This window comes from Kitasatospora sp. NPDC094028 (genome assembly GCF_049543595.1).
Taxonomy (GTDB): Bacteria; Actinomycetota; Actinomycetes; order Streptomycetales; family Streptomycetaceae; genus Kitasatospora.
Genome location: NZ_JBMVFA010000037.1, coordinates 1 through 56,689 on the forward strand (window position 1 = coordinate 1; position 56,689 = coordinate 56,689).

Consider the following 56,689-nt stretch of genomic DNA (forward strand, 5'->3'; position numbering starts at 1 on the left):
CCATGGTCTGGCCGATGGTCGCGGCCGGCACCAGCAACGACGAGATCCAGTTCGCCAAGGGCGTCCGGCCCGACTTCGGCGACGACCTCGACTGAGCACGGCCCGGGCCGGCCCTCCCCGCGCGAAGGAGGGCCGGCCCGGGCCCGGGGCACCCGCGGCTACCCGGACCGGAGGCGGCGATGCCGTAGGGTCGCCCAATGGCCAAGTACTTCGACGTGCACCCCGAGTCCCCCCAGCCGCGCACCATCGGCACCGTGGCCGACAGCCTCCGCTCCGGCGCCCTCATCGCCTACCCGACCGACTCCTGCTTCGCCCTCGGCTGCCGGCTCGACAACCGCGACGGCCTCGACCGGATCCGCTCGATCCGGCGCCTCGACGAGCGCCACCACTTCACCCTGATGTGCGAGAACTTCGCGCAGCTCGGGCAGTTCGTCCAGCTCGACAACAACGTCTTCCGCGCCGTCAAGGCCGCGACGCCGGGCAACTACACCTTCATCCTCCCCGCCACCAAGGAGGTGCCCCGCCGGCTGATGCACCCGAAGAAGAAGACCGTCGGCGTCCGCATCCCCGACCACACCGTCACCCGCGCCCTGCTCGCCGCCCTCGGCGAACCGCTGCTCTCCAGCACCCTGATCCTCCCCGACGAGGACGAGCCGATGACCCAGGGCTGGGAGATCAAGGAGCGGCTCGACCACGTCCTCGACGCCGTCGTCGACTCCGGCGACTGCGGCACCGAACCGACCACCGTCGTCGACTTCTCCAGCGGCGAGGCCGAGATCGTCCGCTACGGCGCCGGCGACCCCACCCGCTTCGAGTGACTCAGGCGGCGGACGCCAGGACGTCGTGCAGAACGAGGAGTTGCTCCAGGACGGACTCCTCGTCCGTCCGGGCCACGGCGTCCTGGACGGCGGCCCGGAGGCCGGCGCCGCCCAGCCAGGCGGCGAAGGCCCGGTAGGCGGGGTCGTCCTCGCGCCAGTACGCGTTCCGCGGCTCCGGGCCGTTCGCCGTCACCAGCCCGTACAGGTGCGCGACGGCGCCCGGCGTCCCGAGCCGCGCCCACGCGGCCAGCCGCCCGTCGACGCCCCCCTCCTCGCCCCCCTCGGCGAGGGCGAGCGCGCACAGCACCGCCTCGGCGTCCCACCGCGCCCCGGCCGCGCCGAGCACCTCCGCCCACAGCGCGTCGAACACCCGCCGCAGGTACGGCGCCTCGGGCCAGTCCCGCCAGCCGGCCAGGGCGAGCTTGTGGCAGATCGACTCCAGGTCGGGGTGGACGAATTCCTGGGCGAGCGAGAGCTGCAGCAACCTCGGCGCGAAGTAGCGCAGATCGTCCGGCGCCCCCATCGTGCTCAGCACCGAAGCGCCGTACACCCCCAGCTCGTCCGGCCCGAGCCGCTCCCGCGGCGTCCCCAGCAGCGTCCCGACGACGACCCGCCCGTACCGGCAATCGCACGGGCAGGCATCGATCCGCCCCGGCCGCGCCGCGGCGGCGAAGGCGGCAGGGAGACCATCGACAAGATCCCGGAGTTTCGGCACGGACGCCATTCCATCACTCCGGGGCGGGCCGAAGGAGCGCCGAGCCCGGCCTTCCGGACTCGGCGCCTGGTCAACTCCCCGTACTCACCCGCGCCTCGGCGAGCGCGAGCCCGGCGATGGCGGTGAGCATCAGCGCCGTGCCGAGGACGGTGGCGGCCGTGAGGCGTTCGCCGAGGAGCAGTACGGCGAGCAGCGCCGCGCTGACCGGCTCGACGAGCATCACCACCGAGGCCGTGGCCGCCCGGACTGCGCCCGCCCCCGCGAAGTACAGCGGGTAGGCGAGCGCCGTCGTCACGGCGGCGACATAGAGCATCAGCAGCACGACCCGGCCCGGGTGCGCGGTGTGCGGCAGCAGGCCCTCGCCGCACGCCAGCGGCAGCATGACGGCGGCGCCGACGGCGAACGCCCCCACCGTGAGGGTGTACGGGTCCTCGCCGCTGCCGTGCCGCCCGGTCCAGCGGCCGAGCAGGTTGGAGGCGGCGAACCCGGCGGCGGACAGCAGCGCCAGGCCCAGGCCGACCGGGTGGACGACGCCCGCCCGGTTGCCCAGCACGAGGATCGCGAGCCCGGCCAACGCGCCGCCGACCGCGAGCAGCCCGCCGCACCCGACGCGCTCACCCAGGAACAGCCGCCCACCGGCGGCGGTGAGCACGGGCGCCGCACCGAGCGTGACGATGGTGCCCACGGCCACCCCGGTGTCCCGGACGGCGGCGAAGTAGGCGGTCTGGAACACGGCCAGCGCGAGTCCGGTGCCCCCGAACAGCAGCGCCCGGTCGCGGAGCGGCTGCCGCGCCCGGGAGGCGGTGCGGGCCGGGCGCAGGACACGGGCGGCGAGCAGCAGGGCCACACCGCTCACGAGGCGCCAGAACGAGACGGCCGCGGGCCCGAAGTCACCGGACCGGTAGACGACGTCCACGGCGGCCCCGGTGGTGCCCCAGGTGACGCCCGCGAACGCCAGACAGGCGAGGCCGCGGCGCACGGGGGCAGGGGTGATGACAACAGCGGTTTTCGACACGGAAAGGTTCTCCAGACGGAGCAGATCGGTCGTGGTCTCGCGTCTGCGGGTACGACCGAACAGCGCGTCACGGCGGCCCGAACCGGCCCGCCCGCGCGCCGTTGTCGACGGCGACCCGCCTCAGAGGACGGGCGGCGACAGGACTGCTGCGGAGAACATGCCCTCCACTCTACGGCCCCGGGGGCAGGGGCTCCAGAGTCGATCTAGGAGGCCTGGCCGCTCGGCTGCTCGAAGTCGGCGATCATCGCCGGGTCGTCGGCGGCGCCGGATTCGGGCCAGGGGGTGGTGCCGGTGACGCCGAGGTCGGTGCGCATCGCCTCCCGGGTGGCCCGGATCAGGGGCCAGAGGGCGTGCTGGGCCTCGGCGGCGGAGCGCAGGGTCTCGCCGGGGCGGGGGTTGCCCTGTTCGATGCGCTTGGTCTGGCCGTAGACCCTGGTCAGGGCGTCGTTCAGGGTGTTGGCCGGGCCGATCACGGTGTCGGGGGCGGTCATCAGGGTCTCGGACCAGCGGTCCCGGTGGGCGTCCTTCGCCCGCTCCAGCGCCTGGACGTCCTCGTCCCCGGGCGCGCGGTCCCGCAGGACGTAGAGGTGGCGGCTGAGCGCGGTGGCGAACTGGCGGGCGTCGCGGTGGAGTTCGGTGTAGCAGCGGCGCCGCAGTTCGCGGTTCTCGCGGCGCTCCTGGATGGCGTGGCTCATCTCCAGCTCACGCTTCTTGACCCGGTCGGCGCCGCGCTGGGTGAGCAGCGCGCCGCCCAGCGTGCCCGCCACCCCGGTCATCGCGATCAGTACCGCCCCCACGTCCATGGGCTCACCCTAGCCGCCGCGCGCCCTGGGACGGGACGGCGGTGAGGGTGCGGGGTTCGGCGTAACCCGCGATGCGGAAGGCGGTGGCCACGGCGGCGGCGACGCGGTCGGTGTCCGCCGCGTCGACGAGGGCGATGACGGAGCCGCCGAAGCCGCCGCCGGTCATCCGGGCGCCGTGGGCCCCGGCGGCGACGGCGGCGTGGACGGCGAGGTCGGTCTCCGGGCAGGAGACCCGGTAGTCGTCGCGCAGGGAGGCGTGTCCGGCGGTGAGGATCGGGCCGAGTGCGGTGAGGTCGCCGGCGTCGAGGCACCCGACCGCGGTTTCGACGCGCGCGTTCTCGGTGACCACGTGCCGCACCAACGGCCGCAGCTCGGCCGGGAGTTGCGCCAGGGCGCCGGCGAGGCCGGAGGGGTCGAGCGAGCGCAGGGCGGGCAGCCCGAGCAGGGCGGCGGCCCGTTCGCAGCCGGCCCGCAGGGCGGCGTAGGCGCCGTCGCCGAGGTCGTGCTTGACCCGGGTGTCGAGGACGAGCAGCGCGAGCCCGGCGCCGGCCAGGTCCACCGGAACCTGACGGATCGTCAGATCCCGGCTGTCGAGGAAGAGCGCGGCGCCCGGGCGGCAGCACATCGACGCCATCTGATCCATGATCCCGCAGGGGACGCCGACGAAGGCGTTCTCGGCCCGCTGGGCGAGCAGCGCCAGCTCGGGGGCCGAAAGGCCCAGCCGGTACAGGTCGTTGTACGCGGCGGCGACCGCGCACTCCAGGGCGGCGGAGGAGGACAGCCCGGCACCGCTCGGCACGTCGCTGTCGAGCCGCAGGTCGGCTCCGCCGACCCGGTGCCCGGCGTCCCGCAGCGCCCACACCACGCCGGCCGGGTAGCCGGCCCAGCCGGGCACCGCCCCCGGCGCCAACCCGTCCACCCGCAGTTCGACAGCCGCACCGCCGCCCTGGGCGGACCAGAGGCGCAGCAGCCCGTCGTCGCGTCGGCGGGCCTGGGCGCGGACGGTCTGCGGGAGGGCGACAGGGAGGACGAACCCACCGTTGTAGTCGGTGTGTTCGCCGATCAGGTTGATCCGGCCGGGGGCGGCCCACTCCCCCTCGGGCTGCTGCCCGTACAACTCCGCGAAGGCGGGGGCGGGGGCGGAAGCCGGGGCGGAAGCGGGGGCGAAGGTGTTCACGTGGTGACCTCCCGCAGCCGACGGGCCGCGTGCTCGGGGGTGACGTCGTTGATGAAGGCGTCCATGCCGGATTCGGTGCCGGCCAGGTACTTGAGTTTGTCGGCGGTGCGCCGGACGGTGAACAGCTCCAGGTGCAGGGCGAGTTCGTCCCGCTGGTCGGCCGGCGCCTGGTGCCAGGCGGAGATGTACGGGGTGCGGCCGGCGGCGCCGAAGAGCCGGTCGAAGCGGCGCAGCAGCTCCAGGTAGAGGGCGGGGAACTCGGCGCGCTGCGGCTCGTCCAGGGCGGTCAGGTCGGGCACCCGGCGGTGCGGGTACAGGTGGACCTCGTACGGCCAGCGGGCGGCGTACGGGACGAAGGCCGTCCAGTGCCGGCCGGCGAGCACGACGCGTTCGCCGTGGGCGCGTTCGGCGGCGAGCAGGTCGTCGAAGAGGTTCCGGCCGGTGGCGGCGCGGTGGTCGGCGGCGCGGGCGGCGGTGCGGGCGGTGCGCGCGGTGGTGAACGGGAAGGCGTAGACCTGGCCGTGCGGGTGGGCGAGGGTGACGCCGATCTCGGTGCCGCGGTTCTCGAAGCAGTAGACCTGCCGGACGCCGGGCAGGGCGGCGAGTTCGGCGGTGCGGTCGGTCCAGGCGTCGAGGACGAGGCGGGCGCGCGGCTCGTCGAGGTCGGCGAAGGAGGCGTCGTGGTCGGCGGTGAAGCAGACCACCTCGCAGCGGCCGCCGCCGGGGCCGCCGGCCCACAGTCCGCCTTCGGCGCCGGCGAGTTCGGCGGGCGGCGGGCCGGCCAGGGAGGGGAAGCGGTTCTCGAAGACGGCGACCTGGTAGTCGTCGGCCGGGATCTCGCTGAGCCGCCCGTCGCGGGACGGGCAGAGCGGGCACTCGTCGGCGGGCGGGTGGTAGGTGCGGGCCTGGCGGTGGGCGGCGATGGTGACCCAGTCGCCGGTGGCCGGGTCGAGTCGGATCTCGGACCGCGCCGCCGGGCCGTCCGGCGGCGGGGGGTCGAGCGGCCGCCGGTCGACGGCGTCCCGGGGGACGGCGGCGCCGCGGTCGTAGTAGATCAGCCGGCGCCCGTCGGCCAGAGTGGTGACGGTCCTGGCGGTGGGCTGGGGCAGGGTCGTCCCGCGCATGGCCTGCTTCCTCTTCACGGAAGTCCTGGGATTCACTGGATTCAACAGAAAGCTACAATCTCAAACATTATCCGCCATGACCACACGTCGTAACGGCCAGGGGAGGCCTCCGATGGCTGACAGTGCCCAACCGCTCGCCGGGCAGCGCCGCGCGCTGATCCTGGACCAGGTCCGCGCGCGCGGCGGGGTCCGGGTGACGGAGCTGGTCCGCGACCTGGGCGTGTCCGACATGACGGTCCGCCGCGACCTGGACGCGCTGGCCCGCCGCGGCCTGGTGCACAAGGTGCACGGCGGCGCGGTGCGGATCGACGCCCCGGCGAGCGGCGAGCCGGGGTTCGAGACCAAGGCGCACTGGCAGCTGCCCGCCAAGGAGGCGATCGCCCGGGCGGCGGCCGCGCTGGTGCCGCCCGGTTCGGCGGTCGGGCTGGCGGCCGGGACGACGACCTACGCCGTGGCCCGGCAGCTGCGCGCCGTCGAGGGCCTCACCGTGGTCACCAACTCGCTGCGGATCGCCGAGCTGCTCGAACAGCCCGACGAGGACGGCACGCCCGCCACCGCGACGGTGATCCGCACCGGCGGGGTCCGCACGCCCTCGGACGCGCTGGTCGGGCCGGTGGCGGACCAGGCGATCCGCTCGCTGCACGTCAACGTGCTGGTCCTGGGCTGCCACGGCCTGTCCGCCGAGACCGGGCTGACCACCCCGAACCTGGCCGAGGCGGAGACCAACCGGAGCTTCCTCCAGTCGGCCCGCCGGGTGGTCGTGGTGGCGGACCACACCAAGTGGGACGCGGTCGGGCTGGCGTCCTTCGCGACGCTGGACCAGTTGGACGTGCTGGTCACGGACGACGCGCTGCCGGCCGAGCAGCGGGAGGCGGCGGCCCGGCTGGTCGGCGAGCTGATCGTCGCACCGGCCACGGGCTGACCCGCCAGGATCCGCAAGCGAGGACCCAGGGCCCGTCTTCGAACCCCCGCAGACGGGGGTTCGAAGACGGGCCCTAGCCACTGCTCCCCCGCACCACCAGCTCCCCGGCCAGCTCCGTCCCCGCCGCCGGCGCCGCCTCCCCCCGCACCTGCCCGAGCAGCCGCCCGACCAGCTCGGCGGCGATCGTCCGCAGCGGCAGCCGCACCGAGGTCAGCGCGGGGTGCAGATGGCGGCAGAGCGGCGTGTCGTGGAAGCCGGTGACGGCGATCCCGTGCGGCCCGACCGTCAGCCCCTCGGCCCGGACGGCCTCGTACGCGTCCAGCGCCAGCAGGTCGCTGCTCGCCGCGAGGGCGGTCGGCCGGTCGGGGCCGCGCAGCAGCGCCCGTACGGCGGTGACCGTGGCCGGGCCGGCCGCCGCCCCGGCCACGGTCACCGCCGACAGTCCCGACCGGCGCGCCTCGGCGAGGAAGCCCGCCCGCCGCGCCGCCATCCAGGGGAGGTCCTCGTCGGCCCCCAGGTACCCGATCCGCCGGTGCCCGAGCGCCGCGAGATGGCGCACCACGGCGGCCATCGCCGCGTCGTTGGCGATGTCCACCCAGTGCTGCGGCTCGCCCGGCCCGGTGCGGCCGAATGCGACGAAGGGCAGGCCGAGCCGGGTGACGTGCCCGATCCGGGCGTCCTCGCCCAGCACGTCGGCCAGCACCAGCCCGTCGACCTGCCGGGCGGCGACCAGTTCGTCGATGGCCGACCTCGGGTCGGCCTTCGGCGGGACGGGCCGGAACAGCAGCACCCGCTGCCCCTGCTCCCCGGCCGCGTCGACCAGGGCCTCCAGGAAGCCGGCCATCAGCGGGTTGGGGTCGAAGGGGTCGTCCACCGGGGCGAGGTAGCCGAGGGCGTGCCGGGCGCCGCTGCGCAGCGAGCGGGCGGACTGGTCCGGCCGGTAGCCGAGTTCGCGGATCGCCGCGGTCACCCGGGCCAGCGTCGACGGGCGGACCCGCTGCGGGGCGTTGAGCGCGTTGGACACGGTCTGCCGGGAGACCCCGGCGGCCCGGGCGACCTCCTCGATGGTGGCGGCGGCGCGGCGCGGTGGGTGTGCTCGCTCGGGCATCGGGTCCTCCCCCACGTCGGTCAGCGGCGGCGCAGCGTCAGCAGCCCGCCGCGCGGCACCCACAGCACGTCCGCCCCGCCGAGCTCGATCTCGCCCTGCCGGACGATACGCCCCCGGGCGTCCTGCACGGTGACGGCGGCCGGGCCGCTGCCGCCCGTCAGCCGGACGTCCGGGTCGGCGTCGGCGTTGGCGACCAGCAGGGTGTGCCAGGGGTCGCCGCCGGCGTCCACCGGCAGCGCCGCGTACCGGGCGACGGCGCGCGTCCCGTCGCCGAGCGCGGTGACCAGCGGGTAGCCGAGGTCGGGCCGGGCCGGGCGCAGTTCGCCGAGCTGCAGTGTGGCGAGGTGGGTGCGGAAGACGCCGAGCCAGAACGCGATCGCCTCGCGCTGCGCGTCGCTCTGCGCGGCGAGGTCGACGGACACCTGGGGGACGGCGAACAGCACGTTGATCAGGTGGCAGGCGATCTGCTCGGGCGGCTCGGCCGGGTGCCACATCAGCATGTCGGAGTGGACCGGGACGGGCCCGGCGGCGAGCCGCAGGTCGACGGTGCGCTGCCGGTTCTCCTGTGGGCTGAGCGGGCAGTCGGTGGCGCGGACCATGGTGACGTACGGCCACAGGCCCGGGCTGACGTACGGCTGGCGGTGTTCGACCATCGCCTCGGGGTTCGCGGCGGTGATCCGGCGGCGGATGGCGGCGAGGAGGCGTTCCACGCCCTCGTCGACGCTCGCGCAGTCCGCCTCGGGGCCGGGCTCGCCCGGCTCGGAGGCCCGGGAGAACCAGTCGACGAAGTCGACCTTGAGCCCGTCCATGCCCCATTCCTCGACGGCGCGGGCGAGCCGGCCGGTGAGGAACTCGCGGACCTCGGGGTAGCGCGGGTCGGCGACGATCGCGCCCATGTGCGGCGCCTCGGCGAGGGCGTAGCGGCCGAGCTTCTCGAAGGCGGCGCTGTCCTCGCCGATGAACGGCAGCGCGTACCAGAGCAGGTAGCGCACGCCGAGTTCGTGCACCCGGCGCACGTGCGCGGCGGTGCCGGGCAGCGAGACGGGCTCCCAGTCGCCGCAGTGGGCGTAGCCGCGGGTGCGGTCGGCGGTCATCCAGCCGTCGTCCACGATGATGACGTCCAGGCCGAGCTGCTTGCCGAGCGCGGCCTGGGTCTCGACCCGCTCGGGGGTGACGTCCTGGTGCATCGCGTACCAGGTGGAGTAGGCGGGGCGGCGGGCGGCGTCGGGGATGTCGGCGGTGCGGCCGTTCCCCCACCAGGTGGCGAGGTCGGCGAGGCACTGGGCGAAGTGCCGCCGGGAGGTGTCGATCCGGACGGTGAGCCGGCCGGCGGCCTGCGCCCAGAACCGGAACTCGCCGGTCTCCTCGACGACTCCGGCCCCGGCCAGGACGTCGGGCCGCTCGGCGGCGAAGGCGCAGACGGCGAGGTCGCCGGTGCCGACCAGCGCGGCGATCGGGGCGCCGACGGCCAGGCCGGTGCGGCGCGGGGCGCTCCAGGCGGCGGGCAGCCAGCCGGTGCCGCGCGGTTCGGGGGTCCACAGGGCGGTGGCGTCCACGCAGGGCAGCCGCCATTCGATCCGTACCTCGCCGGGGCCTTCGGCACTCACCTCGACCACGCCGTCCGCGACCGTGCGCGCGGTGGCCTCCCCGCTCACCCGCAGCGCCAGGTCCCCGGCGTACAGCGGGCGCAGGCCGCCGGCGGGGGCGGGGGCGTGCGGCTCCCAGATGTCGGTCATGCTCAGCCTTTCGTCGCGCCGGCCAGCAGGCCGGAGATGAACTGCCGCTGGAGGACCAGGAAGAGGACCATCATCGGCAGGGTGGACAGCGCGGTGCCGGCGAGGATCGCGCCGTAGTCGGTGGTGTTCTGGTTGCCCTGCAGGGTCGCCAGGGCGACCGGCAGGGTGTGCATCTCCGGGCTCCGCAGGGCGACAAGCGGCCAGACGAACTGGTTCCACGAGCCCAGGAAGAGGAAGATGGCGAGCGCGGCCAGCACCGGGCGCATGACCGGGACGACGACGCTCCACAGCACCCGGAACTCGCCCGCGCCGTCCACCCGGGCGGCGTCCAGGAGTTCGTCCGGCAGGCCGCTCAGCGACTGGCGCATCAGGAAGATCGCGAACGGCACGCACAGGCCGGGCAGGATCAGCGCCTGGTAGGTGTCGAGCAGGCCGAAGTTCATCATCATCTTGAACAGCGGTACCAGCATGACCTGTTCGGGCACCACGAGGGTGGAGAGCAGCACCCCGAACAGCAGCGTCCGGCCGCGGAAGCGGAACTTGGCGAAGGCGTACCCGGCGAGCAGGGCGACGACGAGCGCGCCGACGGTCTGGACGCCCGCCACCAGCAGGGAGTTGCCGAGGACGCGGAGCAGGCCGATCCGGCGGTCGAGCCGGTGCAGGTTGTCGCCGAGGCTGTCGCCGGGCGACAGGCTGGGCGGCCAGTCGAAGATCTCGGTGTCCTTGCGCGTGGTGGAGATCAGCATCCAGTAGAACGGGGCGATCGACAGGCCGGTGACGGCGGCCAGCAGGAAGGTCAGCGGCCAGCCGCGCAGTTTGCTGAGTCTCATCGCTCGCGTTCCCCCATCAGGCGCATCTGGACCGCGCCGAGCACCGACACCAGCAGGGTGAGCGCGTAGGCGATGGCGGAGGCGTAGCCGAAGTCGAAGTAGCGGAAGCCGTTCTGGTACAGGTACATGGAGACGGTCAGGGTCGCGTTGTCGGGGCCGCCGCCGGTCAGCACGTACGGCTCGTCGAAGAGCTGGAGCGTGCCGATGGTGGACAGCACGACCGTGAACAGCAGCAGCGGGCGCAGCGCGGGGACGGTGATCGCGGTGAAGCGGCGGACCGGCCCGGCGCCGTCGACCATCGCGGCCTCGTACAGCTCCCGGGGGATGGACTGCAGCCCGGCCAGGTAGATGACGGCGTTGTAGCCGGTGTAGTGCCAGCTGAGGACGAGCACGACGGCCATCCGGGCCCAGAACGGCTGGCCGAGCCAGTCGACGGCGGGCAGGCCGACCGCCTCCAGCAGCCGGTTGACGGCGCCGTCCTCGGTGCGGAGCAGGAAGGAGAACATCACGCCGGTGGCGACCAGGCCGGTGACGGCGGGCATGAAGATGCCGAGCCGCCAGACCGCGCGCCAGCGCACCAGGGCGGAGTTGATGCCGACCGCCATCAGCAGGGCGAGCGCCAGCATCAGCGGGACCTGCACGACCAGCATCTCGCCGGTGTTGCGCAGCGCCGTCCAGAACAGCGGGTCGTCCAGCAGGCGGCGGTAGTTGGCGAGGCCGTCGGCATGGCCGGCGGCGCCGTTGCCGGTGGTGAAGGAGAGCAGCAGCGAGTCGACGATCGGGTAGGCCTTGAACACGCCGAAGGTGACCAGGGCCGGGGCGAGCAGCAGGTACGGCAGGGCGGTGCGGCGCCACCGGGGGCCGCGGCGGGCCGGTGCGCGTTCCTCGGCGAGGGGGGCGGCGGGCGTGGTGAGGGCGGTCATGCGATGGTGCGTCCGGTCTGCTGGGCGAGCTGCTTGGCGGCGTCCTGGAGGACGGCGGCCGGGTCGGCGCCCTTGAGGAACACCTTGGTCTGGGCGTCGCTGGCGAGCTTGAGGGCGCGGGCGTAGTCGCCGGAGTAGTTGGTGGGGTCGCCGCCGTCGGCGGCGAGGTCGGCGAAGGTCTTCAGGACCGGCTGGCCGCCGTAGTAGGCGCTGGGCGCGGCGTACATCGGGTCGGTGTAGGCGGTGGTGAGGGCGGGGAAGACGCCGCCGGCGGTGAACATGCTGTTGACGGAGGCGGGGCGGGTGAGCGCGTACTCGACGAACTTCCAGGCGGCGCGGCGGCGCGGGCTGGAGGCGGCGACGGCCAGGTGGGTGGAGTTGACCAGGGCGGCGCGCTTGCCGCCCGGGGTGACGGCCGGGGGCTTGGCGAGGCGCCAGTTGCCGCTCTGGTCGGCGAACTTGCTCTCCAGGTAGTGCGCGGCCCAGGCGGGCATCGGGGCGACGGCGAGCTTGCCGGCCTTCATCAGGGTGGACCAGCCCTGGGCACCGGGGGCGTCGGCGACCAGCCCGGTGTCGTCCAGGCGCTTGAGGGTGCTCAGGGCGCGGACGTCCGCCTCGGAGCCGAGGGTGATCTTCCCCTGGAGGTCGAAGTAGAAGGCGCCCTGGAGCTGCATGAGGGACTGCACGAAGTCCAGGTCGGGGTCGGGGTTCGCGGCCTTGTTGATGCCGAGGAGGGAGATGCCCGGGTTGGCGGCCTTGAAGCGGTCGGCGACGGCGAGCAGGTCGTCCCAGGTGGCGAAGGTCGTGGGGTCGATCCCGGCCTTGTCGAAGTAGTCCTTGCGGTAGAAGAAGCCGAGCGGGTTGGCCTCCCAGGGCAGCGCGTAGGCGTGGCCGTCCTTGCCGGTGACGACCGGCCACAGGCCCTTGGCGAACTTGTCCCGGTGCGCGTCGGCGCCGAAGGCGGAGAGGTCGGCGAGGCCGCCGGGGAACTTCTCCAGGTAGCCGGGCAGGTAGTCGCAGCCGATGTGCAGCACGTCGCCGAGGCCCTGGCCGCCGGCCGCGAGGCCGACGGTGATCTTGTCCCAGATGGCCGGGTTGCCGATGTCCTGGACGTCGACCTTGATCCCCGGGTTGTCCTTCTCGAACGCCGGGACGACGCCGCGCAGGGCGGCGGCGGCCGTGGCCCAGGACCAGACGGTGACGGTGCCGGTCTCGGCGTCCCCGCCGGAGGCGCCGCCCGAGCCGGAGCCGCAGGCCGCGAGGGTGCCGCCGGCGGCCAGGGCCAGCAGGCCGGCTCCGGAGGCGCGGAGCAGGTCGCGACGGGAAAGGTGTGACATTGCATTCCTCTCGGTGGGGCGGCGCGGGAGGGCGAGGTGCGAGGGGGTGGGCGGGCGCCTGGGTGGTGACGGGAGTGCGATTTGAACGTTCAAACACACAAAACAAACCAGAACCAAACAGGTTCGAACGAGCGGGACACAGCAAAACCCCACGCTCCCCACGCCGTCAAGACCCGCGCACCGGACGGCCGGCTCCGCAACCGTTCCGTTACCGGCGCGGCGCGCGTCCCGCGGCCGGTCGCCAGGCCCGCCTCGGCGCACCCTTCGCGACGCACCGCGCGGGGAAGCACGCGGGCCGGCCGGTGAGTTGATCGTGGCCCCCGCGGAGGTGACGGATCGCTAGGCTGCTCGCCATGACACAGACGCTCCCGTCCCCGATCACCGAGGCGGCCGCGCTGACCGACGCCGGCCCCGGATTCCAGCGGTACGAGCTGGGCCCCGCCGTGGTCGCGACGGGGCCGGACGCCACCGTCGTCATCGTCGAGGCCGGGGACCGCCCCGGGGTCAGCGGCGTGCAGAACGACACCAGCGTCCTGCTGCCCGGCGCCGCCCTGCCGGCCCTCCACCCGCGGCTCGTCCACCCGGCCGAGTGGCCCGTCCGGGTCTTCGCCCGGCTCGACGGCGGCTGCCTGCCGCTCGGCCCGGCGATCGCCGCCCGGGCCCCGTCCGCGCCCGCCGACGGGCGGAGCGTCGAGCTGCGGTTCGAACAGCCCCTGCACCGCGAGCTGTTGGACACCGTACGGCCGGTCCCCGCGCCCGGTCCGGTGCCGGGAGTGGACTGGGTGGACCAGGTGGAGGTGCAGCCGCTGCAGGCCCTGGAGGCCTTCGCCCTCGGCTGGTTCCCGGCCGAGAACGCGCCCGGCCCGGCACCCGAACTCGACGGCCTGCCCCAGGCGTTGGCCGCCTACCACCACCTGGCCCGGCTCCGCCCGGCCCTGCTCCGGTTCCGCGATCCGATGCTGGAACGGCCCCGCCGGGCCTCCGGGCCGCTGGGCGGCCGGCTGGTGTTCGCCGAGTGGCTCGGCGGCGGGATGGACTGGTCCGTCCCGTGGCCGCCGGAGGGCCCCGGCAAGGCCGACCCCCGGGTGTGGCACACCGAGGACCCGTACGGCGAGCCCGAGACGACCGTCGAGGCCGAGCCGCTGAGCCGCTTCCTGCTGCAGTTCACCCTCTACGAGGCACTGGCCGGCGCGCCTTACCAGGCCTGGGCGTCGAGCACGCCGCTCGCGCGGCTCGACCCGCTGCTGCGCCTGCTGCGGCCCGTCCCGCTGGGCCCGTTCCTGCCGGCGTACACCGCCGAACGGTTCCACGTCGCGCCCGGGCTGCTCGCGAAGGTCAGCAGCGACGAGCACCACGCCGTCGTCACCTTCGGTGCACTTCACCGCGCCGCGTTGACGCCGCTGCTCGCACACGGGTTCAGCTGGTCCCGCTTCGACGGGTGACTGCTGTCAGGCGTGCGCCTCCACCACCGGCGCGCCCGTCAACTCGACTCCGGCTTCCAGTAGTTCGGTGATCGCGGCGGCCGTGGAGTGTGGCGCCACGCCGGCCGTGTAGTCGAGCAGGACCCGGGTGGCGAAGCCGGCCCGGACGGCGTCCAGGGCGGTGGCCTTCACGCAGTGGTCGGTGGCGATGCCGACCACGTCCACGGCGTCCACCCCCCGGTCGTGCAGCCAGTCGGCGAGCGGGGTGCCGTCCTCGGAGAAGCCCTCGAAGCCGCTCTTGGAGGCGGAGTGGCGGCCCTTGAAGAACACCTCGTCCACGGCCCCGGCCTCGACGGCGGGCGCGAAGGCCGAGTGGAACTCGCTGCCGTCGCTGCCCGCCACGCAGTGCACCGGGAAGGAGTGGTCGAAGTCGGGGTGCTCGGAGAAGTGGTCGCCGGGGTCGATGTGATGGTCGCGGGTGGCGATCACCCGTGTCCAACTGCCGCGCTCGGGGCCCTGGATCAACTCGGCGATCGCCCGCGCCCGATCGGCACCGCCGCCCACCGGGACGTTCCCGCCCTCACAGAAGTCCCGCTGTACATCCACCACGATCAGCGCACGCGTCATCGGCCGGCCCTTTCGCCAGAAATCGCTACGGAGAGACGAATCGCGCGCCCAGCTTGCCGGTCGACCGACCGCGGACGAAGCAACCGGCGGACGGTTCACCCGAACGGGCCCGTTGCTACCCGCCCGGGCCGGGCGGGCACACGTGCGCGTGCTCCCGGGCGTGCACGGAGTAGAGCAGCCCGGCGGGCTCGCCGTCGTCCGTGGTGAAGGTGAACTCGACCGTCAGGTCCGGCCGTCCGCCGACCTCGACCCCCATCGCGAACGAGTCCGCGCTCTCCCTGGTCCGGCGCCAGTGGACCCCGGCCCCGGCCAGCGCCCGCGCCAGCTCCGCGAAGCGGACGGCGGCCGGCACCGTGTCGAACTCCCCCGCCCGGCCGGCCGGCACCCGGACCTCCTCGTACCAGGTCCGCATCGAGACGGCGTTGACGACCTGGCACCCGCAGGCCTCGACCACCACGTCGCCGAACATGTACCACTGCGGCCAGGGCCGCTCGTCGAACAGGCGCCCGCCCCGCTGGACCGGCCCCAGCGCGGCGACCGCGTCCGCCAGCGCGCCCAGCGGCCGCACCCCGCTCGGCCCTCCCGACGCCCCGAACTCCGTCAACACCCCCACGAGCTTCATCCGCCCAGTATCGGGCACGCGCGTTCGGCCACGCGCGCGGGAAGTCGGCCGAGCCGACTTCCCGCGCACCCCCCGGCCCCGCCCCGCCCGGCAGCCGACCGGGCTGTGGGGGAAGCCCGGTCGACTGTCAGCAGGTGCATGGTGGCGGCTCGGGCCGCCCCGGCGCCAGCTATTCGCCGCTGCGCCTCATTGTTGAAAACCTCCCCACCTCAACCGCGTACATGACACCATCTGTCGTGCTCGAAATCCGCTTCGGAGTGTCCGACCTGGCGCACGTCCGGTTCGCCGTCTCCCCCATGGACCACGTGCTGGGCGGCGCGGCGGGCCCGCAGCACTCCTGCAGCCGCGCCTCCGTCGACCGCAGGCGCTGGTGGTGCCACGTGAAGGGCCGCATCCCCCTGCGCGCGGCCCCCTACCTCGACCTCGTCAACGCGAGCGCGCTCGGCGTGCCGCTCTTCCTGACCAGCGACGCCGCCCCGGCGACCCTCGCCGACGAACTCGACACGATGCTCGCCACTCCCGAAACCGAGCTCCGGCAGTCGCTGGAGATGTACGGCACCGGGCCCCATCTGCCGCGCATCATCGACGAGTTGCGCGACGGCGGCACCCGCCGCCTGCGTCGGGTCGCCGACGCCGCCTGGGCCCTGCACCGGGCCTGCCTCGCCCCGGACTGGCCCGACATCGAGCGCGCCCTGCGCGCCGACATCGCCCAACGCTCGCGCGTCATGGCCGAGTCGGGGATCGGCACGATGCTGTCCCGGCTCCACCCGGACCTGTCCTGGCAGGACGAGGGCGTCCTGCGCTACGACAATCCCGAGTGGCAGCTCGCCTACGACCTCGGCGGCCGGGGCCTGGAGCTGCGCCCGAACCTCTTCCTCGCCGGCCCGACCGCGCCGCTCGCCGAGAACCGGCAGCCGGCCCTGATGTACCCGGCCGGCACCCGCCCGGCCCGCCGCGGGGACGCCCTCACCACCCTCGTCGGCCCCGCCCGCGCCCGCACCCTGCGCGCGATCGCCCAGGAGCCCTGCACCACACGCCGACTGGCCGAACGTCTCAACGTCTCCCCGCCCACCGCCTCCGCCCACGCCACCGCGCTCCGCGAGGCCGGCGCCATCACCACCGAACGCCGCGGCCGCGAGGTCCGACACAGCCTCACCGCGTTCGGCCACGGCCTCCTCTGAGCACCGGGCGCGGTCGCCGGCCGCGCCCCTGAACCGGCATCAGCCGAGGCCACCCTGCTGTGCATTCGATGTATACACCTTATGTATAGTCACTCGCATGTCACTCGGTCACACGATCCTGGGGCTCCTGGAGCCCGGTCCGCGCCACGGCTACGACCTCAAACGCGCCTACGACGAGCGCTTCGGCCAGGCCCGCTCGCTGCCCTACGGACAGGTCTACGCGACGCTCTCCCGGCTGCTGAAGAACGGCCTGGTCGAGGCCTGCGGCACCGAACAGGGCGAGGGCCCCGAGCGCAAGCGGTACGTGATCACCGAGGCCGGGATCACCGACGTCAGCCGCTGGCTGGCCGAGCCGGAGAGCCCCGCCTCCTACCTGCAGAGCACCCTCTACACCAAGGTGGTGCTGGCCCTGATGACCGGGCGCCCGGCCCAGGAGGTGCTGGAGACCCAGCGCGCCGAGCACCTGCGCCACATGCGCGAACTGACCCGCCGCAAACTGGCCGGCGACCTGGCCGACCAGCTGCTCTGCGACCACGCGCTGATCCACCTGGAGGCCGACCTGCGCTGGCTGGAGCTGACCGCGGCCCGCCTCGACGAGCTGGCCCGGAAGGTGCGCGCCTGATGTCCACGACCCCCATCACCGTCGCCACCGGCTCCGGCTCCGGCCCGCTCGCCGAGGGCACGCTGCTCGCCGCCACCGACCTCCGCAGGAGCTTCGGCCTCACCCAGGCCCTGGACGGCGCCTCGCTGGAGATCGGCCCCGGCGAACTCGTCGCCGTGCTGGGCAGTTCCGGCTCCGGCAAGTCCACCCTGCTGCACTGCCTGGCCGGACTGATCCAGCCCGACGCCGGCACCGTCCACTACCGCGGCCAGGACCTGGCCGCGCTTTCCGACAGCGCCCGCAGCGCACTGCGCCGGTCCGACTTCGGCTTCGTCTTCCAGTTCGGCCAGCTGGTGCCGGAACTCACCTGCCTGGAGAACACGGCGCTGCCGCTGCGGCTGAACGGCGTCCGCCGACGCCCCGCCGAGGAGCGGGCCCGGCAGTGGCTGGAGCGGCTGGACGTCGCCGACCTGGCCGACAAGCGGCCGGGCGAGCTGTCCGGCGGCCAGGGCCAGCGGGCCGCGATCGCCCGCGCTCTGGTCACCGAACCGGCGGTGATCTTCGCCGACGAGCCCACCGGCGCGCTCGACTCGCTGAACAGCGAGCGGGTGATGGCGCTGCTGGTGACCGCCGCCCGCGAGTCCGGCACCGCCGTGGTGCTGGTCACCCACGACATGCGGGTGGCCGCCTACGCGGACCGCGAGGTCGTGGTGCAGGACGGACGCACCCGCGCACCCGGGACCGGCCGATGACCGACCGCACGACCACCGCCCGCCCGCTCTCCCGGCTGGCCACCGACCTCGCGCTCGGCCTGCGCCTGGCGTTCACCGGCGGCCGGGACGGCCGGCTGCGCACCGCGCTGACCGCGATCGGCGTCGGCCTCGGCGTGGCCACCCTGCTGCTGGCCGCCTCCTTCCCCACCGTGCGCGAGCACCGCGACGACAAGCTGCGCACCCAGAGCGGCGCCGTGGTCTCCGCCGACATCGCACCGCGCTCCGACCACAGCCTGCTGATCGACAACGCCCCCGGCGTCTACCGCGGCCAGGACTTCTTCGGCCGGATCGTGCAGCCCGAAGGGCCGAACGCCCCGCTGCCGCCCGGCCTGAGCGCCTATCCGGCACCCGGCACGCTCGCCGTCTCGCCCGCCCTGGCCGAGCTGCTGCGCTCGCCCGACGCGGCCCTGCTGCGCGAGCGCTACCCCCAGCCGATCACCGGCACGATCGGCCCCGCCGGCCTGACCGGGCCCGGCGACTACGCCTTCTACCTGGGCAGCGACCAGCTGACCGACAGCAACCCGGACACGCTGCGGATCGACCACTTCGAGAACGACCTGCCGCCCAAGCCGACCGACCCGGCCCTGCTGCTGCTCACCGTCGCCGGCCTGGCGATCCTGCTCAGCCCGGTGGCCGCGTTCGTCGCCGCCGCGGCCCGCTTCGGCAGCGAGGCGCGCGACCGCCGGCTGGCCGCCCTGCGGCTGGCGGGCGCCGACCGCTCCACCACCGCGCGGATCGCGGCCGGCGAGTCGCTGGCCGGCGCGCTCGTCGGCCTGGGCCTGGGCGCCGTCTTCTTCCTGATCGGCCGCCAACTGGTGGAACGGGTGACCGTCGCGGGGCTCAGCGTCTACGCCGACGACCTCCGGCCGCAGCCGGCCCTGGCGGCCCTGGTGCTCGTCGCCGTCCCGCTGCTGGCCGTCGCCGTCACCATGCTGGCCATGCGCCGGATCGCCGTCGAACCGCTCGGTGTACTGCGCGGCGCCGAGGCTCGGCGGCGCCGGGCCTGGTGGCGGGTGCTGCTGCCGCTGCTCGGCTTCGGCCTGCTGTTCACCCAGCGCGGCAAGCTCAACGCGGTCGGCGACGACCAGGCCATCGTCATTCTGGTGGTCGGCCTGCTCCTGCTGCTGGTCGGCGCCACCCTGCTGCTGCCGCCGCTGGTCGCGCTGGCCTCCCGCGCGCTGCGCCGGGTCGGCGGGCCGCCCGCCTGGCAACTCGCCCTCGGCCGACTGCGGTTCAGCCCGGAGGGCGCGGCCCGGCCGGTGACCGGCATCGTGGTGACGGTGGCCGGCACGATCGCCCTGCAGAGCCTGCTCGGCTCGCTCGCCACCGCCCGCAGCACCCCCGCCGCCGACCTGGCCCGCGCGGACCGCACCCTGCTGTCGGTCAGCTTCCAAGCGGCCGGCGACCGGCCCGGGCAGCTCGCCGACCGGCTGCGCCACACCCCCGGTGTCGCCTCCGCGACCGGCTACACCGAGATCTACGCCGGCGCCGGCGATCAGCTGTTCAGCATCCGGGTGGCCGACTGCGCGACCCTGAAGAGCCTGTACCACGTCACCGACTGCGCGGAGGGCGACGTGTTCACCGCCCTGGGCATCCAGTCGGCGCAGACCGGCCACAGCGCGCTCGCCGCCGGCGGACCGGTCCAGCTGCAGGCCGCCGGACGGCCGGAGAGCACCTGGCAGCTGCCGGCCTCCCGCGCCACGGTCGACCGGCCCGCGGAGGGCGGCCGCCCGCACTACCTGGACCTCGTCCTGGCCACGCCGTCCGTGCTCCCGGCCGAGCTGCTGCGCTCCCAGCCCGCCAAGGTCGAGGTGCACTCGGTGCCCGGCACGCCGGACGCCGAGGACCGGATCCGGACGAACGCCGCGCTGATCAGCCCCGAAAGCAGCGTGCACAACCCCACGGACGGCCGGCCGGACCACCGGTTCAGCGCCGTCCGCAACGCCCTGACGGCGGGGACGGTGGCGGTCCTGGTCCTGATCGGCGCCAGCATGCTGGTCGGCCTGCTGGAGCAACTGCGCGAGCGCAGGCGGACCCTGGCGGTGCTCACCGCCTTCGGCACCCGCACCCGCACGCTGGCCTGGTCGCTGCTCTGCCAGAGCGCCCTCCCGGTCGCGCTCGGCCTGGCCCTCGCCGCGGCCGCCGGCCTGGCCCTGGGCACCGCGCTGCTCTTCCTGGCCGAGCTGCCGATCGGCTTCGTCTGGGGCGACATCGCGCTGCTGGCCGGCGCGGGCGCGGCGGCGGTGCTGCTGATCACCGCGCTGAGCCTGCCGGTGCTGTGGCACCGGACCAAGCCGGCGGGCCTGCGCTACGAGTAGCGGCCGCTCAACCCCCGTTCCCGCGTGGGAAGTCGGCCGGTCCGACTTCCCACGCCGGGCCCGTTCCAGCGAACTCCGGAGGAGCCGATGAACGACCTGCCCGCCCGGGAGATCCGCCTCCCGCTCGACCAACTCGTGTCGATCCTGCGGGACCTGAACGAGTTCGTAGTCTCCCTCGACCGGCTCGGCTCCCGCCAGGCCGACGGCACGGCCGACGACCGCACGGTCGGCACGTTCGTCGCCGACTGGGACGTGGCCCGCCGCCTGGCCCGGGCCCGGCAGGTCCTCGGCGTCGCCCTCGACGAGCAGCTGACGCCCGAGGAGAACGCCCTGATCGACGAACTCTGCGAGCAGGGGCGGTTCTTCGGGGCGTAGCCGGCCGACGCGGGGCCCGGAGCCGGCCCGGGCCCGTCCGGTCAGCGGACCCAGTCGCGGGTGAGCGCCTGGACGGCGGAGCCGTCGAGGTCGGCGAGCGAGGTGGCGACGAACTCCCGGGCCCACGCCGAGGTCTGGACCCGGAAGGCGGGCCGGTCGGCGGTCAGGGCCTCGATGATCGGGGCCGCGGCCTCGGCCGGCGCCTGGGCGTTGCCGAAGGACTGCTGGGTGCGGGCGATGTACGCCTGCAGGGCCGGCGCGTACGGCCCGGCCGCCGCGAGCAGGGCGGGGACGTCGAGCCCGGCGTTGGCGACGAACTCGCTGGCCACCGCGCCCGGTTCGACCACGGTGACGTCCACGCCGACGGTGGCCGCGACCGGGGCCAGCGACTCCATGAAGCCCTCGACGGCGAACTTGGCCGCGCAGTAGGCCTCGTTGAAGGGCTGGCCGACGGCGCCGCCCACGCTGGTGACGGTGATCACCCGGCCCCGGGAGGCCCGCAGGTGGGGCATGGCGGCGCGGGTGGCGGCGACGACGCCGAAGAAGTTGACCTCCATGGTGGCGCGCACCTCGTCGAGGCTCAGCTGCTCGACGGTGCCGACCCGGGCGGCCCCGGCGTTGTTGACGAGGGCGTCGAGCCGGCCGTGCTCGGTGATCACCTCGTCCAGGCAGGCGGCGATGCTGTCGGGTTCGGACACGTCCAGCCGCTTGACCCGGACGCGGTCGGCGACGCCCTGCTCGGCGGCGGCCTTGAGCAGGGCCCCGCCCTTGGCGGTGTCGCGCATGGTGGCGACGACCGTCCAGCCGGCCTGGGCGGCGGCCACGGCGGCGGCGAGGCCGATGCCGGAGGACGTGCCGGTGATCAGGACGGTCTTCTCGCCGGTCTTCTCGCTGGTCATCAAGGAATCTCCTGGTCTGTCGAACGGAGCACCGGCAGCAACCGGGGAACTCCCCACTTAGCCTCCACGCTAACCGGAGAACTCCCCGGTTGTCCAGATAGACTGGGTCCCCAACCGGATCTCCAGACGAAGGGAACCGCCGTGACCACCCAGCCGGGCATGTTGCGCGCCGATGCCCGCCGCAACCGCGAGCGCATCCTCGAAGCAGCCGTGCAGGCCTTCGCCGAGAAGGGCGCGGACGTCCCGATCGACACGATCGCCAAGGCCGCCGGCGTCGGCTCGGCCACGCTCTACCGGCACTTCCCCACCCGCGAGGCACTGGTCGAGGCGGCCTACCGCAACGAGCTGGCCCGGGTCTGCGACAGCGCGGCCGAACTGCTCGCCGAGCTCCCGGCGGACCGGGCGCTGCGGCGCTGGATGGACGAGTTCATCGGCTACCTGGCCGCCAAGCAGGGCATGGCGGACGCGCTGCGCGCCGCGATCGCCTCCGGCGCGGACCCCTTCGCCGAATCCCTCGACAAGCTGAGCGCGGCCATCGGCTCCCTGCTGCACGCTGGCGCCGAGGCCGGCCTGCTGCGCTCGGACATCGAGCCGATCGACGTCGGCCTCAGCCTCGCCGGCGTCTCCCTGGTCACCGACTCCGCCGCCCAGCGGGACCGGGCCGACCGCCTCCTCGACCTGATCCTCGACGGGCTGCGCCACCGGCCGGACCGGTAGCCGCGCCCCGGACCGGCAGCCCACCGCGAGGCGGGCAACGCCACCATGGTCGACAGCGACGACGTCCCGCTGCCGCGCGGGGCCCGGGCTTCACGCCCCCGCCGGGCGTCCGCGAAGTCGGGGTGATTGGATGGCCGGGAAAGGACACGCCGAGCACCGGGGGGGCATCGCCAGAGTGCCGATCGTCTTCCGCTGCGGGGCCTGCTCCGCTCCGCTCTCGAAGCCCGTGGAGCAGCGCGACTGGCAGCCGCTGCCCCGGATCAGGGGCCGGGAGCACTACACCTACGGCCCGTCGCACGTGCCGCCGGGCCACTGCTCCGCCGCCCCGGAGCCGTACCACCCCCGGGTCTCCGCGGAGCCCGACTGGGTGATCAATCCGGCGGACGCGGTGGGGATGCGGCCGCACCCCGACGCCGCCCGGCTGTACGGGTGCTGCCGGCGCGACGGGGCGGACGGGCCGAACCTGGTGTGCGACGGCTGCGGGGCCGAGGTCGGCATCGAGGTCTCCGACTGCTGGACGGAGTACGACACCCGGCTGCGGCGGTCGGCCGTGGTCCGCGGCACGTGAGGAGTGCGGACCGGGAAGTCGGCCCCGCCGACTTCCCGCGCGGGAAGGCCCCTACCTCCCCACCTCGCGCAGCCGGAAGTCCTCCACCGTCTCCCGCCGGATCAGCAGCCGCGCCCGCCCGTCCTTGACCGCGGCCACCGCCGGGCGGCCGACCAGGTTGTAGCCCGAGGCCATGGACAGCTGGTACGCCCCGGCCGCCGGGACGGCGAGCAGGTCGCCGGGCCGCAGGTCGGCCGGGAGCAGCGCCTCGCGCACCAGCACGTCCCCGGCCTCGCAGTGCCGGCCGACCACGTCGACCCGGGCGGTGCCGGCCTCCGAGCGGCGCCCCACCAGCCGGACGCTGTACGGCGATCCGTACAGCGCGGGGCGCGGGTTGTCGCTCATGCCGCCGTCGACGGCGACGAAGCACCGGCCGTCCGCCGTGTGCTTCACCGACAGCACCCGGTACACGGCGACGCCCGCGGGGCCGGCGACCGCCCGCCCGGGCTCGACGATCAGGCGCGGCACCTCCAGGCCCGCCTCGGCGCAGCGCACGGCCAGCCGGTCGGTGACCCGGACGGCGAAGTCGGCGAGGTCCAGCGCCTCGTCGCCGGGCAGGTAGCGGATGCCGTGCCCGCCGCCGAGGTCCAGCTCGGGCAGCTCGACGCCGTGCCGCTCGCGGACCTCCGCGAGCAGCCGCACCAGCGCGTCCACGGCCTCCAGGTACGGCCCGACCCCGGTGATCTGCGAGCCCAGGTGGCAGTGCAGCCCGGCGAGTTCGAGGCCGGGCTGGTCGAGCACCCGGGCGATCGCGTCGGCCGCGTCGCCGCCCTGGACGGGGAAGCCGAACTTCTGCCCGCCGACGCCGGTGCGTACCGCCGCGTGGTGTCCGGCGGCGATCCCGGGGACGACCCGCACCAGCACCTTCTGCGGGGTGTCGGCGGCGACCAGGGCGGCCAGCCGGGCGATCTCCGCCGGGCCGTCGATGACGATCCGCCCGACCCGCAGCCGCCGGGCGAGCCGCAGCTCCTCCGGGGACTTGGCGTTGCCGTGCAGCAGGATCCGCTGGGCCGGGAAGCCGGCCGACACCGCCAGCCACAGCTCCCCGGCCGAGCAGACGTCCAGGCCCAGGCCCTCGTCCGCGACCCAGTCGGCCATCGCGCTGCACAGGAAGGCCTTCGCCGCGTACAGCACCTCCGCGTGCGGCAGCGCCCGCCGGTAGGCCCGGGCGCGGCCGCGCACCTCGGCCTCGTCGAGCACGTACAGCGGAGTGCCGAACCGCTCGGCGGCCTCGGCCAGCCCGACCCCGCCGACCAGCACCTCGCCGCCGGGGCCGGACCGCGCCGAGGCGGGCCAGGGGCCGCCGAGCGCGTCGGCGGGGGCGCGGCCGGTGGTGACGGGCGGGGCGATCAGCTGGGACATGACGACACTCCTTGGGATCAGTCTTCGAACTGCATCGCGATGCGGCAGTGCGCCGGACGAGTGCGGTCGTGCTCGGGCGCGGGCTCGGACGTCCGCGCCGGGCGGTGGTCCTGGCGGTCCTGGCGGTTGGCCGGCTCGACCGGCCGGTCGAGCAGCCGGACCACCCGGCGTAGCGGAGGTTCGACGGCGAGGGCGGGCTCGTTCATGGCGGAGGTCCCTTCGGGTGGCGGGCCGTGCGGCCCGGACACCTCCAGTGGAAACCCTCCGCACACCGACCGGCCCCGCCCTTGACGCAGGCCGTACGCGACGGCCGCGGACCTTGACACCCCCCTGACACCCCCGGGGAGCGGGTGTTCGAGCCGTTCGAGCGCGGTGTCAGGGAACTGTCAAGGATGGCCGGTTCGACGCCAAGCCCGCGTCAAGAGCCGCATGGCGCAGCGGAATCCGGTGGTGGGCTGTGCGCCGTCCCCGTCGCCACCGAGCCCCGCCGCCCCGCCGATTCGGCCGTCCGCCGATCCGGCAGCCCGGGCGGCCCGGAAGGTCCCCCGAGACGATGCGCCGTTCGGCCCTCACCCCACCGGATGCCACCACCCCCCGAACCGACTGGTTCCGCCGCCCGCCGCAGGCGCCCGACCGGCCGCCGCAGCACCCCGGCCACCGCCCGGCCGCGCCGACGCCCGGCCGGCGCCGGCTGATCACCCGGGCGCAGCTGGCCGAGGCCCTGCCCGCCGCCGTCCGCAAACTCCACCCGCGCACGATGATGCGCAACCCGGTGATGCTGGTGGTGGAGACCGGCTCGGCGCTGACCACGATCAGCGCGGTCGTCCACCCGAGCGTGTTCGCCTGGGTGATCTCCTTCTGGCTCTGGCTGACCGTGCTGTTCGCCAACCTGGCCGAGGCGGTGGCCGAGGCGCGCGGCAAGGCGCAGGCCGACTCGCTGCGCCGCGCCCAGGCCGGGACGACCGCCCGGCGGCTGCTGCACTGGCGGGTCGGCACCCGCGACCACCGCCACGAGGTGCTGCCCGCCGAGGAGTTGATGCTGCACGACATCGTGCTGGTGCCGGCCGGCGAGGTGATCCCGCGGGACGGCGAGGTGGTCGAGGGCGTCGCCACCGTCGACGAGTCCGCCATCACCGGCGAGTCCGCGCCCGTCATCCGCGAGTCCGGCGGCGACCGCACCGGCGTCACCGGCGGCACGAAGGTGCTCTCCGACCACCTGGTCGTCCGGATCACCTCCCGGCCAGGGCAGAGCTTCATCGACCGGATGATCGCCCTCGTCGAGGGCGCGAACCGGCAGAAGACGCCGAACGAGATCGCGCTGAACATCCTGCTCGCCTCGCTCACCATCGTCTTCGTGCTCTCCGTCGTCTCCCTCCAGCCGATGGCGATCTACGCGCACGCGCCGCAGACCACGATCGTGCTGGTGGCGCTGATGGTCGCGCTGATCCCGACCACCATCGGCGCGCTGCTGTCGGCGATCGGCATCGCCGGGATGGACCGGCTGGTGCAGCGCAACGTCGTGGCGCTGTCCGGCCGGGCGGTGGAGGCCGCCGGGGACGTGGACGTGCTGCTGCTCGACAAGACCGGCACCATCACTCACGGCAACCGGCGGGCCGTCGCGCTGCACCCGCTGCCCGGCGCGAGCACCGAACAGCTCGCCGAGGCGGCCCAGTTGGCCTCCGTCGCGGACGAGACGCCGGAGGGCCGGTCGATCGTCGAACTGACGAACCGTCAGTACTGGGTGCCGCCGCGCGCCCCCGGCGAGCTGGGCGAGCGGCGGCCCGTCCCGTTCACCGCGCACAGCCGGATGAGCGGCGTGGACCTGGGCTGGCCGGACGGCACCGGCTGCCTCGTCCGCAAGGGCGCGGCGAGCGCCGTCGCCCGCTGGGTGGTGCAGTCCGGCGGCCGGCTGCCGATGGAGGCCAAGCCGCTGGTGGACCGGATCGCCGAGGCCGGCGGCACCCCGCTGCTGGTCGCCGTGCACGACCGGCACGGCGCCCGCGCGCTGGGCGTGGTCGAGCTCAAGGACGTGGTCAAGGAGGGCATCGCCGAACGCTTCGCCGAACTGCGGCGGATGGGCATCCGCACGGTGATGGTCACCGGCGACAACCCGCTCACCGCCAAGGCGATCGCCGCCGAGGCCGGGGTCGACGACTTCCTCGCCGAGGCCACCCCCGAGGACAAGCTGGCCCACCTGCGGCGCGAACAGGCCGCCGGGAACATGGTCGCGATGACCGGGGACGGCACCAACGACGCCCCCGCGCTCGCCCAGGCCGACGTCGGCGTCGCGATGAACTCCGGCACCCCGGCCGCCAAGGAGGCCGGCAACATGGTCGACCTCGACTCCAACCCGGCGAAGCTGATCGACATCATCCGGGTCGGCAAGCAACTCCTCATCACCCGGGGCGCGTTGACCACCTTCTCGATCACCAACGACGTGGCCAAGTTCTTCGCGATCATCCCCGCGATGTTCGCGAACGCCTACCCGGGGCTGCACCACCTCAACATCATGGAACTGCACAGCCCCACCTCGGCGATCGCCTCCGCGATCATCTTCAACGCGCTGATCATCGTCGCGCTGATCCCGCTCGCCCTGCGCGGCGTGCGCTACCAGCCCGCCTCCGCGACCGACCTGCTGCGGCGCAACCTGCGGGTGTACGGGCTCGGCGGGCTCGTCCTGCCCTTCCTCGGGATCAAGGCGATCGACCTGCTGATCCAGTTCGTGCCGGGCCTGGGCTGAGCCGCCCGCCCGGGCCGCCCCGGGCGGGCGCCGGGGCCGACCGGGTGACGGTCCTGTCAGGAGGCCGTCAAGAAGCGCACGACCGGCGTCATGACGGTGTCAGCGCCGGTACGGAGGGGTGGCTTCCGGGGTTCACTGGAGTCGCCCGAAGAGCGGAGTACCGAGGAGTACCGAAGAGACGGAGGCGAACGGCCATGACCCGCAGGACCGACCCGACCGACCCGACCGGAACGACCGACACCACCGGCCAGACCGGCCCGACCCGGGTGATCGTCGGCCTGAGCGGATCGCTGAGCAGTCTGGCCGCCCTCTACCACGCGGTCGGCGAGGCGGCCCGGCAGGACGCCGTCCTGGTCCCGGTCGCCGCCTGGACGGCGAACGAGCGGGACGACCTGCGCCCGCTCTCCGAACTGGAGCACGCCGCCCGGCGGCGCCTCGACATCGCCTTCGAGCAGGCGTACGGCGGCTTCCCGTCCGGGCTGGTCATCCACCCGGTGGTGGCGTGCGCCGAGCCCGGGCCCGCCCTGGTCGGCGCCGTCACCGGCCCGGCGGACCTGCTCGTCCTCGGCACCGCGACCCGCCGCCGCTTCGACCGGCTGCGGCACGGCTCGGTCGCCCGGCACTGCCGGCACCGGGCGGGCTGCCGGGTCGTCGAGGTCTCGCCGTCCGCGCTGCTGACCCGCCTCGAACTGCCCGCCCGCACCGGCGCCCCGCTGCCGCTGCTCGCCCGCTGACGGCGGCGCCCGCTCTCCCGCCGGCTCGACGCGCATCCACCGCACCCCGTACCCGCGTCGAGCCGGCGGGCACCACGCCGCCCCGCTACGCCGGATCGCCCAGGTGCGCGCTGAGCCAGCTCAACGAGGACGGCAGCAGCCGGTTCCAGGTGGTGAAGTTGTGCCCGCCCTCGTCCACCGTCTCCTGGGCGACGGTCAGCGGCGGACGGGCGGCGGCCGCGAAGGCGCTGGAGTCGGCGTAGGTGCTGCCGTCCTGCTTGCTGTCGGCGAGCAGCACCGACAGCGCGGGCATCGGCAGGTGGGCCAGGCGCCAGTTGAGGTCGGCCTCGGCGCGGCGCTGCGGGCTGCCGGCGAAGAGGTCGCCGGTGGTCACGTCGTCGGCCGCCTTGAAGTAGCCGGACAGCGAGACCACGGCGCCGAAGGTCTGCGGGTGCACCATGCCGAGCTTGACGGCGCAGTAGCCGCCGGTGGAGTCGCCGATCACGCCGAGGCTGCCCGGGCCGCCGAGGACGCGGTAGGAGGCGCGCAGGTCGGCGGGCACGTCCGTGGCGAAGTAGCTCTGCGCCTGCGGGCCGTTCGGGATGTCCTCGCACTCGCTGTCGCGCGGCATCGATGGCGAGGGCCGCATCAGCACCAGGACGGTCGGCTTCATCGCCCCCTGCTTCAGCAGGTCGAGTTCGTGCGCCGGGTAGCGGAGCTTGCCGACCAGGTTCGCGGCGTCGCCGGGGAAGCCGGTGAGCACCAGGACGGCCGGGAAGTGCCGCGCCTCGCCGCCTGGCTGGAAGTACTGCGGCGGCAGGTAGACGTACCCGTCGGTGCTGAGGCCGGTGGTGCGGCCGGGCAGCCGGACCCGGTCGAGCCGGCCGATCTGCGCCGGGTCGCGGCCGACCGAGGGGGCGCCGGTGACGTCCGCCTGGCCGAGCACCTGCACCCCGGCCGGGCCGCCGCCGCTGCCGCTGCCGCCCGGAGCGGCGCCCTGGATGACGGCGGCGCCGTGCTCGTGGCCGAGCAGGTCGGACCAGCTGCTGTAGAACACGAAGTAGTCGTTGACGGCGAGGCCGAGCGCGGCGAGCAGCACCAGCTGGGTCGCCACGATGGTGCCCAGTCGCAGGAACATCGCGGGCCAGCTGCGGACGGCGAGCCGGGGCCACACCCACAGCGTCCCGAGCACCGTGAACACCGCGAGCAGCGCCACCAGCGCGACCAGCCTGTGACTGGTGAGTCCCATCGCCTCCGGCCTCCCCTCCCAGTGTTACCACTGTGGACCACGGGCCGGGATCCGGCTCCCCTCGGCGGTGTACCCGCGTCGTCACCCACGGTCACCTCCGCCGGCGGGGCGGATCGCGCGGACACGAAGGAGCGGCGGGCCGCCGCCAACTTCGACAAGACTGTCGAGCACATGCCAGCACCGGGCTATGCTGAACCGACGCCCGCACCTCGTCCCACGCGTCCAACTCCTCCGCCCCGCCGCCCAGGCGCGAACCGGCCCTGCCCTCAGGCGCTCTGACGATCCGTCAACCCGATGCCCCGGACCTGGCCGGCCGGGCGTGCCCCGGGCCGCCGACCGCCGTTGTACCGGAGGTGAACCGCCGCGCCGCCCGCCCGCAACCCCCGGCACGCCGGCCGAGGAAGCCGAGGAAGAGGTCCCCCATGTCAGCCTGGCTCCGCCCGAGCCCCGCCGAGGCCGCCGTGCTGCTCGCCGTACTCGGCCTGCTCCTGCTGGAGGAGGTCGCCCTCGGCCTGGCCGAGGAGGAGGAACGGCCGGTGATCAGCGGCATCATGATCGGCGCCTCCGGCACCGGACTGCTGCTGGTCGGCGCGGTGCTGCTGCGCCGCTGGATCGAGGACCGGCGCCCGCTCCCCCTGCCACCCCCCGGCCCCAACGGCCGCGAGTACAGCGCCCGCGCCCTCGAAGGCTTCCCGATGGACGTCGTCCGGCCGCTGCTGCTCGCCGAACACGCCCCCCAGCTCGGCCAGTTGTACTCGGCCTGGATGCTCGCCCGGGCCGGCCACCCGGCCGGCCGGATCGCCCGCCGGCTCCGCCTCCCGCTGGACACCGCCCAGGTACTGGTGGACGCCGCCCACGGACACACCGACCCCCGCCCGCTCCCGGGGTCGTGACGGGCACGGCGTCGGCCCCGACACCGCAGGACGCGGTGCCGGGGCCGTGGTTCGCGCGGGTGCTCAGCTCGCGCGGGTGCTCAGCTCTCGCGGGTGCTCAGCTCGCGCGGGTGCTCAGCTCTCGCGGGCCGAGGCGTCGTCGATCAGGAACGCCGTGGTCGGGCTCGTACCGGTCTCGTGCGAGACGAGCTTGAGGCCGATCGTGGTGCCCCAGCCCACCTGGCCGATGACCGGGGAGAGGTCGACCGACTGGTACTGGTAGCCGTTGGTCGCGTTCTGGCTGGTCCAGGTCTTCACGGTGCCGATCGTCTGCCCCGTGTACTGGTTGATCGCCACCAGGGAGAGCGTGTCGGGCGCGGTGGCGGAGGTGTTGGTGGACTCGGTGTCCAGCCAGAAGGAGAAGGTGGCCTGCCCGTAGCCCGGGTAGGTGTTCAGGTACGCGGTGATGGAGTCGTCCGTCCCGGTGTTCTGGCCGAGCCAGGCGTACCACGAGCCGGAGTGCGGCGCGTGCAGGCTGGACGGGGTGATGATGTTGTACCCCGACGGGCCCCAGGCGTCCGTCATCATCGTGTGGTTGACGTCCGCCGAGCCGTTCTCGAATCCGGCGTCGGTGAGCTGCTCGATCGAGCCGCAACCCTGGCCGCCGGCGGTGCTGACGTTCTCCCAGAAGCCGGTGGACGCAGTCTTGCCCGCGGTGTCCGTCGCCGTCACGGTGATCCGCTGGTAGTTGCCGGTCGCGGCGGCGGTGCCGGAGATCACGCCGCTGTGCGCGTCGATGGCCAGCCCCTGCGGCAGCCCGGTGGCGCTGTAGGTGAGGGCCGACCCGGTGCCGGACACGCCCACCGCCGGGATCGACAGCGGCTGCCCGGCCTTGTCGGTCCGGTCGCACATGGTGCTCACCGAGACCGGCGGAGTGGCCACCACCGGGTCCGAACCGACGCACAGGTGGTCGGAGTTGGACCACAGGGTCTGCAGCGGGAAGCTGCCGGTCGACAGGTTCTCGAAGAACAGCCCGCCGTTGGAGCCCTGCGGGATCCAGGCGCACTTGTCGCCGACCTCCTGGCCGGTGGCGTCCGTCCAGCCGCCCGGGGTGTTCGGGTCGGTCACCGTCTCCGCGTACTCGTGGCCGCCGATGATCCCGTAGCCGTCCAGCCGGCCCCGCGGGGTGTTCTCACCGAACCAGTTGGTGCCGCAGCCGGCCACGTCCGACAGGTACGGCATGTTGGTGTAGGCGAGCTGGCCGTACTGCGAGCGCTGGAAGTCGTGCCAGGCGCAGAAGCCCAGTTCCTTCCACTTGTCCGGGTCGGTGCCCTGCGGCGAGTCGATGATGTACTGGACGTTGCGGTTCTGAGCCTCGGTCAGGTTGCCGAAGTGCTTGGCGGCGGCCAGCGCCTCGGCACCGATCTGCGGCTCGGTGGCGGACTGCGGCGCGGGGGCGCCGTTGTCCACCCAGACGCCCGCGAGCACGCTCCCCGCCTGCGGGTACGGGATGTGCGCGGACCCGGCGGGGCACTGGACGGATCCGGCGGCGATGCCCTCGCAGTACTGGGTCAGGACCGCGCTCCAGCCGTCCCCGGCACTGCCGAGGCCCTTGAAGAAGTCCTGCTGGTACGGGGCGGCCTGGTCCGGGTCGCCGGTCGTCGTGACGTCACCGGTCGAGTTCGTCGACGGGGTGCCCCACTGGGAGCCCCAGAGCACCAGGTAGACCTTGGGCGCGCCGATCACCACACCGGTCGACTCCTGGCCACCCTTGTAGGTGACCTGGAGGTCGTACTGGTTCGCGACGTTGCCGTCGCCGTTCTTGCCGGTGCCCGGGTCGGCACCGTCCACCAGCTCGGGGGCCTTCTTGCCACCGGTGTTGGCGGCGGCGACCGGGCCGGTCCGGGCGGCCTTGGCCCGGCGCGGGCCGGACTTCTGCGGGGCGGCGGCCGTCTTCGGGGTGCCCGGCTGGGCCACCACGGTCACGGGCTGCGGCGGGTGGGAGTCGGCCATGGCGGACAGCGGGCTGCTGAGCGCGGCGCCGGCCAGCGCGGCCGCGAGCGCCACCGCGGCGGTTCGCCGGCCGCGTCGGGCGCGTTCGGACAGGCGGGATCGGAATCTGGTCACGGATCGGTTCCGTCTCTCGGGACGTGGGGGAAGGGCGCACGGTGCGGCACGTGTGCAGGGCCGACCGGTCGTCGACGGGCTGCGGTGGAGGACGGGGAACCGGGTCTCACCCGGGCGCCGCTGTGCAATGCGCCATATGATATTTCACTGACGGACGCACACAAGGTCCTTGCACGGCGGCGCTCGGCGCCGCCCGTCCACGGACACACCGCCCGGCCGCACCCCGCCCGCCCCCGACGCCCCCGAGCGGGCCACCACGCCCGGCCCGATCGCCCGCGAACCGGCGCCGCCGCCCCCGACGCGCCGACTCCCCGGCCGGGCACGGATTTTAACTGCGCCTTACCCGTCCCGACCTCGCCTTGACACTCCGGCCGACACTCCGGCACCGGCGACGGCCGTCCGCCCGCTCCGCCGGGCCGCCCTCCGGACCCGGACCGTTCGCCCCGTCAGACCCGCCCGCCCGCGTTCACCTGCGACACCAGGAACGGCACCAGGCCGCGCTCCGCCAGGGCGGCCCGCCAGGCGCCCCGCGCCCCCGCCAGCTCCCCGGCCGCACCGGCCCCCTCGGCCACCTCCGCCGACCGCGCCCGGGACGCCGCGCCCACCAGCCCCAGCCCGCCCACCAGCAGGGCCACCGCCGCCACGCCCGCGGCGATCCAACCGGCCGTCACCAGGGCCCGCCCGAGCACCTCCAGGTCCTCGGCCAGGGCGAACACGTAGCCGAGCAGCAGGAAGACCGCGGCGGCGGCCCCCGCGACGATCGGGGCTATCACCCCCAACACGCCCCACCAGCCCGACACCCGGCCGGCCGTCTGCGCGTCCACGGGCAGCCGGGCGACGGCGTCCGCGTCCGCCCGCAGCTCGGCGTACCGCTCGTACTCCGGCGCCGCCGCGGCCAGCACGAACTCCGCGTTCTCCCGCGCGCTGCGCCGCAGCCGCTCCACGCCGCGGCCGTCGTCCCCGGCCGCCAGCAGCGCCGAACGCACCTGTGGGCCGGCCAGCGCCCGCCCGAGCTCGGTCTCGAAATCGGCCCGGTCCTGCTGCGGCAGTCGAAGCGGCCTGTCCATCCTGCGTCCCCGTTCGCTGATCACCTGCGAGCCCATGTTCTACAGCACTGTAGAACACAGGGCCAGGCCTGAGCAGCCCCGTTCGAGCCCGCACCGGGCGCAGCGGCTCGCGTCCCCGGCGCGCGCCGGGCCGCGGACGCCCGCCCCGAAGGGGCCGGGCCGGACCCTCGCCGGCCGCCGGCCGGCCCCGGGGGCCCTCCGGTCAAGCCACCGTCAGGGTGCCGCGCATGAAGTGGTGGAAGGTGCACCGGTACGGATAGTCGCCCGGCCGGGCGGGCGCGGTGAGGACCGCCGAGGCGCCGGGCGCGATCGGCCCGGTGTCGAAGCTGCCGTCCTGCGCGGTGAGGGTGTGGCTGACGGTGTCCGCGTTGACCACCGTCACCCGGGTGCCCGCCGGGACGGTGAAGTCGGCGGGCTGGTACACGAAGTCGCGGATCGTCACCGTCCCCGGCGCGGTGCCCGCCGGGGACGTCGCGGAACCCGCCGGGCCCGTCGCCGTCGCCGCCGGGCGGCTGCTCGCGGCCCCCGGGGACGGCGCGGCGCCCGTCCCGGACTCCCCCGGCGACGGGCCGACCAGGGCGCTGACGCAGCCGCCCAGCGCCGCCCCGAGGAGCAGCGCCGCCACCGCCCGGCCGGGCCCCCGCATCAGCCGACGACGAGCGTCACCCGCCGGGCGTCGGCGGACGCGGGCGGGTTGGCGCCGATGTTGGTCACCGTGCTGGTGAGGACGGCGTCCGCGTCCGCGATCCAGTTGAAGGTCTTGGACTGGACGATGATCTGCCGCTGCTGCTGCGTCCCGTCGCAGATCACGTCGGACTCGGCCGAGCGGCTGGTGCCGAAGCCGATCGAGGAGGCGTCCTGCGGGTCCTTCTGCTCGACCGAGACGGTGAGCGAGCGGGCCTCGGCCGCGATCGTGCACACATAGCTGACGTTGACGCGCACTTTCCCGGGCTGCTTCGGGTCGATCACGGCGTCGCCCACGGTGACCGTGGTCGCGGGGGCGGGGTCCGGATCGGCCGCCAGGGCAGGCGTGCCGAGGCCGACGAGAGCCGATGTGAGCGCGCTGACGAGGACGAACCGCTGCACTGCAACCTCCGGGGGGCCTGGGACGTGTTGCGGCCGACGCTAACCGGACGGCCCGGCCCCCGCGCGCCGAGCCGTCCGATCGTCGTACCGCCCCCTGCCCGTTCGGGCCCACCGGCGGTCCGGGCCGACCGGCCGTCCGGGCCCGCCCGTCACCGCCGCCGAAGCGGTCGGCCAGCCGCCCCGGCCCACGGCACGACCGACCTCCGCAGCCGGCCTCGGCCCGCCACGGGCGCACGCGGAGCACCGTGGAACACCTGCGCCGCCTGCCGTCCTTGTGGCACCCCGCCGACAGCTGACAGGATCTCGGCTCGCAAGCCGTCCGGACCGGCTGGATCGAGGATGTCGCACGGGCGGTGGAGCACGGCCCGGGGTCGAAGGGGTCGACGGTCCGGGCCGTGTCGCTGGGCCGGTGGGCCGAGGTGGCCGCGCGACGATGAGACCCAGCGGCCCGGGGGCCGGCAGCGGAGGAGAGAAAGAGAGCTCATGACCGATCCGGCACGTGCGCACACTGGGGCCCGGTCACGGCCGTGACCTCGGCCTTCTACGACCCCTACGTCCTGCGCGGGGCCGACGCCTTCGCCTCCTACGTCTCCAGCTGGATGGACTCCGGGGTGAACCAGCTCAGCCTGCTCACCCGCTTCGTGGACCTCACCGAGCTCACCTCGTCCCGGCAGGCGGACGGCGGCGCGAGCGCGTGGTGCACCGTGGAGTTCCGCTCCCGGGGCGAGGCCGGCACGGCCCGGCTGCGCAGCAGCTGGCTCACCGGCGCCAGCAGCAAGGAGAGCAGCCTGGTCCTCGGCCGCTCCGGGGTGGAGGTCTGGATCGATCACACCTCGATGACCGGATTCGCCGCCCGGGAGGGTGAGTTGCTGGCCTCCTTCGGCACCGACGGCCGGACGGCGCGGAAGGTCGCCCACTACCGGCCGCTCTACGCCGGCCTGCTCTCCGGCCGGCCCGACCCGGTGCTCGGTTTCGAGGCCGCGGCGACGATCACCGCGATCCACCACGCGGTGCCGCGCGGGCGGTAGCGGGCGGTAGCGGGCGGTAGCGGGCGGGCCCGCCGCGCGGGTTCGCGGCGGGCCCTCCGGGGGTGCGGGGTCAGCGGCGCCCGGCGGCCGCGCGGGCGGCGGACTGTCCGTCCTGGCCCTGGTCGTCGTCGTCGGCCCAGCTGTCGCTGCGGTCGCGGTAGAGGGTGAAGCGGTCGTACAGGACCGGCGTCGGGAGGGGGTTGGCGGCGGTGGCGGGGACGGAGTGGTAGTAGGAGACGGTGATGGTGGTGCGGCCGCCGGGCACCGGGCCCGGGTCGACGTCGAAGACGGCGACGCCGTAGGGGTACGTGGTGTCCGGGTCGGTGACGGCGGACCAGTGGGCCTTCTCCTTGGCGTCCGGGTCGGCCTTGAAGGTGAGGCGCTGGGTGCGGACGGTGGCCTCGCGGACGCCGTCCTGGTCGGCGGGCAGGTAGACGTCGTCGTGGCCGGCGGTGCCGCCGCCGCCGAGGATCAGGTGGACGGTGCCCTGCGAGGTGTCGATCTGCCGCAGGTCGTCGTCGACGACGGCCGGGGTGAGCAGGCCGCCGTCCTCGGTGCCGCGGACGGGGTGGGTGCGCTCGTAGTCGTGGTCGTGGCCGGCCAGCACGAGGTCGACGGAGTAGCGGTCGAGCAGCGGCAGCAGTTTCTCGCGCAGGCCCATGTCGCCGCCGTGGCTGGCGGCGGAGGAGGACATCGCGAACTGGTGCAGGTTGACGACGATCCAGTCGACCGAGCGGCCGTCCCGCGCGCGCGACAGCACGCGCTCCAGCCAGCGGAGTTGGGCGCCCTCGCTGTAGTCGCTGATGTAGATGGACCGGCCGGTGGCCGGGTCGAGGCTGGCGTCGTCCTCGACGGCGATCTCGTTGCCGTCGAGGCTCACGAAGAGCACCGAACCGACCTGGAAGCTGTACCAGTTGCCGCAGTAGTCGCGGGTCCCGTTGTCGGGCAGTTCGAAGCGGGTCAGGTAGGAGGCGTACCCGAGGTCGCCGCCGCCCGCCTCGACCTCGTGGTTGCCGGGCGCCGGCATCCACGGGCGGTTGGCGGCGGACTTGGCCATGTTGTTCATGAACGCGTTCCAGGCCTGCGGCTGGAGCTGCGGGTTGTTGTTGGCGTACGCGAGGTCGCCGTTGAGCAGGTGGAACAGCGGGGCGAACTGCTCGACCTGGCGGACGGCCGCGGCGCCGTGGACGGAGGACTTCTTGAAGACGTTGTCGCCGGTGCCGAGGTCGCCGAAGCTGGTGAACCGGAAGGCGGCGCGGCCGCGCGCGGGCGCGGTGCGGAAGGTGCCGCGGACGGGCTCGGCGCCGTCGTGCAGCACCTCGTAGACGTAGGTGGTGTCCGGGCGCAGCCCGTCCAACCGCGCGTGGTGGGTGAAGGTCTCGACCTTGTTGAGGCCGTCGACGTAGCTGCGGCTCTGCGCCTCGACCGTCCGGCCGGCGCCACCGCGCGGGGTGCCGATCCGCACCTGCGGCCGTCGCACGGTGGCCGCGGTGGCCCAGGAGACGGTCATCTCGCGGGACGGCTCCTCGCCCCACTGCAGGTGGATCTGCTCCGGCCCGGGGGTGCCGGCCACGGCGGGCTGCGTCCACAGCAGCGTGGAGGCGGGCAGCGCGGCGAGCGCGCCGGCCGCCGTTCCCGTCCGAAGGACCGTTCTGCGCGAAGGTTGTGCCACCATTGCCGCCTCCTGGGCTCCGAGAAACGCCGAGGAGGTTCCCAGCCGAAGCACACGGCGGCGCGAAGACGTACCGTGCGCACGGCGAACGGCAGTTGAACGGTGGTCGGTGGGCGGTGGACACCGGGGCGGGGATGGCTCAGGGTGGTCGTCATGCTGTCACTGCGGAGTCTCCCTCGTACCGTCCGACGCCCGGCCCAGGCGTCGGCACCGGCCGCCGACCCGGATCGCGCCCAGCTGCTCGACCGGTTCAACGCCGCGGTCCGGCAGCCCGGCGCGCACGGCGGCGTGGCGGGCCTGCCGCTCCTCCTCGACGCGCTCGCCGCGTGCGATGCCAGGTCCGAGGGCGCCCGCTGGATCCCGGACGACAACGCCCGCCTGGACCTCGCGGCCCTGGTGCGCCACTGCTTCCCCGAGCCGGAGATCCACGTCGTGGCCGGGGAGTACGGCGCCGCGGGCCACGCGCACGGCTGGCTCCGCCTCGATCGGACGCTGGGGGCTGAGCAGTACGCCCACCTGGTCGAGTCCGCCGAGGCCTGGGCGTCGGACGACCGGACCTTCGACGACGTCCTTGAGGCGTACGGGCGGCCCTCGGTCCTCTTCGGCGAGTCGGATGCCCGGCTTCCCAAGACGCTCGGTTACGCCTGCGCCGATCGCACGGCCCCGCTGGCGCTGTTCCACTTCGGCGAGGCCGGAGATGCCCCGGCTGCCCGCCTGCTCGCCGTCCGTTTCGAGAACGACCTCATGAGCGCCGGTTTCGGCTTCACGCCCTTCGGCGACGCGGTCGCCGACGAACGCGAGAAGCGCCCGCGCTGACCGTGCGTCGGGGCCGACGGCGTCGGCGAGCGGACCGGCCAGGAGGGCGCCGGCGGCGTAGCCGATGTCGCGCCAGAAGCGGTACGCGCCGAGGGCGTTGGCGCGCCAGGCGGGGTGGGCGCGGTCGGAGACGGTGGTCGGCCGACCCCGGCCCGGCCCCGCCCCGGCCCGAGGACGCGCCGCGGGCCGCAAGCGGGGCGCCGCCGGACGGCTGGGTACGGCCGGATGGCGGCGGGCCGCCGGAGTGGTCCCGGTGGGCCGGGCGGGTGACCCACCGGACGTGTCGGCGGCTGCGCGCCCCGTCCAGCGTGCGTCGGTGGGAGAGCGCCGTCTCCGGACGGTGCACGCCCTGTCCCCGGACCTGAGAGCCGCCGATGCCTCCCACCGCCCGTCCCCGCCGCCTGCTCCCCGCCGCGCTCTGCGCCCTCGCCGTGGCGCTCGCCGCCCCCGCGGCCCACGCCGCTCCACCGGGGAGCGACGGCACCGGCCCGGGCGGCGGCCCGTACGACTGGGAGGGCGTGGCGGCCTGCGAGAGCAGCGGCAACTGGCACGTCAACAGCGGCAACGGCTACTTCGGCGGCCTCCAGTTCGACAACCCGACCTGGCGCGAGCACGGCGGCCTGGCCTTCGCCCCGCGCGCGGACCTGGCCAGCCGAGAGGAGCAGATCACCGTCGCCCAGCGGCTGGCCGGGCAGCGGGGCCTCTCCCCCTGGCCGGTCTGCGGCGCCCGCGCCACCCGGGACCACGGGCGCGGGCCCGCGCCGGCGCCGCCCGGCCCCCAGGCCGCGAAAAAGCCCACGAAACAGCCCGCGAACCGGCCCACGAAACAGCCCGCGAACCGGCCCACGAACCGGCCCACGGACCAGCCCGCGGACCAGCCCGCGGACACCGCCGGCCAGTGGACCGTCCGCGAGGACGACACCCTCACCGACCTCGCCGCCGCACTGCGCGTCCCCGGCGGCTGGCCCGCCCTCTACGCGCTGAACCGGACGGCCGTGGGCGAGGACCCGGACCTCATCCACCCCGGCCTGGTCCTGCGCCTGCCGTCCTGAGCCCCTGAGCCGCCCCCGCGGAACGCCGACGGCCCGCCCGGTCACCAGGACCGGGCGGGCCGCAGCACGCCCCAGGGGCGGACCCGTCAGCCGACGTGGACGCGCGGGCGCCGGGTGCGGTCCGGCTCGGCCTCGCGCAGCACCTCGCGGGTGACCGGCGCGACCTCGCCCTGCCCGAACAGGAAGAACCGCAGGAACTGGGCGAACGGGTTGCCCTCGGTCCACTCGAAGTAGAGGTGCGGCCGCTGTCCGGTACGGTCCCGGACGGTGAGCGCCAGCGCCGCGATCGCGTTCGGGATGCTGGAGCTCTCCAGGGTGAGCACCCGGTAGCGCCCATGCAGGACCTCGCCGTGCACGGTCAGCTCGGACTCGAAGTCGGAGGCGTCGCGGACGGTGACCTCGACGAAGACCAGGTCGTCCTCGCCGGGGATGTCGTTGTCGGCGCGGATCTGGCGGATCTTGTCGCGGTACTCGGCGTTGTCGCGCTTGGTCGGCTCGTTGGCGATCAGGCGCAGCGGGCGGTGCGCGTAGTCCCTGATGAAACGTTCCGCCATATCGTCGAGCTCGACGTTCGTGACGCGCAGCTCGAACGCGCGGCGCAGCCGGGAGAGCAGCGAGATCAGGATGATGCCGGCGATGAAGCAGGCACCGATCTTGACGCCGTCCGGGCGCTCCATGGTGTTCAGCACCGTGGTGTAGAGGAAGACCGCCGAGATGACCCCGAAGGCGATGGTCCAGCCGCGCTGGCGCTTCTTGTACGCGGCGATGGTCACGGCGATCGCCGCCGAGCTGATCAGGACCAGCACACCGGTCGCGTAGGCGCCGCCCTGGGCGTCGACGTTCGCGTCGAACAGCCAGGTGATCAGGAAGCCGACGACGGTCAGGACGATCACCATCGGGCGGACGGCGCGGGCCCAGTGCGGGGCCATGCCGTAGCGCGGCAGGTAGCGGGGCAGCAGGTTGAGCATGCCCGCCATGGCGGAGGCGCCGGCGAACCAGAGGATGGCGATGGTCGAGAGGTCGTAGACGCTGCCGAAGCCGCCGCCCAGGTACTGGTGCGCCAGGAAGGCGAGGGCGCGGCCGTTGGCCTGGCCGCCGTCCTCGAACTCCTTGGCCGGGATGAGCAGGGTGCAGATGAAGCTCGACGTGATCAGGAAGGCGCTCATGATCACGGCGGCGGTGGTGAGCAGCTTGCGGGTGCCGCGGATCCGGCCGGCCGGGTTCGCGGCGGTGTCGCTCGGGTCGCCCTTGATGTGCGGCATCACGGCGACGCCGGTCTCGAAGCCGGACATGCCGAGCGCGAGCTTCGGGAAGACGACGAGCGAGACGCCGATCATGGCGAAGATGTTGCCGTGCTCGGTGGTCAGCGCGCCGGACCAGTCGGTGATCACGCTCGGGGCCTGGATGATCTTCCAGATGCCGACCGCGACGACGACCACGTTGAGCGCCAGGTAGACCCCGACGAGCGCCACGGCCAGGCCGATGGCCTCGCTGAAGCCCTTGAGGAACACCGCGCCGAGCAGGGCGACCAGGATCAGCGTGATGATCATCTGCTTGCCGCCGAGCACGCTGGTCAGGTGCGGGTTCTCGACCAGGTGCGCGCTGGCGTCGGCGGCCGAGAGCGTGATCGTGATGATGAAGTCCGTCGCCGCGAAGCCCAGCAGCGCGAGGACGAACAGCTTGCCCTTCCAGAACGACAGCAGCCGCTCCAGCATCGCGATCGAGCCCTCACCGCGCGGGCTCTCCTGCGCCACCCGCCGGTAGACCGGCAGCGCACCCAGCAGGGTGACGAGCACCAGCACGATCGTGGCGATCGGCGACAGCAGGCCGGCGGCCAGGGCGGCGATGCCCGGCTGGTAACCGAGCGTGGAGAAGTAGTCCAGACCGGTCAGGCACATCACGCGCCACCACGACTGGCCCGCGTGCGCTCCGTGCTCGACGGGCTCGGCGGAGTCCCCCGGCTCCGCACCGCCGTCCGACGCCTGCGCGGCCTCGGCCTCGGCCTTCTTGGCGGCGGCCTTCTCGGGGGACATGTCCTCGAGCAGCCAGTCGCGAAGCCGTATTCGGGCGGACGACGGCTCCTCCGTCGTCACCTCCGTCGAACCCGACGAAACCACCTTGCACCTCTTGTTTAAAGACCCCGTAAAAGCGCCGTCGGGCGACGGCAGTGCGCCAGGCTATGCGACCGCCGTTAAGGACGCGTCATCGGCCCGCGTTAAGAAAACGTCATGGCCGCGCAGGTCGGAGCGAGTGGCACGGCGCGACACGGGGGATGCCGGGGCGGGGCGCGTGCTCCCCGCCCCGGCGTCTCAACACTCGGACCGGTGTTACGCCTGGTAACCGAGGACCGTCATCATGCCCGTCTCCGCGTGGTAGACGTTGTGGCAGTGCACCATCCACAGCCCCGGGTTGTCGGCGTCGAAGTCGACGGCCAGGGTCGTGCCGGGCAGCACGATCGCGGTGTCCTTGCGCGGGCCGTCGCCGCCCAGCGCGAAGCTGTGCCCGTGCAGGTGGACGGGGTGCCACATGCTCGTGCTGTTGCGGAACTCCAGCCGCACCCGCTCCCCCGCCGCCACCGGGTGGCGCTGCGCCGGGTCGTACTTCCGGCCGTTGAAGCCCCAGTCGGCCTTGGCCATACCGCCGGTCAGCTCCAGCACGACCGTCCGGTCCGGGGCCCTGGCGGGCAGCCGGACGCTCGCGTCGGCCTTGAGCTGCGCGGCGGTGAGCAGCCTGCCGTCCAGCTCGGCCGGACGGGCGGCGGCGTCGGGCGCGGCGCCGCCGCCGGTGCGCAGCACGGCCAGCGCGGTCGCGTTCTTGCCTTCGGCGAGCGCCGTCAGCGGGAACACGCCGTCCTTCACGGTGACCAGCACGTCGTAGCGCTCGCCCATGCCGAGCAATAGCGCCTGGGTGGTGGCCTGCTCGACCGGGAAGCCGTCGGTGTGGGTGACCGTCAGCTCGTGGCCGCCGAGGGCGACCCGGTAGGCGGTGTCGCCGCCCGCGTTGACCAGCCGGATCCGGACGCGGTCGCCGGGCTTCGCGGTGAAGGTCTCGGGGGCGGTCGCGAGGCGCCCGTTGACCAGGTGGAACGGGTACGCGACGTCACCGGAGTCGCCGCCCAGCAGCGGGCTCGTGGCGCCCATCAGCATCCGGGACGGGCCGGCGGCGCCGGCGGTCGGGGAGCCGCCGCCCATGTCCATCCCGGGCATGCCCCCCATCCCGGGCATGCCGGACATGTCGTGGCCGGAATGGTCCATCCCGCCCATGCCCTTGGCGAGTTCGGCGAGCACCGCGTCCGGCGTGCTGCCGTCCACGCCGTCCACCCAGTCGTCCAGGACGACCACCCACTCCTTGTCGTAGCGCAGCGGCTCCTTCGGGTCCTCGACGATCAGCGGCGCGTACAGGCCGCGGTCCTGCTGGACGCCGGAGTGCGGGTGGAGCCAGTAGGTGCCCGGGTGGGCCAGCGCGAAGCGGTAGTCGAAGGCGGCGCCGGCCTTGACTGCGGCCTGGGTCAGGCCCGGCACGCCGTCCATGTCGTTGCGCAGCGCGAGGCCGTGCCAGTGCAGGGAGGTGGGCTGCGGCAGGTGGTTGGCGAGCGAGACGGCCAGGGTCTCGCCGGCCTTGGCGCGGATCTCCTGGCCCGGCAGGCGGTCGCCGTACGCCCAGCTGCGGACGGTTCGGCCGCCGAGGTCGAGGGTGGTCTCGGTGGCGGTAAGCGCGACCTTGCGCTCGGGGCCGGGGTTGCGCCGGGCCTCGGCGGCGGCCACCTCGGGGCCGTCCGGGGTGACGAAGCCGGCGGGCGGGGCGACGGCGGGGCTGCTCGCGCCGGCGCGGTCCGGGCCGGAGGTGCCGGACATGCCGGGCATGCCGGAGTGGTCCATGCCCTTCATGGAGTCGGACGAGCAGGCGGCGAGCAGGCCGGTGCCGGCGGCGGCGAGCGCCGCGCCGAGCACGGAACGGCGGGTGGGTGTGCGCATGACGGAGTGCACCTCGTGGGGTGGTGTGGGTGTGGTCGGGCGGCGCGTCGGCCGTTCCGTGCGCGGGCGCGAAGGCGCGCACGCGGGCACGGCACGGCAGGCGCGCGGCTACTGACGAAGCACCGACAACCGGGCGAGGAGTATCCGGCCGCCCCCGGGTGGGGGCAGCGCGCGGACGGCCCGCAGCAGGCGCGCCCGCACCGCGGCGGCGGCATCGCCACTGCGGCGCAGCAGCGGGCCGACCACCAGGAGCACCAGCGCCCAGCCGGCCAGGACGGCGAGACAGACGGCCATCGGGTCCATGCCGCCGGCGCCGCCGGGGTCGGCGGGGTCGGCGGCGTCCAGGGTGGTGGAGGGCCGAGCGGCCGGCTCGACGGTCATGGGCACGGCGTCGGCCATCGCGTGGTGGCTTCCGCCGACCGCCGGGCGGCCGCTCCCGGCGTGCCCGGCGTGCCCACCGGGCCCGCCGGAGGGGTGGCCGAGGGTGTGCATCGTCACGATGCCGAGCACCAGCGCGGCCAGCAGCAACAGCCGCGGCGCCCACGGGATCGACCGGATGGGCCGGATCGACGGGCCGAACGGCCGCGGTGACCGCGCCATCGGCTCACCTCCCGTTCCCGTCGACCCCATCCGCCACGTACCCCCGCAGGGTATCCCGCCGCCGGGCCGGGCACCGCGCCGGGTCGCCCGGGCCAGCCCGCTCACCCGTCCCGGCCGCCTTCCTCCCCGTCCCCGTCCCCGTGTTCCAGCAGGACGGCGGCCGCCAGGTGCTCGCGGAACCACCGGTGCCCCGGGTCGGCGTCGTTGCGCGGATGCCAGGCCATGCCGAGGTCCAGCGGCTCCACCACGCCAACAGCGGCCGCCGCACCGAGCTGACCCTGATCGACGCCGACACCCGGCGCGTCCTGGAGGTGATCGACCTCGCGCCCGAACACGGGCCGCACGGACTCGCGTTGGACACCGCCCGGAACCGTCTCTACGTCAGCGTCGAGGCCTCCGCGGACCGCCCCGGCGGCGTCGTCGTGATCGACACCGAGACCCGCCGCCCGCTCGGCCGGATCGACACCGACGCCCCCGGCCCGCACTGGTTCGCGATCTCCCCGGACGGGCGGACGGGCTACGCCACCAACAAGGAGGCGCCGTTCGTCTCCGTCGTCGACCTCGGCCGGGGCGTCCTGACCGCCAGGATCGAGGTGCCCGGCAGCGAGGGCCTGGCCGTCTCCCCGGACGGCGCCCGGGTCTACGTCGCCGGCCCCTACGCCGCGCCCGGCCCGCACCGCGCGAGGCCGGGCCTGCGCGTGATCGACGCCGCCACCGCCGCCGTCGTCGACGTACTGCCGACCGAGGACGTCGTCCTGCCGGTCCACCTCACCGCCACCGGGCTGCTGCTGGCCGGCGAGGTCCGGACGGCCCCCGACCCGGGCTCCCCGCTCGGGCGCCAACTCCCGGGCCGGCTCACGGTGTTCGACGCGGCCACGCACCGGATCGCCGGATCGGTCGAGGTCGGTCTGTTCCCGCTGACCATCACCTCCTCCCCGGACGGGCGGCTGGCGTACGTGTCCTGCGTCGTCTCGTCCACCGTCGAGATCGTCGACCTGCGGAGCCTGGAGGTGGTCGGGCGCCTCACCGTCCCCAAGCTCGCCGAACCGGGCGCGCACGGGCTGGCGTACCTGCCCAGGCCGGCCCGCTAACGGACCTGGGCGTCCGCCGCCAGCACCCGGCCGGCGGCGGACACGGTGACGTCGACGCGCACGGCCGACTCCCCCGCCGGTCCGGCCGGTCGGCGGTAACTCAGCGTCCGGCCACCGCCGTTCGGCCCGGCCGGGGTGACGACGGGCGTCACCCCGGTGATCCGGTCGGCGAACCAGGTCCGCGCGAACGCCGTCCCGGCGGCGACGACCTGCTCCGGGGCGAGCGCGGGCCCGGCCGCCGCCTCCGCGGCCACCTCGGTGAGCGCCAGCAGTCGGCCGGAGGGCTGCTCGATCCGGAAGCTCCCCCGGTCGGTGGTCACGTCCATCATCAGCTGCGGCTGCGTCAGGTCGGTCTCGGTGGTCGACACCCGCGCCTGGGCACCGAACAGGCCCTCCGCCACCCGCTGCGCCGTCACGATGTCGTCGGACGGCGCGGCGCGGCGATGCTGGAAGCATCCCCGTAGACCCGGACGCCCGAGGACAGCACCAGCCCGACCGCCGCCAGGCCGACGCCGCCGAGCACCGCCCCCTGCCACAGGTCACGCAGCGGCCGGGCCGGCCGCGCCCGGCGGGCCAGCAGCCAGGCGACGCCGAGCAGCACGCCCAGCACCGCGCCGGCCGAATTGTCCAGGAAGTCCGTGGCATCACAGGCCCGCCCGGTCCGGAGCAGCGCCTGCACGACCTCCGTCCCGGCGGACAACACCACACCGCCCGCCAGCACGGTCACCGGCCGCCGGAACAGCAGCACGCCGAAGAACGCTAGCGGCACGTAGAGCGCGATGTTCAACTTTCCCTGCGTGGCCAGCAGTTCGCTCCACGCCGACGCCCCGATCGCACAACTCGGCGACCCGGAAACATCGCTGGTCGTCGGCGTCAGCGTCACCGCCAACTCCCCCGCCAGACTCAGCCCCCACAGCACGGCCACCAGCACCGGCCCCCCTCCTCGCCGCGCCACCCACCAGCTACCGACGCCGAGCAGCAGCGCGAGGACGGCGAACACCGGGAACAGGGCGGGAGTGCCGTCGAGGGCGGCTTCGATCATCTCTGCTTCCAGTCGAGGAGATTGACGACGCGACTGCCGCACAGTGAATCAGACGCATACGGCCCTTTCCAAACCCTTCCCCCGGACCCGGCCCGCCGGATCCAGGGGAAGAGGCCGGAGTCCGATCAGCCGATCAGGCTCCAGCGCTGGTTCGTGCCACCGTTCGGGTACCACTGGATGACCGGGGCGCCGTCCGCCCGGCTCGCGCCGGAGACATCGAGGCCGAGGTCGCTGTGGAAGTTGACGACCGCCATCGACCCGTCCGCCGCGACGTTGACCTTCCCCCACCTCTGGTTGTCACCGCCGTTGCAGGTCCACTGCTGGATCGCCGCACCAACCCAGGTGCGCGAGAACGGCACGTCCAGGCACTTGTCACTGTTCACATTCCGAGCGAACCCGTTCGCGAACACCCACTTCTGGTTGTCGGCGCCGGTGCAGGTCGCCTGCTGGACGGGCGCACCGTCGTCGGTCCGCGAGCCCGCGACCTCCAGGCACTTGCCGCTGGAGCCGACCTGCAGCGAGACGGCGCTCCCGGCGGTGTCGATCGGGGTGTAGTTGAACCCGGTCGCCGACGCCGGCGCGGCGGCGAGCAGCCCACCGCCCAGCGCGAAGGCCAGCCCGGCCGCGGCCAGCCCGGCCCGACGCTTGACGACGGCACCCGCGGTCTTCACGGTGTTCTCGGTCATGACGATCCCCCCACTTGGGTTCGTATACGGCTCATCGCGGTCGGGCAGGACAGCCGGCACCGACCAGGAGCCGCGGATGATGGTTTCGGAGTGAGACGCCCGGGCGTTCCCGACCGTCTCACTCCCATAGACGTGCGACCCCCACGGGGGTTGCAGGTCACTTCGAAGAAATTTCTCCCCGCCCGCCGACCCGTCACCCGCGCCCGCCACCCGTGCCCCGGAGCGGGCCGTCGACCCCGACGCCGCGGCCGCCCGGATCCGGCGCCGGGGCACGCGCCGTCAACTCGTCGCGGGAGCCGGCCCGGGGCACGGTCTTACGAACAGGGCCGGGCGCGCACCGCTCAGGGCCCGGTCAGGGCCGGGCGCGCCGAGACGGGCCCGTTCGACCTCGTCGAGGATGCCACGGGCTTCGCTGAGCCAGGAGTCCAGGCCGTGGCGGTCCGCGAGCACGGCGGCCTGGAGTGCGCGGATGCGGGCCTGCGGCCACTCGGCGAAGCGGGCGTGGGTGCGGGCCATGATGATCAGGCTGTCGGCGGCGAGGGCGGCGTTGCCGAGCCCCTGGAAGACGTCGACGGCCTCCTGGAGCGCGGCGAAGGCCTCCTCCGGGCGACCGAGACGGCTCAGGACGTCGCCGAGCTTGGCCAGGGTGACGGCCGAGCTGTTGGCATTGCCGTACTCGCGCCAGAGCACCAGCGCCTCGCGGTACTGGGCCTCCGCCTCGTCGAGGCGGCCGGCCACGTGCAGCGCGTGCGCCAGGGAGTTGAGCAGAATCGCGGTGTGCCGCTCGCTCCCACCGGTCCGCCGGTGCAGGTCGAGGGCGGCTTGGGCATGCGCGAGCGCCTGGTCGGCCCGGCACGCGAAGCCGTAGGCGATCGACAGGCTCGCCCGGGTGGCGGCCTTGCTCGCGGGGTCCTCGAAGAGCGCGAGGGCTTCCTCCAGCACCTCGATGGCGCGGTCGTAGCGCCGGGCCATGCGGTGGCAGGCGCCGAGCGTCCGCAGCACCCACGCGCGGCCGATCCGGTCGCGCCCCCGTTCGGCGACGCGCAGTCCCTGCTGGAGGTAGTCCTCCCACTGGCCGGTCCACCAGCAGGTACGCATGTAGCCGAGCAGCCACACGGGCAGTCGCCACGCCAGGTCGGGGCGGGGGCCCCGGGCGGCCTGCCGGACGGCTTCGCCGATGTTCGGCAGCTCCTGCCGGCACCATGCCATCGCCTGCGCCTGGTCGGTGAAGACGGGCAGCGGGGCCGGCGGCGCCTCGTCGAGCCGGGGCGGCAGCTGGTACCCCTCGCCGAGGGCGAGCCGGGCGTCCTCCAGTGCCAGGGCGTACCACAGGCACAGCCGCTGCCGGGCGCACTCGCGTGCCGCGGCCGTCTCGTCCCGCTCGGCGCGTTCGGCGGCGTACTCGGCGAGCAGGTCGTGGAGGCGGTAGCGCAGCGGGGCGGGGCTCTCCAGCAGGTGGGCGTCGACCAACCGCTCCAGCAGGTCCTCCGACTGGCCCGGAGTGCGATCCAGGAGGGCCGCGGTGGCGGCGGGCGAGAGCACCTGTCCCGGCCACAGGCCGAGCAGGCGGAAGGCGCGGGCCGCTTCACGGTCACCGTGCCGGTCGCTGTCGCGCAGCACGCGGTAGCTGGAGCCGAACGTCGCCCGCAGGTCCAACTGCCCCGCGGACAGCGCGGAGAGGCGTCCGCGCTCGTGGTTGCCGACGCGGTCGGCGAGGATGGCCAGCGGCCAGGCGGGGCGGGCGACCAGCTGGGCACCCGCGATCCGCAGGGCCAGCGGCAGACCCGCGCAGGCGGCGAGGACGCGCAGCGCGGCGTCGAGGTCCTGTTCGACGCGGTCGTGGCCGCACAGGGCCGAGAGCAGTGCGCGCTGCTCCTCGGCGTCCATCGGCGCGAGCGGCAGGTGGTGGGCCGCGGGCAGGTCGGTGAGCGTGTTCCGGCTGGTGACGATCACGGCGCTGGAACCGGTGCCCGGCAGCAGCGGGAGGATCTGTGCGCTGTCGCGGGCGTTGTCGAGGACGATCAGCACGCGTCGGTCGGCCAGCACGCTGCGCAGCAGGGTGGAACGGTCGTCCGTACCGCTGGGCAGCGGCTGCCCGTCCGTTCCGAGCGCCGCCGGGGACAGGTCGTCCAGCAGGCCGGCCAGCACCTCGTGCGTCCCGCGGGGGGTGCCGGTGCCGAAGCCGCGCAGGTCGAGGTGGAGCTGGCCGTCGGGAAACCTGTCGCGCAGCAGGTGCGCGGCATGGACGGCGAGCGCGCTCTTGCCCACCCCGCCCATGCCCGTGACGGTGACCACCAGCGGGCCGTTCCCTTCGGCCGCCTGCTCCAGGAGGTGACACAGCCGGTCCGACTCCGCCTGGCGGCCGGTGAAGGACGCGGCGTCCGCGGGCAGTTGGGCTGGCACGGGGCCACGGGGCGCGACGAGGACCGGGACGACGGCCGGGCGGGCCGCGGCCGTCGCCGGGGCGGCCTGGATGTCGGCCGCGACCGGCGCCAGCAGGCCCGGGTCGGAGGTGAGGATCTGCTGGTGGACGGTGCGCAGCGCCGGTCCGGGGTCCACGCCCAGCTCCTCGGCCAGGGCCGCCCGGACCGTCTCGAACGCGGCGAGCGCCTCGGCCTGGCGCCCGCCGCGGTACAACGACGTGACGAGCAGGGCCTGCAGTCCCTCGTGGAGCGGGTGGTGCGCGGCCCAGCGGGCCAGTTCCGGGGTGATCGCGGCGTGCCGGCCCAGCTGCAGTTCGGCCTCGAAGCGGGATTCCAGGACCTGCAGGTGGGACTGGGTCAGCTGCTCGACCTCGGCCTCCAACGCGTGCAGTTCCGGCAGGTCCGACAACGGCCGTCCGCGCCACAGCGTCAGCGCCGCGCCCGCGTGCCCGGCGGCGGCCGGCCAGTCCTTCCGCGCACGGGCCTCGCGTGCGGCCACGAGGAGGTCCGTGAAGTCACGGACGTCCGACTCGCCCTCATCCACCCGTAGCAGCAGCCCGTTGCGGGCGGACTGCAGCCGCGGCACACCGTCCGCGTGGAGGACCCGTCGCAGCCGCAGCGCCTGGTTGTGCAGCGACGATATCGCCGCCGCCGGCGGCGTCTCACCCCACAGGGCGCGCTGAAGGGCGTCGAAGGACACCGCGCGGTTGGCCCGGAACACCAGCGCGGCCAACAGTGCGCGCCCCTTCGGGCCACCCACCGGCAGCACCCGGTCGTCCTGACGGACCACGAGGGGCCCGAGCAGGCTGAAGCGCATGAGTCACCCGATTCGGAACCAGCGCCACAGGGAGCGCCTGCATGGATCAACGGCAGGACGGATGGTATCCGCTGGTTGACGGTCAGGCATCGAGGGGTTGCTGTCGGCGAGGACAGCAGGTCAGGCGCCCTTTGCGGGCAGCGGTGGGCAGCATGCGGACGAGTCGGTCGGGGCGGACCGGGGGTGCCGGCAGTGGCCGCGGCACCCGCCGTGCCGCCCGCCGCCGGGTACGGCGAGGGGGCCCGCGGAGCTTTCCGCGGGCCCCCTCGGGGTGGTGGACGGTCAGGTGGTGGTGTAGAGCTTGTTCACCTCGTCGGCGGTCAGGGCGTACGGGTAGGTCCGGACGTCGGTGATGGCACCGCTGGTGAAGTTGCTGTACCCGGTCGTGTCCACGCCGGGACCGGCGGAGGCGCCGATGGAGAGGCCGTTGGGCGCGTGCCAGGGGCTGGTGTTCGAGACCGAGCCCTTGTACTGGCCGTTGACGTACAGCGACAGGGCGTGGGTGTCGACGCTGTAGGTCGCGGTGACCAGGCTCCAGCCGAGGGCCGCGTTGCCGGGCGCGACGGTCCCGACCCAGTTGGTGCTCGGGTTGTCGCTGGTGGTGGCGCTGACGCCCCAGTTGGTGTTGCTTGCCCCGCCCTCCGCGTTGAGCCAGAGGTAGAACGCCTGGTGGTTGCTGCCGCCCTCGGACAGGATCGTCTGGTCGCCGGTCGGCAGGGAGGCGAGGTTGACCCAGGCGGACACCGTGTAGCTCTGCGCGGTGTCCACCACCGGGGCGGAGGTGCGCAGGTAGCCGCTGCCGGCGGCGAAGTTGGCCGCGCCGTTGGCGGTGTTGTTGCGGCCGGTGGTCCAGCCGACGTTCCCGTAGACGGTCGCGGGGCTCAGGCTGCTGGTGTCGGCGGCGACGCCGTTGCTGGTGCTGGCCTGGGTGAGCTGCCACCGGTCCTGGCCGAAGCCGGTGTTCAGGACGACGTTGGTGGCCGTCCAGGTGTAGCCGGGGTTGCAGGTGGAGCCGGTGACCGGAGAGTTGGGGTAGCCGGTCCAGATCCGGACGTCGTGGGAGGTCGTGACGCCCCACAGGGTCGGGTGGCCGCCGCCGGTCAGGTCGCCGTCCGAGCCGACGTACGGGTAGCCGGCGCCGGTGACGCCGCATCCGATCAGGGTGTTGCTGGCGAGGCTGGTGAACGTCGGGAAGGTGGAGGTGCCGCCGTACTTGCCGGTGACGGTGACGTTCCCGGGGGTGAAGGTGTAGCCGCGGACGTCACCGGACGAGTTGTTGCGCGCCCACAGGCCGGGGCGGCCCGAGCCGTTCCAGTCCCCGGGAGAGATCAGGTTCCAGCCCTTCCAGCCGGTGTAGGTGAGGTTGGTCGGGGAGCCGAGCTGGCCGTCGCCGACCGCCGGGTAGAACCACAGGGCGCCGTCGCCGTCCGGGCTGGTCTCGATGGTGAACAGGCCGGTGCGGTCGAAGAAGGTGCCGGCGTTGAGGTCGGTGTGCGAGGGGTCGCCGCTGGCGGCGATCTCCAGGACGGTCGACCAGTCGGCCGCGTAGCCGGTGCACGGGGCCGCGGTGCCGCCGCCCTTGGTGGCGACGGTGGGGTCGCAGGCCGGCTTCGTCAGGGGGGTGCGGTTGTCGAAGACGCCGGGGACGGCGGTGTTGTTGCCCGGGGCGTTCGGGTACCAGTAGAGGTTCTTGTCGCCGGGCTTGTGGACGATCAGGTCGTCCACGTTCCTGCCGCCGCTCAGGCTGCCGCGGTGGGTGGTCTTGTAGCCGGTCCACGGGTCGGCGCCGGGGTTGGCCGCGTCGTAGTTGGGCGTGCCGGCCTGCCTGGCGGACACCAGGACGGGCGGCGCGGTCTCCAGCGGGTTGCCCGGGACGGCGTAGGCACGGAGGTTGCCGGAGGCGTCCGGGGTGACGATCTTCGGCACGCCGTCACCGGTGACGTCACCGAAGACCGGCGCGTTCCCCTTCGGGTTCCACGGCACGTAGAACGAGTAGGCGGCGATCGGCGAGAGGTTGCCCGCGTTGTCCTCGGCCTGGGCGTAGACGATGTTGGTGCCCCAGTGCGTCGCCGTCACCGGCAGCTGGCCGCTGGGCATCGAGGAGCCACACTGCCAGGAGCCGTCGGCGATCTGCGGGTCCCAGCCGTAGCGGACGCAGGCCACGCCGGAGGAGTCGAATCCGCTCGGGGCCGGGTCGGTGGCGGTGAAGGGGACGTACCCCTGCTGACCGACGTAGATCTGCTGGGCCTGGCCGCTGCCGGAGGGCACGAACTGCTTGGTCGGGTCGGTCACCGCGCTGTAGGCCAGCTGCGGCGGGGTCAGGTCGACCCGGAAGTGGCAGACCGCGCCCGGGCCGGACCACGGCACGCCCGACACGCCGTCGAAGGCGTACATGTACCAGCCGTACGCGTGGCCGTCCTTGAGGGTGCCCGCCGGGAGCGTGGCGGTGGCCGTGCCGTTGTTGGCGGTCAGGCCGGTCTGGCCCCAGAAGACGTTCGGCGAGCCGCTGACGCTGTCGTCCCAGACGCTGCCCTGGCCCCACAGCTGCTGCTGGACGGAGCTGGACACCGTGGCGGTCAGGCTGACGGCGTTCGCCTGGTCGCTGCCCGCGCCGAGCCAGCCCCAGCTGCCGATCGGGCTGCTGTCGCAGGCCTGGTTGGTCGCGGACGGGCTGGCCGTCCGCGGGCTCGGCGAGACGGCCTCGTTGGTCGGCACGTTCGGCGTGCGGTCGTAGGTGATTGCCAGCGACGGCTGGTAGGCCAGCCGCTTCAGGCCGTTGGCGTCGGACTCGTTGCCGTAGACGCCGAAGGTGATCGTGCCGTTGCTGGTGTTGGCGTTCGACTGGACCGCGCTGGTGACGGTGTAGCTGAACGGCACGTTGGGGTAGCAGCCGGTCTGGCCCGAGCCGGGCACCGGGTCCGTGCCGAGCGAACCGCCGATCTGCGACGGCTGGTTGCTCCAGACGGTGCTGCTGTCGATCGGGCCGGTCTGGTACAGGCTCAGCGGATAGGTGGTGCTGCAGCTCCAGCTGGCGGAGCTGTACTCCTGGAGGTTCATCGTCGCCGAGCCGATGACGGCACCGGTGAGGCCGCTGACGTTGAACTGGTAGAAGGAGCGCTCGACGTCGTTGGGCGAGCAGCTGCCGCCGGCGGCGTAGTAGCCGCAGAGGCCCACACCGGGGTAGTCGGAGTCGTTGGGGCCGGTGTGCATCCAGTTGGGTGTGCTGTGCGCGGACTGCACCCAGGTGTACGCGTACGAGTTGGCGGTGACCGGCTGGAAGTCCGGGTCGATGTAGTACGGCGCCGTGCCGTGCGCCAGCAGGTCCTTGTCGGGCGCCAGGTCGATGCCCTTGGCGTTCGCGGTGGCCGGCAGCTGGGCGACCTTGGCGCTGCGGCCGGGCGCGGCCGGGTCGCTGACCTCGTGCGCCGCGGCACCGTCCGCCGGGGCGGCGGCGGCCGTGCGCGGCCGGGCGCCGGCGGAGCCGGTGGAGCTGTCCCACATCGAGGGCGCGGAGGACGCCCAACGCGGCTTTCCGTCCGCCGACTTGGCGACCAGGCTGCCGTCCTTGCCGCCGCTGACCGAGATGCCCTCGCCCGCGACGTCGAAGTGCAGCGTCGCCAACCGCGGGTCGGCCGCGGCCGCCTGGGTCTTCACGACCAGGACGGTGCGCAGGCCGCCGGCCTTGGTGGCGGTGACCTTGAGGTCGGTGTCGGGGGCGACGGAGGGGTAGAGCAGGCTGTCGCCGCTGACGGTCGGAGCCGGCAGCTTGAACGGCGCGGTGAGCGAGAGCTTGCGGCCGTCCGCGTCGGTGAGCGTGGCGAGCGGGCCGTCGCCGCCCTTGGACAGCACGAGCGGCGCGACCGAGACCTTCGGCGAGAAGGTGCCGTCCGCGTTGGCGGCCAGGCCCGCGTCCAGGGCGGCCCAGCCGCCGCCCCGCTTGACCCGCTGCTGATCGGGGTGGGAGGTCAGCCGCAGGTGGCCTTCCGGCGTCGCCACGGTCTCGCTGGACTCGGTGGTCAGCGAGTCGATCGGGACGTCCTGGTGGGTGGCCTTCGCCTTGGCGATCGCGCGGCCCGCCGCGTCGGCCTCCGGGACGTCCTTGCGGTGCTGCGCGTCGGCCGCCGCGACGGCGCTGGGGGACGGCCGGCCCGCCGGCGCGTCGGCGACCGCCGAGGGTATCGGGACGGCTGAGGCGACCAGCAGGGCCGCTGCGGCGGCGAGCGGCCGCGACAGCGCGCGCCCGCGTGTGCGTTGTCTGTTCACGCGACCGATGGTGACCTGCGGCGTTCACGATCCGATCATCGCCGCGGTGATCGGATCGTGAACGCCGCGCGCGACGATGGCGGGCCGCGCGCGCCCCCGGGAGGCGGGCGAACGCGACGGTCAGATCGATCAACTCATGGAGGGATTGTGCCAGTGTCGCACGTTCCTGAGCCACGCTCACGAACGATTCGTGGTGTCAGAGACAGGGTCGTGGCGGTCACCGCCGCGGCCCTGCTCGGTTCGATGCTCGTGCCGGTGCCGTTCGCCGCGGCCGCCGGCCCGGACTACTCGCGGACCTGGGAGCCGCCGAACACGCCGCTGGCGAAGACGGCGTCGGTCAAGGGCAAGGACGTCGCCCCGGTTCCGGTGACCAAGCCGGCTCACCCGGTGCCGCCGGCCTGGCATCCGCCGTCCGCGAAGCATCCGTACCCGCAGGGGCACGCCGGCGTCCGGCTGGGCAGTGCGCCCTCGGCGGCCGCGGGCTCCGCGGCCGGTGACGAGAGCGCGGCGACGGGGCTGCCGGTCGCGCTCGCGCCGCTCGCCGGGTCACCGGTGGCCGGGCAGAGCGTCGACGTCGACGTCGCGGACAGCCGGAGCACGTCGGCCGCCGGCATCGCCGGCCTGGTGGTGCAGCTGTCGCAGCCCGGCAAGTCCGAGGCGGGCCGGGTCCGGCTGTCGATCGACGCGGCCGGGGTCGACGGGCTGTTCGGCGCGAACTGGGCCTCACGCGCCCGGCTGGTCCTGCTGCCCGACTGCGCGGTCGTGGCGCCCAAGGTCGCGGGCTGCCTCAAGCAGACCCCGCTGGAGTCGCACTTCGACCCGGCCACGAAGAAGATCGTCGCCGACGTCGCACTGCCCGGCAACGACGGCAAGCCGCACACCAGCATCCAGTCGCTGACCGCCACGGCGGCCACGACCTCCACCACCGTCGGCGTGGTCTCCGGAACCTCCAGCGGCGCCGGCACGTACTCCGCCACCTCGCTCAACCCGTCGCAGTCCTGGACGGCCGGCAGCTCCTCGGGGGCGTTCACGTACGGCTACCCGGTGCAGGTCCCGCCGGCCCTGGGCGGGTCGGCGCCGGCGGTCTCGCTCGGCTACGACTCGTCGTCGGTGGACGGCAAAACCTCCTCGACGAACTCCCAGGCGTCCTGGATCGGCGACGGCTGGGACTACCAGCCCGGTTTCGTCGAGCGCTCCTACCAGTCGTGCGCGAACGACGGGATCACGGGCTCCGGTGACGAGTGCTGGGCGGGTGCGAACCTGACCCTCTCGCTGGCCGGCCACTCCGGTCAGCTCGTCCCGGACGACGCCTCCTGCACCTCCGGTGCGCCGGCCGCGACGGAGCAGTCGGCCTGCACCTGGCGGCTGAAGGGCGACGACGGCACGAAGGTCCAGTTCCTGACCGGCGCCACCAACGGCACCTGGAACGGTTCCTACCTCAAGCTCACCGACACCGGCGGCACGGTGTTCTACTTCGGCCTCAACCACCTGCCGGACGCGAACGGCAACCCGACCACGATCGGCGCCGACAGCGGCTCGGCGTGGACCGTCCCGGTGTTCTCCCCGAACTCCGGCGACCCGTGCTACGACAGCACCAAGGGCAAGGCGTCCTGGTGCCAGGCGGCCTGGCGGTGGAACCTCGACTTCGTCGTCGACCCGCACGGCAACCTGACCACCTACACCTACACCCCCGAGACGAACGACTACGCGCTGGGCGGCGGCCAGAACAACGGCTCCGGGACCAACCAGTCCTACACGCGCGCCGGCGTGCCGGCCACGATCGGCTACGGCCAGCGGCTCTCCGACCAGCTCGGCGCCAACGGCTCGTACAGCCCGGCCGCGAAGATCGTCTTCACGGTGGGCGAGCGCTGCGTCACCTCCACGACGGCCTGCGACCCCTCGCAGCGGACCAACGCGAACGCGGCCAACTGGCCGGACGTCCCGCTGGACCAGCAGTGCGACGGGACCAGCACCTGCACCAACTACGGGCCGTCGTTCTGGACCACCAAGTGGCTGAACGGCGTCACCACGATGATCCGGGTCAAGGGCGCCTACCAGACGGTCGACTCGTACGCGCTGAACCACCAGTTCATCGACGTCCAGAACGCCACCGAGAACACCCAGGTCCCGTGGCTCGCCTCGGTCCAGCGAACGGGCCAGGACAGCCAGGCCTCCGGCAACGCCGTCCAGCTGCCGCCGGTGTCGTTCACCGCGCAGCTCCTGCCCAACCGGGTCGACGGCTCCAACCTGGTCCCGGCCCCGCCGGCGTACAACCGCCCGCGCATCCAGCTGGTCACCACCGAGACCGGTTCGACCATCGGCGTCAACTACCCTCCCGCCGCCTGCTCACGCACCGGCAACGTGATGCCGGCCTCCGCGGACAGCGACACGCTGTCCTGCTTCAACGTGAAGTGGTACCCGCCGGGTTCGGCCGCCGGCGCCGCACCGGTCGACGACTGGTTCCTGCGCTACCCGGTCGCCGGCGTGACGGTGAACCCGGGCACCCCGGGCTCGGTCCCGCAGACCACCGCCTTCACCTATGGCAACGCGGCCTGGCACCGCAACGACTCCCCGCTCACGCAGGACGTCACCCGCACCTGGGACCAGTTCCGCGGCTACGCCGGCGTCACCACCGTCGCCGGCAGCGGCACCGACGGGCCCAAGTCGCAGAAGGCCACGACCTTCTACCAGGGCATGGACGGCGACCTGCTCGCCAACGGCACCACCCGCAGCATCACCGTCGCGGGGCCGATGAGCACGGCGGTGACCGACTCCGACTGGCTGTCCGGCCAGACCCTGGAGTCCGACGCCTACGACCAGTCCGGCGGCACCATCACCTCGTACGCGGTGAACACCTCCAGCGGTCCGGTCACCACGGCCACCCACGCCCAGGGCAGCCTGCCCGCCCTCATCGCCCGCTACGCGGCGACCACGACGGTGGGCACCTCGAAGGCGCGCAAGGCGGACGGCACCTGGAGCACCTCCACCACGACCACCACCACCGACAGCGCGCACAACAACCGGCCGACCACCAAGCTGAACAGCGCGGACGGACTGCCGGACGTCTGCGACAAGTACACCTACGCGACCGGCACCAACCCGCAGCAGACCGACCTGCTGTCCCGCACGATCGTGGAGACCGGCACCAACCCCTGCACCGCCCAGGCCCTCCAGCCCAACACCGTCTCCGCCACCCGCACGCTCTACGACGGACTCCCCTTCGGGCAGGCCGGAGCGGTCGGCGACCCGACCGGATCCCAGGTCCTCGACAGCTGGGACGCGAGCGGCAGCCCGGTCTACCCGACCGTCCAGACCAAGACCTTCGACGCCTACGGCCGGGTCACCGCCGTCACCGACCCG

The 56,689-nt window shown here is 74.2% G+C and carries 48 protein-coding genes (1 of these 48 cut by a window edge); 18 read left to right on the forward strand and 30 right to left on the reverse strand.

Annotation, left to right across the window (positions count from 1 at the left end; all coding sequences use genetic code 11):
- Positions 1–197 precede the first annotated feature (197 nt).
- Positions 198–818, forward strand: a complete 621-nt coding sequence (locus ACPC54_RS35095) for an L-threonylcarbamoyladenylate synthase (RefSeq protein WP_498970539.1) — start codon at positions 198–200, stop codon at positions 816–818.
- Position 819: 1 nt separating this feature from the next.
- On the opposite strand, the gene ACPC54_RS35100 is transcribed toward ACPC54_RS35095, so the two are convergent.
- The 5 genes from ACPC54_RS35100 to galT all read right to left on the reverse strand — a co-directional run bounded on the left by ACPC54_RS35100 (position 820) and on the right by galT (position 5,652).
- The gene (locus ACPC54_RS35100; RefSeq protein WP_498970541.1) at positions 820–1,533 is read right to left on the reverse strand and encodes a hypothetical protein; all 714 of its coding nucleotides are present in this window, start codon (positions 1,531–1,533) and stop codon (positions 820–822) included.
- Positions 1,534–1,603: 70 nt separating this feature from the next.
- Positions 1,604–2,548 (reverse strand): DMT family transporter, encoded by a 945-nt coding sequence (locus ACPC54_RS35105; protein ID WP_498970543.1) that lies wholly within the window; start codon positions 2,546–2,548, stop codon positions 1,604–1,606.
- 203 nt (positions 2,549–2,751) lie between these two features.
- On the reverse strand, positions 2,752–3,351 hold the full coding sequence (locus ACPC54_RS35110; RefSeq protein ID WP_498970545.1) for a hypothetical protein: 600 nt from the start codon (positions 3,349–3,351) through the stop codon (positions 2,752–2,754).
- 4 nt (positions 3,352–3,355) lie between these two features.
- Positions 3,356–4,528: a galactokinase gene (gene galK / locus ACPC54_RS35115; RefSeq protein WP_498970547.1), complete on the reverse strand. Its 1,173-nt coding sequence runs from the start codon at positions 4,526–4,528 to the stop codon at positions 3,356–3,358.
- On the reverse strand, positions 4,525–5,652 hold the full coding sequence (galT, locus tag ACPC54_RS35120) for a galactose-1-phosphate uridylyltransferase (RefSeq protein WP_498970549.1): 1,128 nt from the start codon (positions 5,650–5,652) through the stop codon (positions 4,525–4,527). Before galT ends, galK begins: the two co-directional genes overlap by 4 nt.
- Before the next feature lie 112 nt (positions 5,653–5,764).
- Between galT and ACPC54_RS35125 the strand changes: the two genes are divergently transcribed.
- On the forward strand, positions 5,765–6,574 hold the full coding sequence (locus ACPC54_RS35125) for a DeoR/GlpR family DNA-binding transcription regulator (protein WP_498970550.1): 810 nt from the start codon (positions 5,765–5,767) through the stop codon (positions 6,572–6,574).
- A 73-nt stretch (positions 6,575–6,647) separates the two neighbouring features.
- Here ACPC54_RS35125 and ACPC54_RS35130 read toward each other — a convergent pair whose 3' ends face one another.
- The 5 genes from ACPC54_RS35130 to ACPC54_RS35150 are packed head-to-tail and all read right to left on the reverse strand — an operon-like array spanning position 6,648 to position 12,508.
- Positions 6,648–7,682 (reverse strand): LacI family DNA-binding transcriptional regulator, encoded by a 1,035-nt coding sequence (locus tag ACPC54_RS35130; RefSeq protein WP_498970552.1) that lies wholly within the window; start codon positions 7,680–7,682, stop codon positions 6,648–6,650.
- Positions 7,683–7,702: 20 nt separating this feature from the next.
- On the reverse strand, positions 7,703–9,418 hold the full coding sequence (locus ACPC54_RS35135) for a glycoside hydrolase family 36 protein (protein WP_498970554.1): 1,716 nt from the start codon (positions 9,416–9,418) through the stop codon (positions 7,703–7,705).
- 2 nt (positions 9,419–9,420) lie between these two features.
- The gene (locus tag ACPC54_RS35140) at positions 9,421–10,248 is read right to left on the reverse strand and encodes a carbohydrate ABC transporter permease (RefSeq protein ID WP_498970556.1); all 828 of its coding nucleotides are present in this window, start codon (positions 10,246–10,248) and stop codon (positions 9,421–9,423) included.
- Complete coding sequence (locus ACPC54_RS35145; protein ID WP_498970558.1) at positions 10,245–11,171, reverse strand: carbohydrate ABC transporter permease; 927 nt, start codon at positions 11,169–11,171, stop codon at positions 10,245–10,247. The genes ACPC54_RS35140 and ACPC54_RS35145 overlap by 4 nt, the downstream gene beginning before the upstream one ends.
- The gene (locus tag ACPC54_RS35150) at positions 11,168–12,508 is read right to left on the reverse strand and encodes an extracellular solute-binding protein (protein WP_498970560.1); all 1,341 of its coding nucleotides are present in this window, start codon (positions 12,506–12,508) and stop codon (positions 11,168–11,170) included. Before ACPC54_RS35150 ends, ACPC54_RS35145 begins: the two co-directional genes overlap by 4 nt.
- A gap of 353 nt (positions 12,509–12,861) precedes the next feature.
- Between ACPC54_RS35150 and ACPC54_RS35155 the strand changes: the two genes are divergently transcribed.
- Positions 12,862–13,950, forward strand: a complete 1,089-nt coding sequence (locus ACPC54_RS35155; RefSeq protein WP_498970562.1) for a hypothetical protein — start codon at positions 12,862–12,864, stop codon at positions 13,948–13,950.
- Between the two features lie 6 nt (positions 13,951–13,956).
- On the opposite strand, the gene ACPC54_RS35160 is transcribed toward ACPC54_RS35155, so the two are convergent.
- Both ACPC54_RS35160 and ACPC54_RS35165 read right to left on the reverse strand, forming a co-directional pair.
- Complete coding sequence (locus ACPC54_RS35160; RefSeq protein WP_498970564.1) at positions 13,957–14,556, reverse strand: isochorismatase family protein; 600 nt, start codon at positions 14,554–14,556, stop codon at positions 13,957–13,959.
- A gap of 115 nt (positions 14,557–14,671) precedes the next feature.
- Positions 14,672–15,178, reverse strand: coding sequence for a hypothetical protein (locus tag ACPC54_RS35165; protein WP_498970566.1), 507 nt, complete (start codon positions 15,176–15,178; stop codon positions 14,672–14,674).
- A gap of 221 nt (positions 15,179–15,399) precedes the next feature.
- On the opposite strand from ACPC54_RS35165, the gene ACPC54_RS35170 reads away from it, so the two are divergent.
- The 5 genes from ACPC54_RS35170 (at position 15,400) to ACPC54_RS35190 (ending at position 20,426) form a co-directional block, all read left to right on the forward strand.
- A complete protein-coding gene (locus tag ACPC54_RS35170) occupies positions 15,400–16,359 on the forward strand; it encodes an ArsR/SmtB family transcription factor (RefSeq protein ID WP_498970568.1) in 960 nt (319 codons plus the stop codon).
- Positions 16,360–16,456: 97 nt separating this feature from the next.
- Positions 16,457–16,981: a PadR family transcriptional regulator gene (locus tag ACPC54_RS35175; protein WP_498970570.1), complete on the forward strand. Its 525-nt coding sequence runs from the start codon at positions 16,457–16,459 to the stop codon at positions 16,979–16,981.
- Positions 16,981–17,712, forward strand: coding sequence for an ABC transporter ATP-binding protein (locus tag ACPC54_RS35180; protein WP_498970572.1), 732 nt, complete (start codon positions 16,981–16,983; stop codon positions 17,710–17,712). Before ACPC54_RS35175 ends, ACPC54_RS35180 begins: the two co-directional genes overlap by 1 nt.
- Positions 17,709–20,051 carry an FtsX-like permease family protein gene (locus ACPC54_RS35185; RefSeq protein WP_498970574.1) on the forward strand — a complete coding sequence of 781 codons (2,343 nt, stop codon included), beginning with the start codon at positions 17,709–17,711 and terminating at the stop codon, positions 20,049–20,051. The genes ACPC54_RS35180 and ACPC54_RS35185 overlap by 4 nt, the downstream gene beginning before the upstream one ends.
- Before the next feature lie 87 nt (positions 20,052–20,138).
- Positions 20,139–20,426 (forward strand): hypothetical protein, encoded by a 288-nt coding sequence (locus ACPC54_RS35190; protein ID WP_498970576.1) that lies wholly within the window; start codon positions 20,139–20,141, stop codon positions 20,424–20,426.
- A 41-nt stretch (positions 20,427–20,467) separates the two neighbouring features.
- On the opposite strand, the gene ACPC54_RS35195 is transcribed toward ACPC54_RS35190, so the two are convergent.
- Positions 20,468–21,325: an SDR family NAD(P)-dependent oxidoreductase gene (locus ACPC54_RS35195; protein WP_498970578.1), complete on the reverse strand. Its 858-nt coding sequence runs from the start codon at positions 21,323–21,325 to the stop codon at positions 20,468–20,470.
- Between the two features lie 141 nt (positions 21,326–21,466).
- On the opposite strand from ACPC54_RS35195, the gene ACPC54_RS35200 reads away from it, so the two are divergent.
- Both ACPC54_RS35200 and ACPC54_RS35205 read left to right on the forward strand, forming a co-directional pair.
- Entirely contained in the window at positions 21,467–22,042 is a 576-nt protein-coding gene (locus ACPC54_RS35200; protein WP_498970580.1) for a TetR/AcrR family transcriptional regulator, read from the forward strand.
- 130 nt (positions 22,043–22,172) lie between these two features.
- On the forward strand, positions 22,173–22,610 hold the full coding sequence (locus tag ACPC54_RS35205; protein WP_498970582.1) for a hypothetical protein: 438 nt from the start codon (positions 22,173–22,175) through the stop codon (positions 22,608–22,610).
- Positions 22,611–22,661: 51 nt separating this feature from the next.
- Here ACPC54_RS35205 and lysA read toward each other — a convergent pair whose 3' ends face one another.
- On the reverse strand, positions 22,662–24,011 hold the full coding sequence (gene lysA, locus ACPC54_RS35210; RefSeq protein ID WP_498970584.1) for a diaminopimelate decarboxylase: 1,350 nt from the start codon (positions 24,009–24,011) through the stop codon (positions 22,662–22,664).
- Between the two features lie 17 nt (positions 24,012–24,028).
- Positions 24,029–24,217 carry a hypothetical protein gene (locus tag ACPC54_RS35215; RefSeq protein ID WP_498970586.1) on the reverse strand — a complete coding sequence of 63 codons (189 nt, stop codon included), beginning with the start codon at positions 24,215–24,217 and terminating at the stop codon, positions 24,029–24,031.
- Positions 24,218–24,564: 347 nt separating this feature from the next.
- Here ACPC54_RS35215 and kdpB point away from each other — a divergent pair, with 347 nt between their 5' ends.
- Both kdpB and ACPC54_RS35225 read left to right on the forward strand, forming a co-directional pair.
- The gene (kdpB, locus tag ACPC54_RS35220; protein WP_498970588.1) at positions 24,565–26,751 is read left to right on the forward strand and encodes a potassium-transporting ATPase subunit KdpB; all 2,187 of its coding nucleotides are present in this window, start codon (positions 24,565–24,567) and stop codon (positions 26,749–26,751) included.
- A gap of 194 nt (positions 26,752–26,945) precedes the next feature.
- A complete protein-coding gene (locus ACPC54_RS35225) occupies positions 26,946–27,485 on the forward strand; it encodes a universal stress protein (protein ID WP_498970590.1) in 540 nt (179 codons plus the stop codon).
- An 85-nt stretch (positions 27,486–27,570) separates the two neighbouring features.
- On the opposite strand, the gene ACPC54_RS35230 is transcribed toward ACPC54_RS35225, so the two are convergent.
- A complete protein-coding gene (locus ACPC54_RS35230) occupies positions 27,571–28,713 on the reverse strand; it encodes an alpha/beta hydrolase (protein WP_498970592.1) in 1,143 nt (380 codons plus the stop codon).
- Between the two features lie 422 nt (positions 28,714–29,135).
- Between ACPC54_RS35230 and ACPC54_RS35235 the strand changes: the two genes are divergently transcribed.
- Positions 29,136–29,606, forward strand: a complete 471-nt coding sequence (locus ACPC54_RS35235) for a hypothetical protein (RefSeq protein ID WP_498970594.1) — start codon at positions 29,136–29,138, stop codon at positions 29,604–29,606.
- 114 nt (positions 29,607–29,720) lie between these two features.
- On the opposite strand, the gene ACPC54_RS35240 is transcribed toward ACPC54_RS35235, so the two are convergent.
- From ACPC54_RS35240 to ACPC54_RS35255, 4 genes are all read right to left on the reverse strand, one after another.
- Positions 29,721–31,712 carry an Ig domain-containing protein gene (locus ACPC54_RS35240; RefSeq protein WP_498970596.1) on the reverse strand — a complete coding sequence of 664 codons (1,992 nt, stop codon included), beginning with the start codon at positions 31,710–31,712 and terminating at the stop codon, positions 29,721–29,723.
- Positions 31,713–32,158: 446 nt separating this feature from the next.
- The gene (locus ACPC54_RS35245) at positions 32,159–32,779 is read right to left on the reverse strand and encodes a hypothetical protein (protein WP_498970598.1); all 621 of its coding nucleotides are present in this window, start codon (positions 32,777–32,779) and stop codon (positions 32,159–32,161) included.
- 202 nt (positions 32,780–32,981) lie between these two features.
- Positions 32,982–33,425: a cupredoxin domain-containing protein gene (locus ACPC54_RS35250; protein WP_498970600.1), complete on the reverse strand. Its 444-nt coding sequence runs from the start codon at positions 33,423–33,425 to the stop codon at positions 32,982–32,984.
- Positions 33,425–33,865, reverse strand: a complete 441-nt coding sequence (locus ACPC54_RS35255; RefSeq protein ID WP_498970602.1) for a hypothetical protein — start codon at positions 33,863–33,865, stop codon at positions 33,425–33,427. Before ACPC54_RS35255 ends, ACPC54_RS35250 begins: the two co-directional genes overlap by 1 nt.
- Positions 33,866–34,392: 527 nt before the next feature.
- On the opposite strand from ACPC54_RS35255, the gene ACPC54_RS35260 reads away from it, so the two are divergent.
- Positions 34,393–34,893 (forward strand): hypothetical protein, encoded by a 501-nt coding sequence (locus ACPC54_RS35260; RefSeq protein ID WP_498970603.1) that lies wholly within the window; start codon positions 34,393–34,395, stop codon positions 34,891–34,893.
- Between the two features lie 70 nt (positions 34,894–34,963).
- Here ACPC54_RS35260 and ACPC54_RS35265 read toward each other — a convergent pair whose 3' ends face one another.
- On the reverse strand, positions 34,964–36,568 hold the full coding sequence (locus tag ACPC54_RS35265; RefSeq protein WP_498970605.1) for a purple acid phosphatase family protein: 1,605 nt from the start codon (positions 36,566–36,568) through the stop codon (positions 34,964–34,966).
- A 150-nt stretch (positions 36,569–36,718) separates the two neighbouring features.
- Here ACPC54_RS35265 and ACPC54_RS35270 point away from each other — a divergent pair, with 150 nt between their 5' ends.
- Together ACPC54_RS35270 and ACPC54_RS35275 are read left to right on the forward strand one after the other, a co-directional pair.
- Complete coding sequence (locus ACPC54_RS35270; RefSeq protein ID WP_498970607.1) at positions 36,719–37,381, forward strand: hypothetical protein; 663 nt, start codon at positions 36,719–36,721, stop codon at positions 37,379–37,381.
- A gap of 374 nt (positions 37,382–37,755) precedes the next feature.
- The gene (locus ACPC54_RS35275) at positions 37,756–38,433 is read left to right on the forward strand and encodes a transglycosylase family protein (protein ID WP_498970609.1); all 678 of its coding nucleotides are present in this window, start codon (positions 37,756–37,758) and stop codon (positions 38,431–38,433) included.
- 86 nt (positions 38,434–38,519) lie between these two features.
- Here the strand turns inward: ACPC54_RS35275 and ACPC54_RS35280 are convergent, their stop codons facing one another.
- The 4 genes from ACPC54_RS35280 to ACPC54_RS35295 all read right to left on the reverse strand — a co-directional run bounded on the left by ACPC54_RS35280 (position 38,520) and on the right by ACPC54_RS35295 (position 43,231).
- On the reverse strand, positions 38,520–40,466 hold the full coding sequence (locus tag ACPC54_RS35280; RefSeq protein ID WP_498970611.1) for an APC family permease: 1,947 nt from the start codon (positions 40,464–40,466) through the stop codon (positions 38,520–38,522).
- Positions 40,467–40,760: 294 nt separating this feature from the next.
- On the reverse strand, positions 40,761–42,407 hold the full coding sequence (locus tag ACPC54_RS35285; protein ID WP_498970613.1) for a multicopper oxidase family protein: 1,647 nt from the start codon (positions 42,405–42,407) through the stop codon (positions 40,761–40,763).
- Between the two features lie 108 nt (positions 42,408–42,515).
- Complete coding sequence (locus ACPC54_RS35290) at positions 42,516–43,007, reverse strand: hypothetical protein (RefSeq protein WP_498970615.1); 492 nt, start codon at positions 43,005–43,007, stop codon at positions 42,516–42,518.
- Between the two features lie 101 nt (positions 43,008–43,108).
- Complete coding sequence (locus tag ACPC54_RS35295) at positions 43,109–43,231, reverse strand: hypothetical protein (RefSeq protein ID WP_498970617.1); 123 nt, start codon at positions 43,229–43,231, stop codon at positions 43,109–43,111.
- On the opposite strand from ACPC54_RS35295, the gene ACPC54_RS35300 reads away from it, so the two are divergent.
- Positions 43,220–44,098 (forward strand): YncE family protein, encoded by an 879-nt coding sequence (locus ACPC54_RS35300; RefSeq protein ID WP_498970619.1) that lies wholly within the window; start codon positions 43,220–43,222, stop codon positions 44,096–44,098. The two genes, ACPC54_RS35295 and ACPC54_RS35300, sit on opposite strands and share 12 nt — an antisense overlap.
- Here ACPC54_RS35300 and ACPC54_RS35305 read toward each other — a convergent pair.
- From ACPC54_RS35305 to ACPC54_RS35325, 5 genes are all read right to left on the reverse strand, one after another.
- The gene (locus ACPC54_RS35305; protein WP_498970621.1) at positions 44,095–44,514 is read right to left on the reverse strand and encodes a hypothetical protein; all 420 of its coding nucleotides are present in this window, start codon (positions 44,512–44,514) and stop codon (positions 44,095–44,097) included. The two genes, ACPC54_RS35300 and ACPC54_RS35305, sit on opposite strands and share 4 nt — an antisense overlap.
- Positions 44,511–45,140, reverse strand: coding sequence for a VanZ family protein (locus ACPC54_RS35310; RefSeq protein WP_498970622.1), 630 nt, complete (start codon positions 45,138–45,140; stop codon positions 44,511–44,513). The genes ACPC54_RS35305 and ACPC54_RS35310 overlap by 4 nt, the downstream gene beginning before the upstream one ends.
- A gap of 125 nt (positions 45,141–45,265) precedes the next feature.
- A complete protein-coding gene (locus ACPC54_RS35315) occupies positions 45,266–45,826 on the reverse strand; it encodes an RICIN domain-containing protein (RefSeq protein WP_498970624.1) in 561 nt (186 codons plus the stop codon).
- 279 nt (positions 45,827–46,105) lie between these two features.
- Positions 46,106–49,066, reverse strand: a complete 2,961-nt coding sequence (locus ACPC54_RS35320; protein ID WP_498970626.1) for an AfsR/SARP family transcriptional regulator — start codon at positions 49,064–49,066, stop codon at positions 46,106–46,108.
- Positions 49,067–49,348: 282 nt separating this feature from the next.
- Entirely contained in the window at positions 49,349–53,329 is a 3,981-nt protein-coding gene (locus ACPC54_RS35325; RefSeq protein WP_498970628.1) for a LamG-like jellyroll fold domain-containing protein, read from the reverse strand.
- A 210-nt stretch (positions 53,330–53,539) separates the two neighbouring features.
- Between ACPC54_RS35325 and ACPC54_RS35330 the strand changes: the two genes are divergently transcribed.
- Positions 53,540–56,689 carry the 5' end (the start) of a ricin-type beta-trefoil lectin domain protein gene (locus tag ACPC54_RS35330; RefSeq protein ID WP_498970630.1) on the forward strand. The gene runs 3,846 nt beyond the window's last position, so the window shows 3,150 of its 6,996 coding nt (coding positions 1–3,150); its start codon is at positions 53,540–53,542; the stop codon falls past the right edge of the window.

Coding starts and splice junctions, on each gene's coding strand:
- ACPC54_RS35295 (WP_498970617.1), bottom strand. CDS start 43,231: ATGGCCTGGCATCCGCGCAACGACGCCGACCCGGGGCACCGGTGGTTC.
- ACPC54_RS35205 (WP_498970582.1), top strand. CDS start 22,173: ATGGCCGGGAAAGGACACGCCGAGCACCGGGGGGGCATCGCCAGAGTG.
- ACPC54_RS35315 (WP_498970624.1), bottom strand. CDS start 45,826: ATGACCGAGAACACCGTGAAGACCGCGGGTGCCGTCGTCAAGCGTCGG.
- ACPC54_RS35145 (WP_498970558.1), bottom strand. CDS start 11,171: ATGACCGCCCTCACCACGCCCGCCGCCCCCCTCGCCGAGGAACGCGCA.
- ACPC54_RS35270 (WP_498970607.1), top strand. CDS start 36,719: ATGCTGTCACTGCGGAGTCTCCCTCGTACCGTCCGACGCCCGGCCCAG.
- ACPC54_RS35225 (WP_498970590.1), top strand. CDS start 26,946: ATGACCCGCAGGACCGACCCGACCGACCCGACCGGAACGACCGACACC.
- ACPC54_RS35170 (WP_498970568.1), top strand. CDS start 15,400: ATGACACCATCTGTCGTGCTCGAAATCCGCTTCGGAGTGTCCGACCTG.
- ACPC54_RS35280 (WP_498970611.1), bottom strand. CDS start 40,466: ATGTCCCCCGAGAAGGCCGCCGCCAAGAAGGCCGAGGCCGAGGCCGCG.
- ACPC54_RS35130 (WP_498970552.1), bottom strand. CDS start 7,682: ATGCCCGAGCGAGCACACCCACCGCGCCGCGCCGCCGCCACCATCGAG.
- kdpB (WP_498970588.1), top strand. CDS start 24,565: ATGCGCCGTTCGGCCCTCACCCCACCGGATGCCACCACCCCCCGAACC.
- galT (WP_498970549.1), bottom strand. CDS start 5,652: ATGCGCGGGACGACCCTGCCCCAGCCCACCGCCAGGACCGTCACCACT.
- ACPC54_RS35140 (WP_498970556.1), bottom strand. CDS start 10,248: ATGAGACTCAGCAAACTGCGCGGCTGGCCGCTGACCTTCCTGCTGGCC.
- ACPC54_RS35125 (WP_498970550.1), top strand. CDS start 5,765: ATGGCTGACAGTGCCCAACCGCTCGCCGGGCAGCGCCGCGCGCTGATC.
- ACPC54_RS35110 (WP_498970545.1), bottom strand. CDS start 3,351: ATGGACGTGGGGGCGGTACTGATCGCGATGACCGGGGTGGCGGGCACG.
- ACPC54_RS35135 (WP_498970554.1), bottom strand. CDS start 9,418: ATGACCGACATCTGGGAGCCGCACGCCCCCGCCCCCGCCGGCGGCCTG.
- ACPC54_RS35320 (WP_498970626.1), bottom strand. CDS start 49,066: ATGCGCTTCAGCCTGCTCGGGCCCCTCGTGGTCCGTCAGGACGACCGG.
- ACPC54_RS35180 (WP_498970572.1), top strand. CDS start 16,981: ATGTCCACGACCCCCATCACCGTCGCCACCGGCTCCGGCTCCGGCCCG.
- lysA (WP_498970584.1), bottom strand. CDS start 24,011: ATGTCCCAGCTGATCGCCCCGCCCGTCACCACCGGCCGCGCCCCCGCC.
- ACPC54_RS35095 (WP_498970539.1), top strand. CDS start 198: ATGGCCAAGTACTTCGACGTGCACCCCGAGTCCCCCCAGCCGCGCACC.
- ACPC54_RS35175 (WP_498970570.1), top strand. CDS start 16,457: ATGTCACTCGGTCACACGATCCTGGGGCTCCTGGAGCCCGGTCCGCGC.
- ACPC54_RS35245 (WP_498970598.1), bottom strand. CDS start 32,779: ATGGACAGGCCGCTTCGACTGCCGCAGCAGGACCGGGCCGATTTCGAG.
- ACPC54_RS35165 (WP_498970566.1), bottom strand. CDS start 15,178: ATGAAGCTCGTGGGGGTGTTGACGGAGTTCGGGGCGTCGGGAGGGCCG.
- ACPC54_RS35230 (WP_498970592.1), bottom strand. CDS start 28,713: ATGGGACTCACCAGTCACAGGCTGGTCGCGCTGGTGGCGCTGCTCGCG.
- ACPC54_RS35265 (WP_498970605.1), bottom strand. CDS start 36,568: ATGGTGGCACAACCTTCGCGCAGAACGGTCCTTCGGACGGGAACGGCG.
- ACPC54_RS35195 (WP_498970578.1), bottom strand. CDS start 21,325: ATGACCAGCGAGAAGACCGGCGAGAAGACCGTCCTGATCACCGGCACG.
- ACPC54_RS35300 (WP_498970619.1), top strand. CDS start 43,220: ATGCCAGGCCATGCCGAGGTCCAGCGGCTCCACCACGCCAACAGCGGC.
- ACPC54_RS35215 (WP_498970586.1), bottom strand. CDS start 24,217: ATGAACGAGCCCGCCCTCGCCGTCGAACCTCCGCTACGCCGGGTGGTC.
- ACPC54_RS35160 (WP_498970564.1), bottom strand. CDS start 14,556: ATGACGCGTGCGCTGATCGTGGTGGATGTACAGCGGGACTTCTGTGAG.
- ACPC54_RS35150 (WP_498970560.1), bottom strand. CDS start 12,508: ATGTCACACCTTTCCCGTCGCGACCTGCTCCGCGCCTCCGGAGCCGGC.
- ACPC54_RS35250 (WP_498970600.1), bottom strand. CDS start 33,425: ATGCGGGGGCCCGGCCGGGCGGTGGCGGCGCTGCTCCTCGGGGCGGCG.
- ACPC54_RS35290 (WP_498970615.1), bottom strand. CDS start 43,007: ATGGCGCGGTCACCGCGGCCGTTCGGCCCGTCGATCCGGCCCATCCGG.
- ACPC54_RS35310 (WP_498970622.1), bottom strand. CDS start 45,140: ATGATCGAAGCCGCCCTCGACGGCACTCCCGCCCTGTTCCCGGTGTTC.
- ACPC54_RS35275 (WP_498970609.1), top strand. CDS start 37,756: ATGCCTCCCACCGCCCGTCCCCGCCGCCTGCTCCCCGCCGCGCTCTGC.
- ACPC54_RS35185 (WP_498970574.1), top strand. CDS start 17,709: ATGACCGACCGCACGACCACCGCCCGCCCGCTCTCCCGGCTGGCCACC.
- ACPC54_RS35285 (WP_498970613.1), bottom strand. CDS start 42,407: ATGCGCACACCCACCCGCCGTTCCGTGCTCGGCGCGGCGCTCGCCGCC.
- ACPC54_RS35155 (WP_498970562.1), top strand. CDS start 12,862: ATGACACAGACGCTCCCGTCCCCGATCACCGAGGCGGCCGCGCTGACC.
- ACPC54_RS35235 (WP_498970594.1), top strand. CDS start 29,136: ATGTCAGCCTGGCTCCGCCCGAGCCCCGCCGAGGCCGCCGTGCTGCTC.
- ACPC54_RS35190 (WP_498970576.1), top strand. CDS start 20,139: ATGAACGACCTGCCCGCCCGGGAGATCCGCCTCCCGCTCGACCAACTC.